Raw genomic sequence first — 57,671 nt, forward strand, 5'->3', positions numbered from 1 at the left:
CCTTGTTCATTTAAACTTGGCTTTGTTTTTTGTCTCAAAATTTATTCTTTTGACAGGTTGGTTTTTTTGAAAGCTGTCCTTGCTTTACATGAGTTATTCTACTTTATTCAGTTTTCAATGGTCTAGCGTGTCGCGCCTCACCGACGCAACTTTTATATTATATCACTCCTCAATCCTTTTGTCAAGAATTAAGTACGCGATGTAATTGCTTTTCGTTTCCTCGTTCGGTATTCCCTTACGAGACAACTATATTAGTATATCAAACATCTGCTTCCTTGTCAAGAATCAGCTACGCTTTTTTAACTTTTTTTCATCTTGTACTTATTTTCCCTTATTTTATTGGCTTCTCTTTCTTCTACAGAGATGTTCTATTTTATTCGATTAAATTATTTAGCCATGTTTTTGTTGTCATTTTCCATATGCAAAGGCCTAGTCTAACGATTTCTTCAAAGGATATAGCGAGAAAGACCCAATATATTGGAAGTTTAAAAACAAAAGCTGTCAGTAAACCCAACGGTATTGCGAAAACCCACGAGCCAAATATGGATTGATAAAGGACAAACTTTGTTTCGCCGCCTGCTGACAAGATTCCTGTCGTTATAATCATATTACTCACTTTAAAGGGGAGCATAAGTACCATAACGAACATTAGGATTTGACTTAACTGATATGAATAGGCAGGCAAATGATAAAGTCCGAGATACCAACTATTTACGGACAGATACAAGATGCCCACAATGAGCGGCAACAAACTTCCTACAACTAATATTTTCTTTGCTGCTTGGTATGCTTCTTGGTTTTCATTTCTCCCTAGATGGTTGCCAATCAGCACAGAAGCAGCCGTGGCAAAACCACCAAAAAAACTGATAATCAAGCCTTGGACTGGTCCCATAATCGTTACTGCAACGGTTTGTTTTGTTCCCATAAAACCGTAAATGGAATTATCAACTGTATCTGCAAGAATAAAACTCAGCTCTTCAATCAACATCGGTAAAGTCAGAACCCAAAACAACTTAATGTCTGCGTCGTATTTGGTAAAACCGATGAGTGATTTGAAATGATAGGAACCAACCAGTTTTTTTCTAAAAATAACCGCTAATAGAAGGATACATTCTACATATTGAGCGATTGTCGTTGCAAGTCCAGAACCAAATATACCTAAAGCTGGCATTCCCAATTTGCCAAAAATCAAAAGATAATTGAGTAATGCATTCAGCAGCACTGCTCCCATGCCTGCATACATTGGAAGTTTGACGATTTTGGCATTTCGTAAAACAGTAGAATAAACCATGGTAATCAATACGGGAAGATAGCCTAAGGCAATCGCCCGATGATATTGAATGCCGAGTTGGATAACGGTTGGATCAGCTGTGAATAAACGCATATTCCAAGCTGGAAATACCAGCGAAATCATCATGAAAATGACAGTTAAAAGCAAACCTGAAAATAGCGTTAGTCCTTGTATTTTAGCAATTTTTTCTTCTTTATGATTTCCAATCAGTTGAGCAGATAATATCGCAAGCCCACCTGTCAATCCCATCAACGAAAAGTTTAGAATGCCGAAATCTTTTGATGCAAGGCCAACTGCAACGACGGCTGCGTTTCCTTTTTGGGCAACCATGATTTGATCAAGTATGTTGAGTAACGTATAAAGCAAACCTTGGATAGCAACTGGAAGTGCAATCGCTGCTACTGTTTTCCAAAAATGTTCTTTCATATAAACCTCTTTTGCTGCTGATTTGCAGAAGTTGATAGCTTATAATTTACGCTTATATTCTATTGATGTCAACAAAAAACACAAGCGATCTTGTGTTCTCTTTTTTAATATTCGATATGTGGGAGGTTAAGTTTTTGTTTTTCTGAGACCAGGCGAATCGTAACGATGCAGATAATACAGATCAGCATGGTCAAATAATGATTGAGATAAGGCAACAAAAGGGCATAAATCACGCCCCCGATAATACAGGACACTGCATAAATATTTTCGCGGAAAATCATAGGCACTTGATTGGCAAACAAGTCACGAATCATACCACCACCAACTCCAGTAACCACGCCCAAGAAGACAATTAGAAACAGGTTGTGCTCGTAGCCTTTAGCAATGCCACTATCAATCCCTACAATCGTGAAAATCCCCAATCCAATCGCATCTGAAAGAATCAAAACAAAATTATAAAATTGAGTAATTTTGAGTCGGCTAAGCGACGCTCTTCTTTTTTTGGTCGCTACTGCGATAATCATTGTCAGTACTGACGCAATGATTGACACAGTGATATAAAAGGGAGATTGCAAGGTACTTGGTGGAATAACGCCAATAAATAAATCACGGATAATCCCCCCACCAACAGCTGTCACAACAGCCATTGATACAATCCCAAAAACATCTAGTCGGTGGTTCATTCCGACAACTGTTCCGGACACTGCAAAAGCAACCGTTCCAATAATTTCTAAAAATTCATAAATCGTACTAATCACTTGTCTCTCCTATTTTTTACAAATTCTCCTCATTCATTATACCTTATTTTTAAAAATAAGCCGCATAAAAAACGCTTCATTTTTTGTATCAAAAAGAACTCTTTCGAGTTCTTTTACTTTCTTATTTTGAACGGCTCATGTTGTCAACATCTGCTGTGATGATTGATACAAATTCGTCAAGTGGGACAACTGATGTTTCAGTTGATCCGTAACGACGGATATTTACTGTGTGATCAGCCATTTCTTTGTCACCAATGACAATTTGGTATGGGATTTTGTTGGTTTGTGATTGACGAATCTTCCAGCCCATTTTTTCATTTGCTTCATCAACAACAACACGGAATCCTTTGTCAGCCAGAAGTTTTTTGATTTCCCAAGCGTAATCGGCATGGATTTCGTTGTTAACTGGGATAATGGTTGCTTGAGTTGGAGCAAGCCATGTTGGGAAGGCACCTTTGTACACTTCGATGAGGTAAGCAATGAAACGTTCCAATGTTGAAATCACACCACGGTGAATCATGACTGGACGGTGTTTTTCGCCATCTGCACCAATGTAGTTAATGTCAAAGTTTTCAGGATTGAGGAAGTCAAGTTGAATGGTTGACAAAGTTTCTTCATTGCCAAGTGCAGTACGTACTTGAATGTCAAGTTTTGGACCGTAGAATGCAGCTTCACCTTCAGCTTCAACATAGTCAAGCTTCATGTCATCCATTGTTGCTTTAAGCATGGCTTGAGATTTTTCCCACATTTCATCATCTGGGAAATATTTAACAGTATCAGCAGGATCGCGGTATGACAAACGGAAGCTATAGTCGTCAATACCGAAATCGCGGTACATGTCCATAATCAATTGAAGGATTTTACCAAATTCTTCTTGGACTTGGTCAAGCGTAACAAATGTATGACCGTCATTCAAAGTCATTTCACGCACTCGTTGAAGTCCTGACAAGGCACCTGATTTTTCGTAACGGTGCATCATACCGAATTCTGCAATACGAATTGGCAATTCACGATATGAATGAACATCATGTTGATAGATAGCAATGTGACTTGGGCAGTTCATTGGACGGAGTTCCATTGATTCATTGTCGCCCATGTCCATTGGTGGGAACATGTCTTCATGGTAATGTTGCCAGTGACCTGAACGTTTGTAAGTGTTCAAGTTCATCATTGTTGGTGTAATAACGTGAAGATAGCCATTTTTAACTTCTTGGTCTTCAACATAACGTTGAATGACACGACGAATTGTTGCACCGTCTGGAAGCCAGTATGCAGTACCTGCGCCAAGTTCAGCATCATTGAAGAACAAGTTCAGTTCGCGACCGAGTTTACGGTGGTCACGTTCTTTTGCTTCTTCACGCATTTTGAGATTTTCTTCCAAATCTTCTTTAGTGAACCAAGCAGTTCCGTAAATACGTTGCATCATGGCATTGTCAGAATTTCCACGCCAGTAAGCACCTGCAACATTGAGCAAATGGAAGAATTTAATGACACCAGTAGATGGGACATGTGGCCCACGGCAAAGGTCAGTATATTCGCCTTGTGTGTAAATTGTAAGGCCACCTTCATCTTCGTTGTGTTCTTCAATGAGTTCCATTTTGTAAGGGTCATTGGCGAAAATTTCTTTAACTTCTGCTTTAGAGACTTCTTTACGTTCTGATTTGAAGTTTTCTTTGACGATTTTCTTCATTTCAGCTTCGATTTTCACCAAATCTTCGTTTGTGATTTGACCTTCGGCATTATCAGTATCATAGTAGAAACCATCGCGGATTGCTGGGCCGACACCAAGATGAATATTTGGGAAATGGCGGCGTGCAGCTTGCGCAAATAAGTGAGCTGCAGAGTGACGAAGAATGCCAAGTGCATCTTCATGGTCTGGTGTGATGATTTCAAAGTCAGCATCTGCTTCGATTTTGCGTGTTGCATCAATCAATTTACCATTGATTTTGCCGGCGAGTGTTTTTTTGGCAAGGCTTGGAGAAATTGATTTGGCGATTTCAAAAGTTGTTACGCCTGACTCAAATTCTTTAACGTTGCCGTCTGGGAATGTAATTTTAATCATTGTTTTTAGCCTTTCTTCTGATTCATTTTTAATGCTGTCAGTACTGACAGACGTTTTTTTGAGAACGAAAGTAACAAAAAAAACGCATCTCGTCCTCGGAAAAGGACGCAAATGCGTGTTACCACCTTCATTTAGCCTTGTCAGAGCTTACAAAAACTGTAAGAACTGACCATTTCCAATAAATTTGAAAATGCTAGCTTCTCATCTTTGACGTAACGTGTCAGCGACGCTTTTTGTTATTTCCAAAAAGAATTTATAAGATGACCTCTGTCATTTTTGCGAGTGGTATTTTTGACTTCCAAATACAGATTTTCACCATCCATCTGCTCTCTACAATTTTTTGTTCAAAAACTTGTCTCTGCTTATATTGTATGCTCTAAAGCCTTATTTGTCAAGTCAGAGTATTCTTTTTTCGTAAGTATGAGAAAAAAATTAAAAAGCTCAAAGAGCTTTCTAATTTTAATGACGTTGATTGATATTTTGCTTGGTTTTATATTCCAAGAAATCTTTTGCAACGGTTTTATCAAAGTCGTTGAGTTGTTTAACCACTTGATTTTGAATGGTTTCAATTTCGATTTTTTCAAAAGGAAGTTCTGAAATCATTTTTTCAACAATCTTTGTCACATTGTTGGCAATCATATTGGCATGAAGGGGCTTGTCTGCATATTTCCCATAAATCGCTGCTTTGAATACAGCGGTTTGAATGCGAAACGAATCCCAGTCCACAACGTGTCCGTTACGTTTGATGACAACTTTATTAAGTAATTTTGCTTGCATATCTTCTCCTTTTATTTTCTAATTTGGATTTTATAAAATGTCTTGGAACACTTGAATAATAAGATAAATATTAAGTCCTGTCAAAACAACCGCTGATATTATACCTAAAATCATGATTGGTTTACTGTTCTTAAAATTTCCCATTATTTTTTTAGAGCTGGTAAAAACAACCAGCGGAATCATTGAGAGTGGCAAAGCCATGCTCAGAAAAACTTGACTATCAATCAGCAGCATATCCAGTGTTTTTTCATCACTTCCAAGAAAAAGAGCTAAGAGAAAGACTGGAATAATCGATAAAAGTCGAGTAATCAAGCGTCTTGCCCAAACTGGAATACGCAAATGAATGAAACCTTCCATAATCACCTGACCGGTCAAAGTTCCTGTAATGGTCGAATTTTGTCCGCTAGCTAGAAGCGCAACAGCAAATAAGACAGACAAAACAGGACTTGCAATGCTTCCTGCAATGTTACTATTTTGAAGGGCATCGTAAAGGGAAGTAAATGTCCCTACCTGCTCTGCCTTTCCAAAAAAGAGGGCCGCCCCAAGAATCAGTAACAGACAGTTGACAAAGAAGGCTGCGGTCAGTTGAATATTAGAATCCCAAGCCGTAAATTTTAATGCTTGTGCCACTTTTTTCTCATCTGTTCGGTCAAATTTGCGGGTTTGTGCGATTGAAGAATGCAGATACAAATTATGTGGCATCACCGTCGCACCAATGATTCCCAAAGCCATTGTTAACTGTCCAGGGTTAAACACTTGGCGTTTTGGAATAAAACCTTCTAGCACAGAGGCCATGTTTGGCTGTGCAAGAAAGACTTGATAACCAAAAATGACAATAATCACTAGAATTAAGGTAACGACGATTGCTTCAATCTTACGAAAGCCGAGTTTCATAAGAAAAAGAAGCAAGAAAACATCAACGATGGTCAAGACAATCCCGTAAAGCAAAGGAATGCCAAAAAGCAGATTTAAGGCAATCGCCGACCCAATAACTTCGGCAACGTCTGTCGCCATAATGGCGAGTTCAGCAAAAATCCAGAGAATAATTCCCGTTTTTTTGCCCGTATGTTGACGGGTAGCTTGCGCTAAATCCATACCAGTCACAATGCCTAACTTGGCCGCCATATACTGAAGCAGCATGGCAATCAAACTTGAGAGCAAGATAACTGACAAGAGGAGATATCCGTATTGGGCACCACCTCCAATTGACGTGACCCAGTTCCCTGGATCCATATAACCAACGGCCACAAGTGCCCCTGGTCCTGAAAAAGTCAATAAATACTTCCAAAAATTTCCTTTGTCAGGAACCTCAATCGTTGAGTTGATTTCCTCCAGACTCACTGAATTTGTTTTTGTTATAAATTTTTTATTTTTCACTATAAATTTATTATAACAGAAAAGAAAAAAAACGCGAAATATGGCATTGTTTTCTACTTTTACAGTACAAAAAACGACGCCGAGGCACCGTTTTTTTAGGGTAATTATTATTATTTATCTATTATTTAGCAGAGATGAAACGTGCGTCATCTTCGATCATTGGTTTTCTGTCGCCAGCACCTTCTTCAACTGAACCGAATACAAGTTGTCCACGGAGTTTCCAGTTTGCTGGAATGTTGAATGTTTTAGCAACTTCAGCATCAATCAATGGGTTGTAGTGTTGAAGGTTAGCGCCAAGACCAAGTTCAGCAAGTGCTACCCAAGCGTTGACAGATACGATACCTGTTGCTTGTTCTGACCAAACTGGGAAGTTATCAGCGTAAAGGGCAAATTGTTCTTGAAGATCTTTAACAACATCTTGGTCTTCGAAGAAAAGGGCAGTTCCGTATGCAGCTTTGAAACCATCAAGTTTAGCTTTTGTTCCTGCAAATGCTTCTTCTGGAACACCTTGAGCTTGCATTGAAGCGTGAACAGCATCTGGAACGATTTCGCCCCAAAGTTTTTCTTGAGCGTCAGCAGTTACAAAAAGAACGCGGCTTGTTTGTGAGTTGAATGCAGATGGTGAAAGACGTACTGCTTCTTTGATTGCTTCGATTGCTTTTTCTCCATCAGCAACATTTTTACCGAGTGCATAAATTGAACGACGGTTTTCAAGTGATTTTAAGAATGACATGTGATTCCCCTTTTTCATTTATTAATTATTTATTTTGTTTACATATGTAATCTTAACACAAAAATTTACACATGTAAACAATTTTGTACTAAAAAATTTTATTTTTTTAATATCATGATTAGAATAACCTGTCAAAGCTGACAGGTTATGGATTTTCATTGCCTTATCTTTGATATAAACAAGGCTTTCATTTTATTGATTCAAGAAATCAGCAATCCGTTGACGATTGTCTTTTTCATTCGTGATTTGCAGATTTTGTAAGCTGGTCTTTGAAGTAACCAGCTTCGTGTCAGCGCTGACGGGTGCAATCAGCGTTTTGACTTTTACATTTGAACTTGCTAAAAGTTCAGTCAAAAGCTGGCTTGAAAAATCGGCGGTTAAATTATTTGAGGTAAAACTGAGCAAGGTCTCCATCGTTTTGGAACTATTTTTTTGGACTGAATTTTGCTTTTGAAGTTGCTCTATCAGTGCTGACAGAACTTCTTGCTGACGGTTGACTTGGGTCAACAGGGAACTACTGGTCGTCACTGCATCAGCTTTCATGTAAGCGGCTAAAGCTTCGCCAGAAAGTTGGTGCGTTCCCGTAGAAAACGAAAAAGTTTGCTTGCCATTACTCACTTTGACTGGACTCGGAAAATCAAGTTGAAGTCCGTCTGGAAAGACATTGTCAATCTCTTGAGAAATCGATGAATTTTGTGTCAGCACATAATAATAGCTGCTGATACCAAAATTGGATTGGATTGTCTCAGCCAGTTTCTTTGCACCTTGATGATTTTTCTCTCCCAATAAAAAGGCTTCACCAAGCGGATCACGGCCTGAAATACCACTAATATCAACTAAACTATTTGGCATAATGGATAAAATATGAGGCTGCTGATTTGTCGAACTGTCAAACTGTAAAATCATAATTGCGCCTGTCGTTAGCGTATCATTTTTGATACCATTTGTGCTGATAAAAAGGATATTATGGGCACCATTGGTTGAGAGTGCTGGGCTGAAAGACTCCGCTGAGAGATGGCCCACATCTGGGATAATCAAAAGCGTTTTTTCTTTCGTTTTGACCACTGGCCCATTAAAGCCGGCTTCCAAATTTGTATAGAGTAAAAAACCGATAACGAGGACAAAAACAAACAATCCCAAACTCGCTAGGGTTGATTTCATTGGCCAACTTTTTGTAATTCTATCTTGTGGCGGTGTCGATTTTTCCGACTTTGAGGCTTTATTTTTCATGACAACTCCCGATTTTACTCCCTATAAGTATTCTATAACTTACGTCAAAAATTGTCAACTCTCGCCAGATAGATGAATAAAAAAAGCTGTCATTTCTGACAGTTTTTCATCTTTATTATTTTGTACCAAACAAACGGTCACCAGCGTCGCCAAGACCTGGAATGATATAGCCTTGTTCATTGAGGTGGTCATCAAGTGCTGCTGCGTACATATCAACATCTGGGTGAGCTTCTTGGAAAGCTTTAACCCCTTCTGGAGCTGCAACGAGGCAGACAAATTTGATGTTCTTAACGCCACGTTTTTTGAGAACGTCAACACCCAAAATTGCAGAACCACCTGTTGCAAGCATTGGATCTACCAGGAAAACTTGACGTTCAGCAATATCAGTTGGCATTTTAACCAAGTATTCAACTGGTTTCAATGTTTCTTCATCACGGTACATCCCGATATGACCCACACGGGCAGCTGGAATTAATTTGTAAATTCCGTCAACCATACCGATACCAGCACGAAGGATTGGCACAATCGCCAATTTTTTACCAGCAAGGCGTTGTGCAGTCATGTGAGCGACTGGTGTGTCGATTTCTACATCTTCAAGCGGAAGGTCACGAGAGACTTCATAAGCCATGAGCATTCCGATTTCATCGACAAGTTCACGAAATTCTTTTGAAGAAGTTTCTTTGCGGCGTAAGATTGAAAGTTTGTGTTGGATTAATGGATGTTCAACAACTTGAAATTTTGACATGTGTTCCTCCGAATTTATAAAAATCTAAATGAGAGCTTATCGCGAGCTTCAATCGATTTTTCTTTTTTATATCTCCTTATTTTACCATTTTTATACCAATTTTTCTCATTTCATTCATTTGTTTTTGAAAAAAATAAAAAAAGCACGTATGAGGTGCTTTTCATTTTATAATTCTCTAATTGTTGGAGACAATAAATATATAATAAGAAACTTTTCTTAATTTAAACTTAAATTACATCATGCCGCCCATCATTGATGGGTCCATTGGTGCAGCTGCTGCAACAGGTTCTGGTTTATTGGCAACAACGGCTTCTGTTGTCAAAATGAGGCTTGCAACAGAGGCTGCATTTTGAAGGGCAGAACGTGTAACTTTAGCAGGGTCAACAATTCCTGTTTCAATCATATTAACCCATTCGCCAGTTGCCGCATTGAAACCAACACCTTTATCAGCTGTTTTAAGTTTGTCAATGATGACAGAACCTTCAAATCCAGCATTGGCAACGATTTGACGGACTGGTTCTTCTAAAGCACGACGGACAATATTGATTCCTGTTTGAACGTCACCTTCTTCTTCAAGTTTATCAAGATCAGCAATAACATTGACCAAAGCAGTTCCACCACCTGAAACGATACCTTCTTCGACTGCTGCACGCGTTGCATTGAGTGCATCTTCGATCAACAATTTCATGGCTTTGAGTTCTGTTTCTGTCGCAGCACCAACTTTCACAACGGCAACGCCACCTGAAAGTTTTGCCAAACGTTCTTGCAATTTTTCACGGTCAAAATCAGAAGTTGTTTTTTCGATTTGTGCCTTGATGATTGCCACACGATTAGCGATAGCGTCAGCAGAGCCAGCACCTTCAACGATCGTTGTATGTTCTTTATCGACAGAAACTTTGCTTGCTTGTCCAAGTGCTGCAATGGTTGCATCTTTCAAATCCAAACCAAGTTCGTCAGTAATGACAGTTCCGCCAGTCAAAATTGCCAAATCTTCAAGTTGCGCTTTTCTACGGTCACCAAATCCAGGAGCTTTGACCGCAACTACATTAAATGTACCGCGGATTTTATTCAAAACAAGTGTAGGCAATGCTTCGCCGTCAACATCATCAGCAACGATTAAAAGTGGACGATTTGATTTCAAAATTTCTTCAAGCAATGGCAAAATTTCTTGGATATTAGAAATTTTCTTGTCAGTGATGAGAATGTATGGATTATCAAGATTTGCGACCATTTTTTCATTGTCAGTTACCATATATTGTGACAAGTAACCACGGTCAAACTGCATTCCTTCAACAACTTCAAGTTCGGTTTGCATGCCTTTTGATTCTTCAATCGTAATCACACCGTCAGAACCAACTTTTTCCATTGCATCAGAAATATATTGGCCTACTTTTTCTGAACGAGAAGATACAGTTGCAACTTGTGCAATTGCTTCTTTCCCAGAAACAGGAATTGACAATTCTGCGAGCGCAGCCACAGCTGTTTGAGATGCCAATTCGATTCCGCGACGAATACCAACAGGGTTAGCACCAGCAGTTACGTTTTTAAGACCTTCACGCACGATTGCTTGTGTCAAAACAGTAGCAGTTGTTGTTCCATCCCCCGCAACATCATTGGTTTTTGAAGCAACTTCAGCAACTAATTTTGCTCCCATATTTTCAAAGTGGTCTTCAAGTTCAATTTCTTTAGCAATCGTTACCCCGTCATTAGTAATCAAAGGTGAACCATAAGCTTTTTCAAGAACGACATTGCGTCCTTTTGGGCCAAGTGTTGTTTTTACAGTATCTGCTAAAATATCAATCCCACGCATCATTGAAGTGCGTGCATCTGATGAAAATTTAATTTCTTTACTCATTTTACATTCCTTTTACATTATTTTTTAATACTTTTCTTTTTATCATAGCCAACTGTCAGTACTGACAGCCTTAAGCTTAAGCAAGACAATTTGCTTATTCTACAATGGCAAGCAAGTCAGATTCTTTAATAATCAAAAGTTCTTCGCCGTCGATTTTAACGCCTGTGCCAGCGAATTTTTCAAAAATAACAATGTCCCCAACTTGAACTGTTGGTTCCACACGATTCCCATGATTGTTTGTCTTCCCTGGACCAACCGCAACAACTTCTGCTGTTTGTGGTTTTTCTTGAGCAGCGGACGCCAAGACAATCCCACCGATTGTTTTTTCTTCTTCTTGTTTGACACGCAAGACAACACGGTCTTCTAATGGTTTTAACATTTGAAATTTCCTCCTCTTTTGTACAGTTTGTAAATTTATTATTTGAGATTTAGCACTCTTTCTTTTAGAGTGCTAATCTATACTTTTTATTTTATCGCGAAGGTCAAAAATAGTCAAGAAAAAAACTCCGCTGAGCGAAGTTATTTTGGCTTATTTTAAAAGGGAAGTTCTTCTCCTTCCAAAATAAAGGCTTCCGTTTGCTGACTGTTCTCTCGTTTGGACAGTGTTGCACGACTTTCAAGCAAATGATAAGCCAAAACTAAAAGCTCCGTCACATAGCGGGTTTGATTTTTCTGATCCACAAATTTTCGAGTGCGAATTTCGGCTTCGATACTCAACAAACTTCCTTTTTTGGCATAGGAAGCAAAATTTTCTGCCGTTTTCCCCCAAATAATCAAACTGATAAAATCTGCCTCACGCTGACCAGCTTCGTTTTTAAACCTGCGATTGACCGCCAAAGTCCCCCGCACATAAGCCTTATCGTTTGCCGTTTTATTAAGTTCAGGCTGGGCCACCAATCTTCCAATTAACAACGCTTTGTTCATTTTTTCTCCTTCACTTTATCTTTGATTGTGGTTCATTTTTCTATACGTAAAGTTTTAGGACTTGTAACAAAAAAACTCGCGACTTGCGAGTTTTCATTTATTTATTCAGCTTTGAGTGCAGCCATCGTCATATAGTTATATGGGCTGTTGAAATGTGGCAAGAAGAACAAATCAAGTAATGATAATTGTTCAACCGTCAGTTTGTCTTGTACCGCAAGGCTAAACATATTGATGTTTCCCGCGATAATTTCGCTACGACTTGAAAGTTGAGCGCCAACAATGCGACGACTTTCTTTTTCATAAACGATACGGATTTTAACTTGTTCATTATCCTCATGCAAGAACCAAGCTTTTTGCAAATCTGCAAAATCTGTAACTGCAACATCAAGTCCTGCTTTTTCAGCTGCTTTTTCTGAAAGACCTGTTGATGCCATATTGAAACCAAAAATAGAAATACCGTTTGAACCTTGAACACCTGGTGAAGCAAGCTTCGTGCCGCCAATGTTATGACCAGCAACAATTCCTGTGCGAACAGCATTTGAAGCCAAGGCAATGTAAGTTCTTTCTTGAAGGACATTTGAGTAAATCGTTGCCACATCTCCAACTGCATACACATCTGGGTCGCTTGATTGTTGATGTTCGTCAACCAAAATTGCACCATTGCGGAAAGTGTCCAAATGGTCAGCCGCCAATGCACTATTGGCAGTAAATCCGATACAGTTAATCAGCATGTCAACATCGTAAGTTGCTTTATCTGTTACTAATTGACTAATGCGTCCATTTTCTCCGTTAAATGCTGTCGCAAGTTCTCCAAAATGAAGGTCAATGCCATGAGCTGCAAGATTTTCGTCCATGTCTTTAGCAAATGTTTCATCATAATATGAAGCAAGTGAAGTATCAGCCGCATCAAACAACAGGACTTCTTTACCACGACGACGTGCAGCTTCGGCAATTTCTGTACCGATGTAACCCGCTCCGATAACGGCAACGCGTTTCACTTCGTCTTTAGCAAGTTCAGCATCTACTGCTTGACCTTCTTGGAATAATTTCAAGAAATGAATGCCATCCAAATCTTTACCAGGAATGTTTGGAATGATTGGACGAGAACCTGTCGCAAGGACAAGTTTATCATAAGATTCTGTGATTTTTTCACCTGCTTTATTTGTAGCAAAAACAAGTTTTTTCTTAAAGTCGATTTCTGAAACTTCTGTTTCAGTCATAATTTTTGCACCCTTAGCTTCAAAGGCAGCTGGATTTGAGTAAAAAAGTTCGTCAGGTTTTTCGATTTGACGTCCTACCCAAATCGCTGTTCCACAGCCAAGATAGCTCATATTGCTATTGCGGTCAATCATGACAATTTCATTGCCTTGATAGTGATCGAGTAATGTATTTGCAGCGGCGATACCAGCATGGTTCGTACCGAGAATAACGATTTTCATTGGGATTTCTCCTTATTTTTGGGAATATCTTCCATTTTTTTATGTAAGCTTATTCTAAAAAACTAGTCGACTTAGTTTGTAAAATCACTTACAAAATCAAGTTTACCACACTCATTCACAAACTTTTATGAAAACGCTTGTGAAGTTTGTGAATTCACAAACTTCACAATAACCGATAAAAAAAGGCTTTAAATTAAGCCTTATTTTCTTATTATTCCCACATACTTGCAGAATCGAAAGCTGCTCCTGCAGTTAATGAACTTGACAGTTCGATAATACCACGAACTTGTGGTGCATTTGGCAAAGCCAATTCACGCGCTGAACATAACATACCAAAACTTGCTACACCACGCAATTCACCTGGGAAAATCAAAGCGCCGTTAGGCATCATTGCTCCAGGAAGTGCAGCAACTGTTTTCAATCCAACAGCTGCATTGGGTGCGCCACAAACGATTTGAACGGGGTCAAGGAAACCAACGTTGACCTTGCAGATATGCAAATGGTCGCTGTCTGGATGGTCTTCCATTTCAAGTATTTCTGCCACAACAAATTTTGGTTGCTTGTCATCTACCAAACTTTCGTCAAATCCAGCTTTTTTCAATTCATTATTCAATGTCACCACTGCTTCTGATGAAAGTTTCACTTGACCATCACCTGTCAGCTCTGACAAGATTGATTTTGCTTCAAAAATATTCCAAGCTACTGTTTCGCCTGTTGCTTCAAGAAAGACACGCGCAACTTTTCCATTGCGTTCGTAATTTACTTTTTGAGCGTGGTCATCAGCGATGATGAGCATGAGGACATCGCCTACATGTGTGTTATAAATTGCTATCATTTTGTATTTTGCTCCAATTTTATTGTCTTACTGACTTTATTAATTAATTTATGATTTGACCGTGTGGCTTTTTACGGTTTAATTTTTCTTGCCAAATCGCAAGTTCTTCAGGGCTCAAGCGCTTAAAATCTGTCACTTCCGCAAGAATGCGTAACGGGTGCCTTGAGCGATATGAACGGGTTGGATTACCAGGGAATTTTTTATCGGTCACATTGGGGTCATTTTCAAATGCTCCCGTCGGCTCAACCTGATAAACGTGAGGCTGACCTTGACCACTCGCAAGCTCTGCTGCTAAACCAGCACCATCTTTCAAAGCCGTAAAATAAATATGCTTCATCAAAAGTTCCGGTTTATAATTCGAACGAAAACCTGCCGTCAGCATGTCGCCAACCGCAAGTTCTGCTTTTGTTCCATGATAAAAGGGACCTTCATCTAATAAAGGCTGCATTTATTTTGCGCTTGTCAAGAAGTTATTGACTTCTTCTTTTGTCTTACGCAGTTTGTTGACTAAACGTGCTGTTTCTTTTCCGTCTTCAATGACAACGAAACTTGGAATTCCCATAATTCCCCATTCGATAGCAACGTCAACGAATTCGTCTCGGTCAACTTCAACAAATTCAAATTCTTGATTTTCTGCTTCAATTTCTGGCATTTTTGGTTTGATGAAATTACAGTCACCACACCAACCGGCTGTAAAGAAATAAACACGTTTGCCGTCAGCTTTGACAAGCGATGCAAGTTGTTCAACATTTTCAGGGATAATCATACGAGTTCCTCACTTATTATTTTTATTTCAAGTGTTTTGGCATCAATCTCAAGCGAAATGGCTCTGTCAGCGCTGACAGAATCCGTTGCTGATTTGACGATAAGACCAGCGTCGAAAAGCGCAGCTTCCTTCGGATCTTCAAATAGCCAAAGGGCTAAAATTTGCTCATCTGAAAAATGTTCCCGAATGGTCACTGTCAAATTTTCCCGCATCACATCTACCAAATCTTGATAGCCATGATAGACGCCATGTGCCGCACCAGCTGCGGCAAACAAACCTAAGCCTAATTTCAAAACTTTGTTCATACTGAAATTTTACCACATTTCTTTCTATGCTGCACGAACTAAAAAATAGTTTGCATTTCGCTAATCACACAAAGAACAGTCAACTAGAGACTTACGAATAAAATCCTAAAGATTTTAAAGTTAGTCTTGTCCACAATTCTTTCTTTTCTGGAGCATTCACTCTATATTGAAATTTTAACACAAATCTTGCTATAATAGAACCCATAATCACTGTCTTAAATCGCAAAACGAAATTTCGATTTTACAGACCATTGACAAAGGAGAAAAAATGTCACTTTTTGACAAAGTTAAAGAAATTACCGAAATCCAAGCAACGTCTGGATTTGAAGGCCCTGTTCGTGAATTCATGAAAAAACGCATGATTGAACTTGGCTACGAACCTGAATTTGACGGACTTGGTGGAATTTTTGTTACCCTTAAAAGCAAGGTTGAAAATGCACCTCGTGTCATGTTCGCTTCACACATGGACGAAGTTGGTTTCATGGTCAGTTCAATTAAAGCGGACGGAACCTTCCGCGTTGTCGCTCTAGGCGGCTGGAACCCACTTGTTGTTTCAGCACAACGCTTCACCTTGTTTACTCAAGAAGGGAAAAAAATTCCTGTTGTAACAGGTGGTCTGCCACCACACCTTCTCCGTGGAACAGGTGCAGCACCAAGTTTACCTGCTATTTCTGACCTTGTGTTTGACGGCGGTTTTACCGATAAAGCTGAGGCTGAAAGTTTCGGAATTCGTCAAGGTGATGTTGTCATTCCTGAGACAGAGGCCATTTTGACAGCCAATGGAAAAAATGTCATGAGCAAAGCTTGGGATAACCGTTACGGTTGCCTTATGGTACTTGAATTACTTGAGTTTTTAAAGGGAAAAGAACTTCCTGCAACTTTGATCATTGGAGCCAATATCCAAGAAGAAGTTGGTCTTCGTGGTGCCAAAGTATCCACAACCAAGTTCAACCCAGACCTTTTCTTTGCCATTGACTGCTCTCCTGCATCAGATACTTTTGGCGATGACAACGGCATTCTCGGAGCTGGTGTAACCATGCGTTACTTTGACCCCGGCCACATCATGCTTCCAGGAATGAAAAAATTCCTAATCGAAACAGCTGAACAAAACAAAATTAAAACCCAAGCCTATATGGCAAAAGGTGGCACCGATGCTGGTGCAGCGCATTTGTCTAATGGCGGTGTTCCATCCACAACGATTGGTGTTTGCGCGCGCTATATCCACAGTCACCAAACCATTTTCAGTCTTGACGATTTCACAAATGCCCAAAACTATGTTCGCAGTATCGCAACTCGCCTCGATAAAGCAACAGTCGCTGAAATTAAAAATTATTAAAGCAAAAAAAGAAATTCTTTCGAATTTCTTTTTTTAATTTGATGATGATGCCGAAGTTGACGAAGAGGATGACGACGAACTCGATGTTGATGATGAACTGCTTGTCGTTGCACTCGCTGTCGCTACACCTGGTAAAATCTTATTCCATGCGTCAACATAATTGGCATCTGAACCACCGATAGCAAATTTGTATGTTGTGGTTGGTGCTCCTGCTTTAGTTGCCCAGAAGCTTGTCACTGTTTTACCTGTCACGTCTTTTCCGTTTACTTTTCCTGGTTTTTCACCTGTGGATTCGAGAACGGTTGACTTGGTTACATTTGGATCTGTATTTGGATCTTTAAATTTCTGACCACTACCGAAAACAGTCGGATCAGCTGCATTGATTGCATTGACCAGATTGGACACATAGGCTGCATTATTGGTATATCCTGAGTTTGAACTCATGGCACTGTTATCGTCGTGTCCCGCCCAGCTACCAAGTGTTACCGTTGGTGTTGAAAGCATAAGCCAGACGTCAGTATAATTATCCGTCGTCCCTGTTTTACCAGCCCACTGAACATTAGTGGCAAGTGTTGGGTTCAATGCTTGTAAGTCGGAATAGAATTTGCTTGTTTTCTGTGCTTTAACAACGCCTTGCAACATACTTTCCATAATGGTTGATGTTGCTTCTGAATAAACTTGAACAGGCGTTGGATTTTGATGTTGGTAAATCACATTTCCTTTATCATCTGTGATGCTTTGAATGATGTAATAAGGAACATATTTACCGCCATTTGCCATGGTTGCATAGCCATTTGTATGTTGAACCACTGTTGGATCTACACCACCACCAAGTGGTAGAGATTCAATTCCATAATCAGAAATGTCATAACCCATCTTGGTCATATAAGGTTTCGCACCTTCACCATCTTTGGCAAGTTCCTTATATGTCCAATAGGCTGGAATATTGTATGAAACATCTAAGGCATCTGTAAAGCTCAACATGGCTGTCCCTTTTGAACCAACGTGTTCAATATCTTGTCCACTTGAATATTTAGCTGGATAGTTCGACAAGACGGTAGCTGAGCCCATCAATCCTTTATCAATGGCAGGCCCATAAGCAATTAGAGGTTTAATCGATGAACCTGGCGAACGATTGGCTTGGAAGGCTCTGTTGAACTCAGAAGTTCCACTAATTCCACCGACAAAACCAAGCACCGCACCAGTGCTGTTATTCATCAATACATTACCTGCTTGGACTAGGCCAGTTCCATCTTGCAGATATGAGCCATAATTTGCCGCTGCATCCTGCATGGCGTTATAGACATTTTGGTTGATGGTTGTAGTAACAGTGTAACCATTATTTTGCAAACTTTGTTGCGCCAAATCCATGTAGCTTTGCTTGGTTGAGTCATTTCCTAAATCCGTTTCAGAGACCTTGTCTCTTTTGACCAGATAATTGTAAATTTCTGTGACAGCTTCATTGTAAACAATGTTATAAAGATAGCCATGGCTTTTGGCTGATGCTGCTGCTGGCTGCAAAAATTCTTTTGAAATGTCGTAAGCCAGATACTTTTTATAATCAGCTTGAGAAATATAGCCATTACGATACATATTGAAAAGCACATCTTTTTGACGTTGAAGACCGTATGACAGATTGGCTTTTGATTTCAACGAACCATCAGAAGCATAAGGCGAATAAACAATTGGACTTTGTGGTAAACCTGCGATAAAGGCAGCTTCTGGAATCGTTAAATCTTTCGCAGATTTTCCAAAAATCCCTTGTGCTGCTGCTTCAACACCTGCAATGTTTTGTCCTTTATTATTTCTCCCAAAAGGCGAAACATTGAGATAATCCGTCAAAATTTCATCTTTAGTCAAGTAAGTTGTTAATGCTTGAGCGTAAACAATTTCACTGGCTTTACGTTGGAAAGTTACACTATCGCCCAAAATTTGTTGCTTGATAAGTTGTTGTGTCAGCGTTGATCCACCTGAACTTGTTCCGCCACCGATTGAACCAATGATCCCACGAATAACCGCTTTAGGTACGACACCACTATTAGTTTCAAAGGTATCATCTTCTGTGGCAATCAAAGCATTTTTTACATTTTTAGAAATGGCTGCACTAGCCACATTGACCCGAATTAAATCACTCGAAATATCAGAAATGCTTTGTCCATTACTATACTTTAATGTAGAAACGCCATGAATATCATTGATTGAGGCGAGAATTTCAGTTTTGTTTGGGGCACTCGTTTTTTCGACCAAGCGAGCGAAATAACCTACTCCTGCAGCGGCACCAAATGTACCGCCCACGACTAGAATAATACCAAAGATGACGATTAAGCCACGTGCAACCGTAAAGGTCGTTGAGAGACCATTTTTTACGCCTTCTTTCTTTTCGCTCCTTCTAACATCTGAAGAATTTTCCCGCTTGTCTTGCACTTTTTTCTGCAATCTCTGACGTCTTTGTTCTTGAGATTGATTATGATCTTTTTTCATGCCCCTATTATACTATTGAATTACAAGCAATGTCAATCAATCGGCCAAAAAGAATAAGTATTGACACTTATACTTCTTCTATTTTATTGCCTAAAAGTCCTGTCATTTCGCATACTTTTTCATTTTTTTGATATAATAAACAATAGCTTGCTTTCTGTCAGCTCTGACAAGATTTATTGAGGCAAGAAAACGAAAAGAAACTGAGTTTAATTGCTCACATCTTATAGAAAGGATTTTCACATGAACATTTTTGACGAACTTAAAGCACGTGGTTTGGTTTTCCAAACGACTGACGAAGATGCGCTACGCAAGGCGCTGACGGAGGAGATGGTTTCCTATTACGTGGGCTACGATCCAACAGCGGATAGTCTTCACCTCGGAAATTTAGTTTTGATTTTAACCATGAAACGTCTGCAAATGGCTGGTCATAAACCTTATGCGCTCGTTGGTGGTGCAACTGGTTTGATTGGTGACCCTTCTTTTAAAGATGCTGAACGTTCATTACAAACAAAAGATACAGTCAACGAATGGTCTGGAAAAATCCGTGCGCAACTGGAACGTTTTCTTGATTTTGAAAATGGCGACAACAAAGCCGAAATGACCAACAATTATAATTGGTTTGAAAACATGACCTTCATCGACTTTTTACGTGATGTCGGTAAATACTTCACCATCAATTACATGATGAGCAAAGAATCTGTTAAACGCCGGATTGAAACAGGGATTTCATATACTGAATTTGCATATCAAATCATGCAAGGTTATGACTTCTACGAACTCAACAAACTTCACAATGTGACCTTGCAACTGGGTGGTTCTGACCAATGGGGCAACATGACTGCTGGTACAGAATTGCTCCGTCGCAAATCTGATAAAACAGGCCATGTCATCACTTTACCTTTGATTACTGATTCGACAGGTAAGAAATTCGGAAAATCTGAAGGAAATGCCATTTGGCTCGATGCAGACAAGACTTCCCCATTTGAAATGTACCAATTTTGGCTCAATGTCAATGATGACGATGCCATCAAGATGCTGAAAATTTTCACATTCTTGACATTAGACCAAATCGAAGAAATTCGTGTCAAATTTGAAGCTGCACCACACGAACGTTTGGCTCAAAAAGAATTGGCTCGTGAAGTTGTAACATTGGTTCATGGCAAGGAAGCATACGAACACGCCGTTCATATCACGGACATCTTGTTTGGCGGTGGAAATCTGAAAGAATTGTCTGCCAAAGACATCTTGTCAGGGATGAAATCAATGCCTCACTATGCTGTCTCGGCTTCCGAAAACTTAAATCTGGTTGAGTTGCTTATCTCATCAGGAATTGAAAAATCAAAACGCCAAGCACGCGAAGACATCACCAATGGTGCGATTTACATCAACGGCGAACGCGTTCAAGATTTAGAATTTGTCCTTTCTGACCAAGATAAAATTGATAAGGCCCTTACGGTTATTCGTAAAGGTAAAAAGAAAAATTTCGTTTTAACTTTTTAAAGTAGCAAGACTCACTAAGAAGTCACAGGTTTAAAAATTCATTTTGAACATATAAGGAGAAACAATGAAAAAATCAACAGTTGTTTTGGCAGGTTTGGTTTTTACAGCTGCCGCTATCCCTTTTAACTTTCATGCACATTTGAAAATAAAATCCATTAAAGCTGGAATAAAAATTCAAAAAGGTGGAATTTTACCTCTTGAAGGTGGAATTAAAATAATTAAAGAAAAACGTCATCACTAAGATTACAGAGCAAGTTTGAACTTGCTCTTTTTACTTTTGAAATATTTAATTACCAATATGTAATAGTTTAACTTTTTTTTACATAAATATTTTTGATATAATAGAATTATAAAAAAATTAAGTTGGTGCCAAATGAATAAATTTGATTTTGATGAAAAATTAACGGAGTTGCGTGCGCTCTACTTTGAAAAACACCCGATTGACCCAAATGAGAGTGAAGTGTTCACGCCACTTTCTCTCGAAGAAAAAGAGCAAAAAACCTTAAATTCACTTCAGGATTGCGTTGCTGACATTGCTCATTTAAGTGCCGATATTGATAGCTTAAAAAGTCAAGACGCGCCTGAAGAAAGCATTGCTGCGCTTGAAACAAGACTTCGAGAACTCGAAGACCGCAAACTCATTCTTGAGCAAAAACTGGAGTTTATTCTGAGCGGCGAAACCGATGACCAAAAGAAAGAAAAGTTGAAGAGACAAATTCTCGAACTGGAAGTCAAACGTTCAAAACTCAAGATGGCACAGAAAGATTGCAGTAAAATCGATTTAAAGATTAAGCAAAGATTAGATATTTATAAGAAATTATAAACCGTTTATTGTAAGCGTTTAATTATCCTTATATTTCTAATGCCTAATCAAATCAAAGCACGCGCTTTGATTTTCTCTCTTCCATAAGAATAAAAAAGAAAGGAAGTTCATGCTTCATAGTATCTTCTACGTCATTATATTTCTCCTCGCTCTCGTCCTTTCAAATGTCCTCCATCAGATTTTCCCGAAGCTGGCTTTGCCTCTAATTCAGGTTATCCTTGGTGTTCTGCTTGGCTTCATGGGCGCTTCTCAACTGGTCAATGTCGAGCCTGAATTATTTCTTGGCTTTATCATTGCGCCACTCTTGTTTCGCGAAAGCGAAGAAGCCGATATCACGCACATTTTTAAACATTTCTCGACGATTTTATTTCTCATTTTACCGCTCGTGTTCATTACTACTTTTGGGCTTGGCTATTTGACAAATTTCATGATTTTTGGAATTCCGATTGCAGCTTGTTTTGCTATGGGAGCCAGCTTGGCACCAACAGATGCCATTGCCGTTGCGGCCCTGTCGAAAAATTTTAAATTTCCCAAGCGCGTAACCAGTATTTTGCAGGGTGAAGGCTTACTCAATGATGCTTCTGGTATCATCGCCTTTCAAATCGCTGTCCTTGCATTGACAACTGGTTCTTTCTCCCTGCCTCATGCCACAATCGACTTGGTAGAGTCGGCAATCGGTGGAGCAATCATCGGGGCAGTTCTGGTTTGGCTGAAAAATTTGATTTTGCGGCTGCTGAATTCTGTTGCGGCACGCGATTCAATCAGTTATCTTCTGCTTGAATATACCATTCCATTTTCCGCCTTTTTAGTAGCAGAAATCCTTGATGTTTCTGGAATCATCGCCGTTGTTGTCGCTGGTGTTTTGCAGGCCAACGGCATTAAGAAAACGACCTTATTTGATGCCAAAGTGACCAAAACAAAAAATACACTTTGGGACATGATTGTCTTTATTTTGAATTCTGTGGTCTTTCTATTCTTGGGAATTGAATTGCATCAGCTTGCCATGCCTTTGCTCAAAAGTCCACTCTATTCAAATACCCGTTTGATTACAATGGTTATTTTGTTAACCATTGCACTCTTTGCCTTGCGTTTTGTTTCATTAACGATTTATTATTTTTTCAGAACAAGAAAAAATCAACAACGCTTCGGCATTTATTGGAACGATATTTTGTTATTGACCTTTGCTGGTTCAAAAGGAACTGTCTCAATCGCGACTATCTTACTTTTCCCTCGTATTGACAGCGTTCCATATAGCTTGCTCATCTTTTTAGTGGCTTCAGTCACTGCCTTATCTTTCCTTGTCGGCATGTTCATTCTTCCATTTTTTGCCACCAAGAAAGTTATCAAAGTGAACAATCTTGCCAAAGTTTCACTCTTAAATGATGTGGTCAATGAACTGCGTAAAGACATGGACAAGGTCAAAAATAAAGAAGGCTATTCGATTGCCATTGACAATTATCAAGACCGTATCCAAAAGCTCATTATCGAGCAAGAAAGTGCCAGTACTTCTGTTGACTTCAATGAATTGCAACTTTTAATCATGCGTTTGGAATCTGAAGGGCTTGAATATGCTTATAAACATGGTGAAATCTCTATTCCGACCTATCGCATTTATCATCGCTACATTCGCTCACTCGGAAAGTCAATCTCACATACTTTTGCATCAAGTTTACAATTTTTCTCCATGGTACTTTTCAAAACCTTGCATTTATTCTTCAGCCAAATTTTGCATATCACTTGGTTTGATAAACCGCGTGCTGAACAACGTGCAATTACCCGCGAAGAAATTACCACCCTTTATTTTAAAAATACAGAAATCATTTTAGAAGCTCTCGAAAATTTGGAAAGTGTTTACGACACGCAACTGATTGATTTCTTGCAAACAGAGCGCTTGCGTTCTGCTGAGCTAGTTGCGCATGGTGGCTATATCACTCACGTGCTTCATCGTTCTGAACCAAATAATTATCGTGAAATGATGCGCGCTTATTACTTGGAAAGAAAATCAATTTTTGAATATGAAGCCGCTGGTCAATTATCGCCCAAAGAAGCCAAATTGCTTCGTCAAAATGTCAATACCTTGGAAGATTATTCGATGGAAAGCAATCACCGCACGCTTTTCTTTAACTTACTTGAAAAGAAGAAAAAATAAAACTCCCACAAGGGAGTTTTATTTTTGGATATGAATTATTAATTACCCGAATTGCTAGTTGATTTTAATGCAAAATAAAACCAGCCATGCTATTCTATTCTTAACCAATTAAGTTTAGAAAGCGCATGACTGATATGAATGATTATAACACACTTCCCAAAGTTTTTGTTTATCTATTAAATACCATTGAGTCCCTCTATGAAGCTACTGCTCCAGTTCAAGTCAAGAATAGAAAGAATGTTCACCTTGGTACATCGGATGCGCTCATCATAGCAGCTTATTTATGGGGCGTTCTTCATTGTAGTGAAACTGTAAGAGCAAAACATTACTTGGCACTTAGTATGCTTCCCCATTTCATTGAATACTCTCGGTTTGTGCGGCGATGCAATGCCCTCATGCCAACAATTCAAAAGATGCGCCAAAAACTTATATTCAAAGAAATTGAAGGAATAAGTGTGTCTATTATTGACAGCTTTCCTATTCAGCTCTGTCAGCCTATTCGAATTTTGAGAAGTAAAGTACTGGGTGACTACTCAAATATAGGATACAACGCAACGAAGGACCAGTACTACTACGGCTGTAAGTGTCATGCGTTAGTGAGTGAATCTGGATATCTTATTGACTACGTGATTACACCAGCCTCCCACTCCGACAGCGCTACAGCAGAAGAACTTTTGAGCAAACATGCAACATCAACAGTTCTTGGTGATCTGGGATACTTAGGTCGGGGACTTCATGACAGACTGAAGCTTAAAGGGATTGAACTTATTACTCCCGTAAGAAAGAATATGAAGCAGAAAGCACTCCCTTTTCCACACTTTTCAAAGCGCAGAAAAGTTATTGAACGCGTGTTTTCTTTTTTTACTCATTTTGGATCAGAAAAATCATTAAGCAGATCTGCGCAAGGCTTTCAGCTCAAATTAGAAATGATTTTTTTAGTATATTCTATCCTTCTCAAGCTAGCTAAAACATTGAAACCAGAGACTTTGAAGTACTCAATTGGTTATCAAGTGATGGCAAAATAATTAACTAGCAATTCGGGTTATTAATTAGTTGAATAAAAATATTGAAAGTGTTATAATTTCCGACAAATTACACATATGATTGGAGTCAAAATGCTTGAAACTGAGCGAGTAATTATTAGAGCGTTTAATACTGCTGACTTACAAGATTTGTACGAGATTTTCTCTGACGAAGAATTGATGTTTTATACTTCTGAACCTTTTACATACTTACAAACACAAAATTTTTTAAATACTTTCTGCATCAATAAGCACCCAACAGTTGCTTATGCTGTCATGCTAAAAAGTACTCATAAAGTCATTGGTTACATTCTTTTCAAAGAGACTAAAACGGAAAAATCGTTTGAAATTGGGTGGTGGATTAACCGAAATTACTGGAACCAAGGATTAGCTTTGGAAAGCTGTCAAGCCTTAATAAATAACGCATTCTCTTTAAATATAGCGAATGAAATTATCGCTGAAACGTGTGATCAAGAAAAAAGTATTCCGCTTATGAAAAAATTAGGGATGTCACAATTCAATTTTTGTCCATCAGCGATGACAAATAATAACGGTGAGTTTTTGGATTTATACTGGTACTGTCTTAAGAAAAAATAAAACTCCCATATGGGAGTTTTATTTTTGGATATGAATGTCAGCGCTGACCGCAACATTACCACTCAGTGCTTTTGAAATCATGCAGCTACTTTCTGCTTTTTTCGCCAGTTTTTCAGCTAATTCCATTTGATGCGCTGTGGCGTCTGCTTTTAGTTTTAAATAAAGATGATGCTGGATGCCTTCGTAGTTAAAGATGCCATTTGTCACGTCCACAACACCATCAGAAGTAACTTTAAAATCAAGCGGTTCGATTTGATTTCGCTCAAGCAGGGCAGCCAAGGTAATCGTATAGCAGGTACTTGCTGCGCCCAAAAGCATTTCGTCGGGATTGGTTCCTTCACCTGGCCCAGCCATCGTCGCTGGAACAGAAATAGCCGTTTGAATGACGCCTGTATTGATTTGACCGGTCGCATTTCGTCCGCCAGGCCACTGGATTGATGATGAAAAATGATGTTTTTCTGTTGACATATTCCCCTCTTTTCATCAAAATTATACCATAAAAAAACGAGTTCATTCATTGCCCCGTTTTCCTTTTTATTGGTGCATTCTTTTTCGTGCCAAAAGCCGAGAAAGTGCTAAAATCCATGTCATCAGCGTGAAAGCTAATGCAAAGAAGAAGGCAATATGCATTCCTTGCAAGAAGACGTCTGGCTGTTTAGGTAGGTAACTATTGACTTTTGTGGCTGTAATTTTTGACATTGAAAAGAACAAGATAATCGTAGCAAGCGAGGTTCCCAAGACGAAAGCAAAATTTCGAGCCAACGAATTGACTGATCCTGCAATGCCGAGGTATCTTCTTTCCACCGTTTCCATAATCAAGGCATTATTTGGACTTTGGAAAATTCCAACGGATCCACCTTGGAGCAATAGGACAAATGCGACCCACCACGATGGTGTCTGGGAAGTGATCAGTAAGTAACCCACTTGAGACAGGGCAATTCCTGAAATTCCAACAAATGTAACAATTTCTTTATCCACCTTGTCAGCAATAATTCCTGCAATCGGACTCATAATCAGCATGGCTAGCGGATAACACATCATGAACAAGCCCGCAAGTCCGGGCTGAAAAGCACGATAATCTTGCAAATAAAAGGGCATCAAAATGCTAGAAAACATAGCAACCGTAAAATTTAAAAGGGCCATGATTAAGCTAAGTGAAAATAATTTGGATTTGAAAATCCCCAAGTCAAGTAAGGGAGCAGGACTCTTTTGTTCCGTCCGAATAAAGAGGGCGAATAAAATGAGCCCCAAAACGACTGCTGATAAAATCAAAGGATTTGTAAAGCCGAGCGTCATGCCAAAATTCAAAGCTAGGAAAAGAAGGACAATGACTGCTGTCATCAATGACCCACCTTTCAAATCCATATCCGACAGCTTTCCATGTCCATTTGTGGTTGGAAGGGCGCGATTGCCAAAAATCCAAGCTGCAATTCCGATAGGCACATTAATCCAAAAAATATAATTCCACGAGGCTACTTGCAAAATCACACCGCCAATGGCAGGCCCTGCAATCGACCCGGCTGATACAAACATTGACACAACTGACAAGGCTTTGGCGCGACTTTCAGCCGGAAATATCTGAGAGACAATCCCAAAACTTGTCGCCATCATCATAGAAGCCCCAATCGCTTGAATAATTCGAGCGAAAAGGAGGAAAGGCAGCCCAAAGCCAAAATTAAAACCTGCTAGAAAGGAACCCAGAATAAAAATAGCCCAGCCAATCTTGGTCACTTTTGCTTTGCCTATCAGATCTGACAAGCGTCCAAAAATGAGAATGATTGCCGAAATCACAATCAGATAAATCGTTACCACCCATGTAATTTCAGCCGTTGATGTGTGAAGTTCACGAGACATGGTCGGCAGCGCGATGTTGACAATCGACCCGTCCAAAGTGGACATAAATGTAAAAATACCAATAGCAATCAACGCTTTTGTGCGTTCCGTCATTTTTTCTCTTTTCATACTTATAATTATTTAAAGCAACTAATAATTTTAAAGGAATTCTTGACTTTTGTCAAAAAGAAAAATTCTGTCAGCACTGACAAAAAAAGAAAGCTCTCACCTTCTTTTCATTTCATTTTTATAAGAAATCAACAAATTCGTCAACTTCTTCAGTATCCCAATTTTCACCTGAAATTGTAGTGACCATAATGCCTTCAACTGCACGATTGACCAAACCTTCTACATCAAAACGTGTTTCGTATTGGAGACAGTTATCAAGTTTTGGATTTGTTTTTGGTGCAGGGGGTGCAAAAACTGTACAGCAGTCTTCAAATGGCAAAATTGAAAGGTTGAACGTGTCAATTTTTTCAGCAATTTCAATGATTTCAATCTTATCCATCGTCACAACAGGACGAATAACGGGTGTATTGGTTACCTCATTGATGACAGACATTGACCCAAGTGTTTGTGACGCCACTTGTCCAAGACTTTCCCCATTGATGATGACTTTCCCAACACGATTTTCACGGATTTTGTCAACTACGCGCATCATGAAACGGCGTGTCAAAGTCATCAGATAAGCTTGAGGTGCCTTTGCTTTGATTTCTTCTTGAATTTCGGTAAATGGTACTTCAATAAATTGTATTGAACCACCGAAAACAGTCAATTTGGCTGCCAAATCCTTGGCTTTTTTAAGGGCTCCTGGGCTAGTATAAGGAGGACTTGCAAAATGCACGGCCTCAATCTCAACGCCACGTTTCAAAGCCAAATAACCTGCAACAGGGCTATCAATTCCACCAGACAACATCAAATGTCCACGACCAGCAGTCCCAACAGGCATTCCACCTGCTCCTTTAATTGTCTCGTAGCTCAAATAAGCTGCATCTTGGCGAATTTCAACCCGAAGCGTAATATCAGGTTTTTTCATCTGCACTTTAGCATAATCAAAATTGTCAAAAACAACATCGCCAAGTGTCAAATTTATTTCTGTAGAATCTAGTTCAAAATCATGGTCTGCACGACGCGCAGCGATTTTGAACGTCATTCCGTCAGTATAAATTTCTTTAAATAAATCAGCAACAGCTGCTTCAATCGCAGGCATTGTTTTTTCTACTTTAATTGATGGAGAAAAATTTTGAATTCCAAAAACTTTCGTCAATCGTCTAGAAACTTCGGCATAGTCAGTGCCATTCAAAACAATATGTGCGCGGTCGCGAACGGCTGAAATTTTTAATTCTGTCAGGTCTGACAAGACTTCACGAATGTTTTTTGCCAAACGGTTAATGAAAAATCCGCGATTTTTCCCTTTCGTTGAAAGCTCACCATACCGAACCATGATTTCGTCATAATAAACGGTCATTTACTTCCTCTTTCATTAGTTATCTTATTTTCAAATGTTCATCGTGCTTTTTCCAAAACACGCAACGTTCCAATTATAGCATAAACTTGAAGCAAAAGGACTTATGATTTCCGCAAGAATGACAAAAAGCAGAATTCTCATTCTGCTTTGTCTTATCCCTCAATTTTTGTGAGGGTACCGTCTTCAATCCGATAGACACTATCGCTGTGTTCAATCATCCGAATATCATGTGTCACCATGATAGTAGCTTTATTTTTATCATGTGCTTCTTTTTTCAAAAGCTCAACCACTTGATAAGCCCGATCCGTATCCAAACTTGCTGTTGGCTCATCTGCCAAAATCAAGCTAGGATCATTGTACAACGCGCGCGCAATCGCCACACGTTGTCTTTCACCACCTGACAATTCGCCAGGATATTTTTTACGCAAATCTTCAATATCTAAAGCCTGCAAGAGTCCTTTTACTTCTTGGCCTGACACTTTTTTTCTGTTGATTTTATCAATCAATCTGAATTGATCTTCAACATTGAGATAAGGGATCAAGTTGGAAGCCTGTAAAATAAAACCGACTTCTTTGAAACGCAATTTGGAACGCTCTTTTTCATTTAAGTTGGTAAAGTTCTTTCCGTTTATTGAAATCGTTCCAGATGTTGGCGTTTGAAGACCACCAGAAATCGTCAGGAACGTACTTTTTCCTGAGCCAGATGGCCCGATGATAGAGACAAATTCGCCCTCTTTAACTGTAATATCAATACCTTTGAGGGCTTGAACTTCAGTATGCCCTTGACCAAAACTTTTTACGACTTGCTTCATTTCTAAAATATTTTTCATGTTAGGCTCCAATCGCTTTTGTAGGGTCAACTTTTCGAACGGTAAAGACTGAAAAGGCTGATCCGATAATTGAGACAAAGACTAAGATAATGCTGTAAATTGTCCAGTCATTGAAGTTAATGCCAAATGGCATCGCTGACGGCAAGATGAAACTTGTCCCGTAGCTTACCAAATAAGCAAGACCGACACCAAAAATTCCTACCCAGAATCCTTGCCAAAGCAACGATTTAGCAATGACAGCATTTGAAATTCCTTGAGCCTTCATGATACCGAAAACTGGAACTTTTTGTAGGGTAATCACATACATGAAGACCGCCACAATCATCATTACTATCAAGAACATGAAATAAATCATGGCATCTAAAGTTGTTTGTTGAGCGGTATAACCCGGAATATTATTGATCAATTCGTCCGTCGAAATGGTCTTTAAAGTCCCTGAGGCAACCTTGTCAGTACTGACAGTTCCTGATTTGACAACCAGTGCGTTGACAAAAGGAGGTGTGTCAGTTCTGACATTATTTTGAACTTGAGTCAATGTGCCAAATGTAGTGTAAATCACCGGCGTTGCAGAATATTGAGCGGATTTAGAAATCCCAACAATTTTTACCTTGGTCTTGTGATTTCCAATTTTAATCTCGTCTCCGACTTTGAAACCTTCATCAACAAGTCCTTGTGAAACAACGGCTTCAGCGGCATCCCCGTCTGAATACATATTTCCTTCCACTATTTCTGGCTTAATCACAGAATCCACAGGCATGGCAAAAATGGTAACATTGACCCGGTCAGCATCTGACTTATCCACAGAGGTTGTGAATAAAGACAGGGTTGACGTTTCTCCACCTTCAATTTTATCCAAATCTTCTTGTGAAATTTGAGAACCATTTAGCAAATTATTTGAGCTGTCAGAAAGGACAACTTTCTTGGCATCCCAGTTAACGACAGCTTCCTTAAATTCATTCCCCAAGCCTGTTGCCAGTCCTGACAAAATGAGAACCACATAAGCAATCAAAAAAATGATACTGCCAATTAAAAAATAGCGCGATTTATAATGTAAAATTTCTCTTGTTGATAAGAACATTTTTTCTACTCCTGTTTTTCTACTTTTGTTAGAGTGTTAATCCCGTTGATGAGTACTGAAATTTCACTATCGTAATGCGCAATAAAAGTTGTAGCGTCCCAATTTTTACTATACAGTTGATAAATTAAATCATGTACCACTGCTTTAAAGACCTGAATTGTAGCATTATTTTTTCGTTCTTTTTCAAAACTGGTCACCATTCGTTCAGACCAGGCCTGATCCAATTCATAATTCCAATCTAAAAAACGAAAACGATAGAGCGACGCTCGCTCCCCATGCAAAAGTTCATCAACAAGTAAATACTTGTAGCGTTCTAATGCTTCATCTAGCGAATAGTGCTTGATCAACTCCATGAAAATTTCATGAAGCTCTGTCGTTTCTTTTGATAAAACGTAAAAATAACAATCCGTCAAATCCTCAAAATATTGATAAAAACTTCCACGCGGAATATCTAATGCTTTCACGATATGCATAATTTTGGCATCATGGAATGAATATTTTTCAAACTCCTGTTTGCAGGCTTGATAAACACGCATTCTTTTTTCATCAGGAAGACTAAAATAAGTTTCTTTAGGCATCTTAACTCTCTTTTCCTTGAAATGACACAGTGTCATTTCTTGTTTTTATTTTATCAAAGCAAAAAATACTTGTCAATTTATTTAATTAAAAAAACCAGAAAAAATTCTGGTTTTATTTTAGCAAAAGTGAAATAAGTAAGAGCGCAAGCAAGACTTGAAAGGCGATGGTGGCAAAGCCATAAATCATCAGCTTCTTTCCCGCTTTGATAAATTCAATGATATTCAACCGTAAACCAATCGCAGCAAGTGCAATCGTCTCGCACCAAGAACTCAGAAAATGTGCTGCATCGGAAACAAAAGGAAGAAAGTGAATTCCGGTATTTAGGACACACAAAATCAAAAAGCCAAGCACATACCAAGGCAGAAAACTATTCCGTTTCACTGTGATTTGGTTTGATTTACTGCTTTGACCTTGTTCACGACGATGTTGCATTCCGAAAAACAAAACTACGAAAACAAGCAACATGATACGCATGATTTTGAATAGGGTCGCAGTGGTCGTTGTGGCTTGATTGACCATGGTTCCTGATGCTACAACTTGTCCAACTGACTGAACCGTACCACCAATCAATGCCCCACGTAAAAAATTGGAACTGCCAAAAACCCAAGTCCCAATAGCAGGCAATGTCAGCATGAGTACCGTTCCCATTAGATTGACCATGGTAATCGATGTTCGGCGTTCTTTGATTGTCGCACCTACGACGGGATCCACTGCCGCAATAGCAGACGATCCACAGACCGCGTTTCCTGCCGCCATCAATCTGGCATCATTTTTGGAAAAGCCAAGTTTGCCACCAATAAACAGGACGAAGGCAATGGTCAGTGTCATTTGAAGCACAATAAAGGCAACGCCAGACCAACCCAATTTTTGAATGGTTTGGAAAGTTATGGTCGCACCTAAGAGCATCACCGAATACTCAAGTAACTTTTTTTCAGACCAAGCCGTTCCGCTCTCAAGTTGGGGCTGATGAAAATAAAGATTTCCTAAAATTATCCCCAACAAAATCGAAATGGTCGGTGCACCAAGACCTGTCAGCACGGACAGGTTTAAAAAGTAAGCAATAATCGCAATCAGCACAGACAAAGTAATGCCTATGACATCTTTTTTCTTAAACATTTTTCCATTATATCAGTTTCAACTGACTTTGGCGGAAATAAAATAAAGGCATTTAAAAAAATTTTTCAAGTAGCGTACGCCCGTTTTTTCTAGCCATTAAAATGACTGAAAAAAAGGCGATAGAGACTTGTCCGTTTTTTCTAGCCATTAAAATGGCTGAAAAAAAGGCACCCGCACTCACCTCGGATACCATTTTTATTAGGAGTATTATGAAAAATTTATTTTGGAATAAATATAGTATAACAGTGACTACTTAACTGTGTCTAAATTCAAACTTATTTGAAACTGAACTTTAATAAAACAAAAAAAATCACCAACGGTGACTTTTTTATTTTTTCAAATGATAATTGTAGCTTGCCAAGATAATATCTTCATGAGAATTCAAAGCGACACGCAAACGTAAACCGGTTTGATTGTGGAACATATTTTCCCATGGTTTAGACGGGATAAAGTTCGGAATGATAACCGTCGTTGTAAAGTTGTGCTTCTTCGCATTTTTACTTGCCAAACTGATATAACGAATGGACGGTGCAACAATGTCACGATAATTGGTTCGAATGACTGTCAAATGTAAATCTGGGAAGGTTTGCTCAAATTCATTTTCTATTTCTTGTTCTTTTTGCGTATTTTCTTTGGTCGAAACATGAAGGGCAATCACGTAATCACCGATAGAACGGGCATAGTTGATCGCACCTAAATCTACATTGGTCACATTTCCGACGAGAACAATAACAGTATTTCCATCAAATTTATGCTCTGCCACACCTTCGCGTAGGCGTAATTGTTCAGCCACATTGATGTAGTGGTGATGAACCCGCATAAAGGCGAAAATCAAGATTGGTAAAACGATAAAGAATGGCCAAATCTCTGCAGTACGGAAAATCAACAAAATCAAAACAACTGAGAATGAAATGACCGCACCAATGATATTTGGAATGGAATGTAAAATAAATTTATTTCCCAAACGACGTTTCCAATGAACGACCATCCCGATTTGTGCCAAAGTAAATGGCGTAAAGACTCCAATCGCATACAAGGGAATCAAACGTTCTGTTTCCCCCTTGAAAATCAAGAGTAAGACAATCGCTCCAGCCGCCAGGCTGATGATTCCGTTTGAATAGCTCAACCGGTCGCCTCTGGCTGTAAACATGTGTGGCATGTATTTATTTTTAGCCATGTTGAACGCCAAAACAGGAAAGGCTGAATAACCTGTATTTGCCGCTACCGCTAAAATCAAGGCTGTTGAAAGTTGGAAAATAAAGAACATGACCCGTCCAAGCGTACTCTCACCAAGTAGCCCATTGGCCATTTGTGCAATGACCGTCACATTTCCCCCTGGAACAAGTCCCATCCAATATGATAAGAAGACAACCCCTGCAAAGAAGACGGCAAGGATGGTTCCCATCATGACCAATGTCAATGAGGCATTGTGTTCTTTTGGACGCTTGAAAAATGGCACAGCATTTGAGATAGCTTCAACACCTGTCAGCGATGACGAACCTGTCGAGAATGCTTTCAAAAGCAAGATTAAACTCACACCTCCGATAGATGCACCGATGTGCGCGTGAGCTTGAAATGGCAGGCTTCCAGTTGAAATTCTAAAAACCCCAACGCCAAGCAAAATGAAAGTACTGACAATAAAGGTATAAACGGGAATCATCAGAAATGATGCTGATTCACGCAGACCACGTAAATTCATGAACATCAGAACCAATGCCAGTACGATGGCAATTTCTAGATTGTAAGCATACAATTCAGGAAAGGCTGAGGTAATCGCATCGGCTCCTGATGAAGTCGAAACTGCAACAGTCAGCATATAATCGACCAAGAGCGAACCACCTGAAATCAAACCAGGAATGGTTCCCAAATTTTCGGTCGAAACCAGATATGCACCACCGCCAGAAGGATAAGCATGAATGACCTGAGTATAACTCCAAATCAAGGCAAACAAAAGCACCAAAATAACAGCTGCAATCGGAACTGAATACCAAGTTGCTGCTGCCCCTACTGCCATCAAGACCAAAAGAATTTGTTCTGGGCCGTAGGCAACTGACGAAAGTGCATCTGATGAAAGCATCGCTAAAGCCTGAGTTTTGTTCAACAAATTAGAATCATCTGCTGAAGATTTCAGAGGTTTACCGATTAAAATTTCTTTTAATTTCTTAAACACTTTTTCTACTCCTAAAGTAATAACAAATTATTATAGCATTTTTTTAAAAATATGACAGCTTTTATTTTTAAAATTTTTAAAAATTTAATAATCCGCTTGATAATTGATATTTCTATGCTATATCAACAAAGTAAAGTGTAAATTTCCTAAAAATATGTTAAAATAGGCTTGAATAAACTTTACAAGGAGCTATTTAAATTGGCTGAAATTGAAGAATTAAATGACCAAATGAAAGTTCGTCGTGAAAAAATGGAAAATCTGCGCGCTGCAGGGATTGATCCATTTGGCACAAAATTTGTACGAACTCATAATTCTGCTGAATTACACACAGAATTTGACGCGGACTCAAAGGAAGAACTTGAAGCTAAAGGGCTTAAAGCGACCGTTGCTGGACGTATGATGACAAAACGTGGAAAAGGTAAAGTCGGCTTCGCCCATCTCCAAGACCGCGAAGGACAAATCCAAATCTACGTTCGTAAAGACGCTGTTGGCGAAGAAAATTACGAAATTTTCAAAAAAGCAGACCTCGGTGATTTCCTCGGAATTGATGGCGACATCATGAAAACAGATACCGGCGAAGTAACGATTAAAGCAACTCATATTACTTTCTTGAGCAAAGCTTTGCGTCCATTGCCTGAAAAATTCCACGGCTTGACTGACACTGAAACACGTTACCGTAAACGTTACCTTGATTTGATTTCAAATCGTGAAAGCTTTGACCGCTTTATCACACGTTCACGTATCATTTCTGAAATTCGTCGTTACATGAACAGCCTTGGCTTTATCGAAGTTGAAACACCAATCTTGCAAAACGAAGCTGGTGGAGCTGCTGCACGTCCATTCTTTACACATCACAACACACTTGATATTGATATGGCTCTCCGTATCGCAACAGAACTTCATTTGAAACGTTTGATTGTTGGGGGCATGGAAAAAGTTTATGAAATGGGCCGTATTTTCCGTAATGAAGGAATGGACCAAACACATAACCCTGAATTTACAACAATGGAAAGTTATGAAGCTTACGCTGACTTCAACGATGTCATGGACTTAGTCGAAGGAATTTTCCAAACTGTTGCTCAAAATGTTGTTGGCAAAGAAGTTTTGGACTACGATGGTCACGAAATCAACATGGCTGGTAAATACCGTCGTGTTCACATGGTTGACGCTATCAAGGAAGTTTCTGGTGTTGATTTCTGGACACCAATGACTTTTGAAGAAGCTGCTAAAATTGCTGCTGAACACAACATTCATCTTGACCCTCACATGAATACTGTTGGTCACATCATCAATGAATTCTTTGAAACTTATGTTGAAGAAACATTGATTCAACCAACTTTCGTTTTCGGACATCCAAAAGAAATTTCACCACTTGCTAAAGCAAATGCTGAAGATGGACGTTTCACTGACCGTTTCGAATTCTTTATTGATGGTCACGAATTTGCCAATGCCTTCTCTGAATTGAACGATCCAATCGATCAATTGGAACGTTTCGAAAAACAAGCCGAAGCCAAAGAACTTGGCGACGACGAAGCCACAGGAATTGACTACGACTTTGTCGAAGCACTCGAACACGGTATGCCACCAACAGGTGGACTCGGAATTGGGATTGACCGTTTGGTTATGTTGTTCACAGAAACAACAAGCATTCGCGATGTCTTGCTCTTCCCTACAATGAAATAAAAAAAGCTGTCAGTTCTGACAGCTTTTTTTATTTCATTGGAACATCATTGACCTTGTTTATCTTCGAAACTTTAGACATCTTTGGCGTCAACTGAGCAAAGCAATAACTTCTTCCTTGACGGATTTGAAGCAAGTATTCATTTTTCTTCCCTTTGAGCAAATAATTTCCTTCATTGAGTGAGCTTACCGTTCCCTTATCAGAATTTCCTTCCTCAGAGAAAACAAATGTTGATTGGTCACTATTGACAGAAAGTGATTTGATTTGTTCAGGTTGTCCCCACTGATAAGCGCCGTTTGGTGACATAGGTGTTGCAATCACAAAATAATGATAGGCAGTAATCGAGACAATAGCCACAAGGATTAAAGCAACAACTTGCACTAAAAATTTAATGAATTTGTTTTGCATAAACATTCTCCTTTGTCAAATCATTTTCAAATCCATAACGAATAAAGACCTCTCTTGAACCCCCACCTAAATATCTTCCATAAAGCGCATATTTCTTAATTGTATAATATTTTTCTACATACACTCTAAAATAATGAGTTTTATCTGGGACAGACACGAATAATCCACCTCCTGAACTTGACGAATATCCTAAAGAAAACTGAATAAATCGGATGCGATTCCAATATTTAGACTTGGGCTAAAACTTCCGCCGTCCGACCAATAAAATCCACCTCCTGTTCTAAATCGAACAGGTCCACTGTCTCCTGCGAAACCCTGTGCTATAACCTGCGTAGTTGAATTGAGGACTTCCTTATTTATCATTGGCGTATCAACATCAGCTTTTGTTTTTTCCATTTTCATCGTCAAACACGCCGTGATAAGAACTGAAGCTACTAATAATTTACATTTCTTATAATACATAAAATCACCCAAAATATCTAGTCAAATATGACAAAATTCTGATTTAATATCAGATTGCTTAAATTAACATCGGCTAAATTATGTGGCTAGCTTCACATATCTTTTCCGTAATCATATTATGGCATAAATCAAAAAAACTCATTATAAAAATCCCTATATAGGGATTTTTATAATGAGTTTTTTTTAAATCGTACTTGAAAGATATTTAAAGAAGTTGCTCATATCTTGACAATCCAAAGTATCAAAAATGTTTATGCATTCATTTATTTTTTTTCTACCAAGTTCTATATTGAAAAATTTATATTCATAATATCCTTCCATGAATAAAATACAATTTTTCAGGAATAAGTCATCATTTTCAGTCATTTTCTGAATATCTTTTAGAAAATTTTCACTATCATTTTTATCCCCTAGTAAAATTAATATAAAAATTCCCTTCAAAAAAATTTGGACAATATAACGCCTATATTGCCTAATACTAGTAAATTGTGAAGTCTCTTCTTTCATCAGTTTTAGTATTTTGACGATTCTTTTTTCATCTATTTGTCCAATAGAAAACTGCAAAATTGAAAACTCAAATATTCCCCATGTTTCGATACTAAAAATGAAGTCAACTAGCTTCTCCCTTTCTAAATAAGTAAGTTTTCCACCTCTCTCAAAATCATAAATTAAACTTTTGAGAGCAATTTTTAGAAGAGGAGATTTTATTTTATACATTATTTTCTTGATCTTTAAAACATCCCTTGAATAGTAAGCATCATAAATTTCATCATACATTTCTTTGAACTCACTATTACGATATGATAAATAAGTTTGGTTAAATTCATAAAAGGTAATATCCATAAACTCTAATGCTTGATAAAACTGATGTACAGGAAGCGAAGTTTCTCCTCTTTCAAAGCGTGAAATCGACGATTTCGAAATGCCCAGTTCAACAAAACTTGATTGCTTAAATCCCAATTTTTTTCGGATTTCCTTAAATGCATTATTGATTTGATTTTCCATTGTTATCTCTTTTTGAATTATTTTTAGTAACACGCATAAAAACTAAACACAATCTTTCCGCTTTTATCAATTCTCCAAATAAAGTTGCCAAATTTGGTCAAATAGGGTCAAATTGAAATAAAATGGGGCATGAGTTTCCAGATAAGTGGAAATTTCTTCAAAATCTTTACTTTGTTTTGGAAATAGTGAATCATGAAATGCCAAATTGGCAAGTCGAGTCACATCATCAACTTCGATGGGTGCACGATATTTCATTAAAAATCTGTAAAATGACATGTCTTTTTCACCTTTCTAGTTATTCAGACCAATGCTTCAAAATGAAGTCGCGGCGGTCTTGAATTTCTTCTTTATATTCTTCTGGGTGCTTGCGATAAAAGCCTTGATGATAACTCTCAGCTGGCCAAAAAACTTGGGCTGGTTCAATGCTTGTCACGATTGCTTCGTCAAAACGTCCCGAGTTTTGTAAGGCTTGTTTAGACTTGTCAGCAATGACAGCCTGCTCTGGCGTCGTATAAAAGATGACGGGACGATAGTTGTCGCCACGATCTTCAAATTGGCCAAAGGCATCCGTTGGATCCGTCGTCTGCCAATACAATTCGACCAAATCTTCATAGTTGACAAGCTCATTGTCAAAAATAATTTCGATTGCTTCCGTATGTCCAGTTAAATGTTGCTTGACCTGTTCATAGGTTGGATTGGCAAAATCTCCGCCTGTATAGCCACTCGTGACGGTCAAAATCCCTTCACGTTCTTCAAAAGGTTGTACCATGCACCAAAAACAGCCGCCAGCAAATATTGCTTTTTCTTTTGCCATAAGTCTTTCTCACTTTCTTTGTTTTATTATAACACAGCTTTTTATTTTTTCTGGCTTAAAAAGTCCATTAAGCTAGATATACAGCTCTTTCTAGCCTATCATAAATATTAGTGATTTGGTCTTTTAAAAAATATATGATAATTTTCAAAATATTTATCACTTTTATCTTTACATTTTATATTAAAGCGAGTATAATCAATTTTATCGTATTCCAAAGAATTCAGAATACTTAGTACAATATCGAAAATAATAATATAAAGAGGAAAATATCATGAAAAATTGGAAAAAAGTCAGCTTAGGAACCGCAACTTTAGCATCAGCAGCCTTACTTGCAGCATGTAGCTCAACATCTGCAACATCAAAAGTCCCATCACTCGCAATTCCCACAGACATCTCAACACTCGACTCAACGCTCAACACAGATACTTATTCAAATCTTTTCATCGGTAACACTGAAGAAGGCGCAACCCGTGTTGCTGCAAACGGTGACGCTGCAAATGCTTTGGCAACTTCTGTTACTGAATCAGCTGATGGCTTAACGTGGACAATCAAACTTCGCTCAGGCTTGAAATGGTCAAACGGCGACGCATTGACAGCCAAAGACTTTGTTTATGCATGGCAACGAGCGGTCAATCCTACTACTGGGTCACAATACGCTTACTTACTTGGCAACATCAAAAATGCAAACAAAATCATGGCTCTGAAGACTGCCACGCAAGCTGACCTTGACACACTTGGTGTCAAAGCTGACAGCGACACTCAGTTGACCGTTACGTTGACTCAACCAACACCTTACTTCAAATTCTTACTGGCTGAATCTGTTTATTATCCATTGGATCAAAAATTTGTCACTCAACAAGGAAAAAATTATGGTACTTCATCTACCAAAACCGTTTATGACGGGCCATTCGTCTTTAAAGGTTCTGGTTGGACAGGAACAAACGAAAGTTTCGTCCTTGTAAAAAATCCTAACTACTATGACAAAGCCAATGTAAAATCAAACGAAATTGACTTGCAAGTCGTTAAAAATCCAAATACTGCCGTTCAACTTTTCAAACAAGGCAAGCTCAGCCAAGTAGCACTGGGAACTGCTGAACTTTACAATGCCAACAAGACTTACACCAAAAATGCACAACTTGTTGAACTTAAAGAATCTACAACAGACTATCTCGAATACAACCAATCTGGCAAAGGCACTACAAGTACTACTGCTGCCAAAGCTTTGCAAAACAAAGACATTCGTGAAGCTTTGAACCTTGCTACTGACCGCGCTTCTATCGCGAGTCAAACTACTGCAGACTCTAAACCTGCGACTGGTTTCACCCCAGCAGGCATGGCAAAAACACAAACTGGCGAAGACTTTTCCAAATATGTCGCACAACCTTATGCCTATGACCTAGCAAAAGCCAAAGCACTTTGGGAAAAGGGCTTGAAAGAAATCGGCGTTACAGCAGTCAATCTCTCTTATGAAACAGATGCAGATGCTCCTACTGCAAAAGCACAAGCAGACTTCCTCCAAACAGCCTATGCCAAAGCCCTACCTGGTTTAACCATCACTGAAAAAATCGTCCCATTCCAACAACGTTTGAAAGACGCCGCCAATCATCAATTTGACATCGTTAACTCCCTTTGGGGTGGCGACTACGCTGAACCATCAACCTTCCTCCAACTCTTTGCTGCCGGTTCTGGTTACAATGACGGTGGCTTCACAAATGCTGCCTATCAAGCCGCTTGGACAAAAGCTTCAACCCTACCTGATGTCAGCAATGACGCTGCTCGTAATGCCGACTATAAAGCGGCTGAACAAGCGCTTTATGACCAAGCAAACATCAATCCAATCTTCTTCCGTACGACACCTGCCCTCCGTAGCACTTCGCTTGAAGGATTGAACTTCCACGGAACAGGGCTTGAATACGACTTGAAGACTGTTTACGTCAAGTAAACGACATTTAAAACTCATCTAAGTTCCAATAAATTTTTACCCAAACTACGTTAAAGGACAACTTGTATCCCCTCATACAAGTTGTTTTTTTGATAATTTCTAAAAAAGGATAATATTATTCTTTACATTCTAAACTGAATGAACTATAATAACACTAATCGTATTTTATAAATTACGGTAAATAATTAAGATAGTTTTGCTATCGAAAGAGGAAATTTTCATGAAAACTTGGAAAAAAATTGGTTTAGGAACAGTCGTTTTAACTTCTGCAACCCTTTTGGCTGCTTGTGGTTCTTCAACTGCAACATCAAAAGTACCACAACTTAGTATTCCAACAGACATCGCAACGCTCGATTCAACACTTGAAACAGATACTTATTCAAACATCTTTGTCGGAAATACCGAAGAAGGTGCCACTCGTGTTGGTACAGACGGCCTTGCTGCAAATGCTTTGGCAACATCTATCACTGAATCTGCTGATGGTTTGACTTGGACAATCAAACTTCGCTCAGGTTTGAAATGGTCAAACGGAGACGCATTGACTGCCAAAGACTTTGTTTACGCTTGGCAACGTGCGGTCAATCCTGCCACAGGATCACAATACGCTTATTTGATGGGTAGCCTCAAAAATGCCAACAAAATCATGGCTCTGAAATCTGCTACTCAAGCTGACCTTGACACACTTGGTGTCAAAGCTGACAGCGATACGCAGTTGACTGTTACATTGGCTCAACCAACACCTTACTTCAAGTTCTTGCTGGCGGAATCTGTTTACTTCCCATTAAATCAAAAATTTGTCACTCAACAAGGCAAAAACTACGGAACATCATCTGCTAAAACACTTTACGATGGCCCATACATTTACAAAGGTAACGGTTGGACAGGAACAAACGAAAGTTTTGCACTTATCAAAAACCCTAACTACTATGACAAAGCCAATGTTAAATCAAACGAAATCGACATTCAAGTCATCAAAACACAGACAACAGCCGTTCAACTTTACAAACAAGGTAAACTTGATTTAGTAACGCTCGGCACACCTGACTTGTACAATGCCAATAAGGCTTACACTAAAAATACAAAATTGGTCAGCTTAAAAGAAGCCACAACCAACTTCATCGAATTTAACCAAACAGGTAAAGGCACTACAAGCACAACTGCTGCCAAAGCTTTGCAAAACAAAGACATTCGTGAAGCCATCAATCTGGCAACTGACCGCTCATCAATCACCTCTCAAACAACCTCTGATTCTACTGTAGCAACTGGTTTCGTCCCTGCTGGTATGGCAAAAACACAAACTGGTGAAGATTTTGCAAAATACGCTGCACAACCTTATACTTACGATACTTCTAAAGCAAAAACACTTTGGGAAAAAGGCTTGAAAGAAATCGGAGCAAGTTCTGTTAACCTTTCTTATGAAACAGACTCAGACTCAGTTGGAGCTAAAGAACAAGCTGATTTCTTACAGACTTCTCTTGCTAAAACACTTCCTGGCTTGACCATCACCGAAAAAATCGTTCCTTTCCAACAACGTTTGAAAGACTCTGCAAATCATCAATTTGACTTGGTTGATACCCTTTGGGGTGGCGACTACGCTGAACCTTCAACCTTCCTCAACCTCTTCCTTCCTGGTTCAGGACAAAATGACGGTGGTTTTAGCAATGCAGAATATAACACTGCTTATACAAAAGCATCAACGCTTCCTGATGTCAGCAATGACGCTGCTCGTAATGCCGACTATAAAGCGGCTGAACAAGCCCTTTATGACCAATCAAGCATCGACCCTATCTTCTTCCGTACAACACCAGCCCTCCAAAGTACCTCTCTCGAAGGCCTTGCCTTCCACGGTACTGGACTTGAGTATGACTTCAAGACATTGTATATCAAATAACAAACAAAAAAGATTGACCAGCAGTTCAATCTTTTTTGTTTTATACTAATTCTGTTCCAGCAGGGCTTTGTTTGATTTTTCCTTGTTTCATCAAACCACCAAGCGCTTTTTTAAACTGTCCTTTTGAAATACCGAAAGTCGCTTTGATTTCATCAGGATTTGATTTGTCATTGAAAGCCATCTTGCCTCCCATTGATTCAAGATAGGCGAGAATCATTTGGCTATCTGCGTCCAACATTTCGTATGCACGTGGCTTAGCTGACAAATTGAGTGAACGGTCTTCCTTACGGAAGCCAATCACGCGCACTTGCATTTCTTGACCAATACGAGGAAGGGTAAAGCGTTCATTTGGATGAATGAAACCAAGCATGTTGTTATCTGGAAGATAAACGAATGTGCCAGACTCTTTATTTCGATAAACGATAGCGCGCAGATTTTGGTTGTTCATATTGTCATAAGCGACATTAGCCAACTGCCAAAAATCTTCATGCCATGCAAGATGTCCCCAAATGCGCCCTTTTCTATCGACAACCAATTTAACATAAAGTTGGTCACCTTTTTTAGGCCAGGTTTCTTTTTCAAGTGGCAAATCATCGAGTGAAACGACGATGTCTTTACCAGGAAGTCCTGTGTCCAAAAAGACACCTAAGTCTTTTCTGACATCAGTGACAACGCCCCAGCCAAATGTTTCTTGTGTTGCTGTTTGCGGGATAGTCGTGAAACGAACATGTTCAGCTTTATCCACATAAGTAAAGCCTGTTACAAGGTCGCCCGTTGCGTGTTCTCCCTCTTCTTTTGCCAAACGAAAGATCGTATCTCCCTTTTGTAAAAAGTAAAATTGTTCTCCTTCCTCCACAATCAAAGCAGAGATAGTTTGTGCAATATAATTTTCCATTGATTCCTCTTTGTCATCGTTTAAGATGACGAATTATTCTTAAAAACGGCCCAAAGAGCCGTTTTTTAGTCGAGTCCATTCTGATATGAAACAGAACAGACATTGAATTAGATGTCCAAAAGTTCTTTTTCTTTTACTGATGCGAGACGGTCAGCCTCTTTGATTGCGTCATCAGTCACTTTTTGTACATCTTTTTCAAGTGATTTACGGTCATCTTCAGTAATTTCTTTTGCTTTTTCTTGTTTCTTAACGGCGTCCATTGCATCGCGGCGAACGTTGCGGATTGCAATTTTCCCTGCTTCAATGTATTTGCCCATTTCTTTAACCAATTCTTTACGGCGTTCTTCAGTCAACATTGGAATAACCAAACGAATAACAGAGCCGTCATTCGCAGGTGTAATTCCCAAATCGCTTTCGTACAAAGCTTTTTCGATGTCTTTCAAGATTGTCTTGTCAAATGGTGTAACCATCAAGACACGTGCTTCAGGAACAGTAACTGATGCTAATTGATTAAGTGGTGTTGGTGCGCCGTAGTAAACGACTTGAATACGGTCAAGCAAGCTTGCATTGGCACGTCCTGCACGAATGTGTGCCAATTCGCGTTGCAAACTAGCGAGGGATTGATTCATTTTTTCTTTTGCGTTATCGATAATTTCGTTAGCCATTTTTTCTTTCTGTCAGTGCTGACAATCAGCCAAGTGGGTGCTGACAGACTCCTTTATTCTATTTTTTTCGTTTATTAGATATTATTCAACTGTTGTTCCGATGTTTTCACCGAGAACAACGCGTTTGATATTTCCCATTTCGTTCATGTTGAAGACAACAAGTGGGATATGGTTATCCATTGACATGGTTGATGCCGTTGTATCCATGACATGAAGGCCTTTTGTGATGACGTCCATGTGGGTCAAGTTTTCAAACTTAACAGCATTCGTGTCAAGTTTTGGATCGGCATTGTAAACACCGTCAACGCCATTTTTAGCCATCAAGATGACATCAGCATTGATTTCTGCGGCACGTAAAGCAGAAGTTGTATCTGTTGAGAAATAAGGTGAACCCGTTCCACCAGCAAAGATAACAATTCTTCCTTTTTCAAGGTGACGTTCAGCACGACGACGGATATAAGGTTCAGCAACTGCAGGCATTGAGATTGCGGTCATTACACGTGTATCTACACCGAGATTTTCAAGTGCTGATTGGACAAACAAACCATTTTGAATGGTTGCAAGCATTCCCATGTAATCGGCTTGGGCGCGTTCCATTCCAGCTTTTTCACCAGTAATGCCACGCCAGATGTTTCCACCACCACAAACGATTGCAATTTCAGCTCCTAAAGCGTGGACTTCCTTGATTTCTTTAGCTACTTCTTTTGCTGTTTCAGGATCAAAGCCGAAGCCTTTTTCACCAGAAAGTGCTTCACCAGATAGTTTCAAAAGTACACGTTTATATTTAATTTCAGCCATGATTCCTCCAGAAGATTGAAATCGTTCGTTTCTTGAACTCATTCGTTTTTATTCAATTAAACATGGAAAAACGAGTGTGTCAGCTGTGACGACACTCTATTTTCCCCATTTTCTCTATTTTACCATAATTTAGCCATGAAAAAAAGGCAGAATATCGCCTTTTTCATTTTTACTTTTGAATGATTGTTAGGACAAGACCTACAAGCAGCAGGCCACCAAACAAAATAAGCACTACTCCCAAAAGGATAATCAAGAGTCGAATAAAACTCACGGGCATTTTGGAATCTGCAAAATTTGTTTCCAAGAGTTTTTTCTTTACGATAAGTATTATCCCACCTGCAATAAATCCCAAAGCACACAAGGCCACAATCATTATCGAGCCTGCCGACATTTTAATCCTCCTCATCAATAAGCAACTATCCATATGCGCCTAACACAAAACGAGCTTGTTTTGAGTTAGTGCAATAAAAAACAAATCTTATTTAAACTTTTCAACATCACGGGCGATAACCAATTCTTCATCTGTTGGAATCACCAATACTTTAACTTTTGAATCTGCTGTCGAAATTTCGCCAACAACGCCACGATAATTGCGTTCCGGATTGATTTCCATGCCAAACCAAGACAAGCCATTAACAACGTCCTCGCGTACTTTGCGATCATTTTCCCCAATTCCTGCCGTAAAGACCAGAGCATCCGCTCCATTCAAAACTCCGAAATATTGAGAAATGTATTTTTTCAATCGATCAACGAACATTTCATAAGCCAAAATTGAATTCGCATCTCCAGCATCACGGGATTTTTCCAAATCACGCATGTCACTTGATAACTCTGAAACACCACGAATACCCGATTGATTGTTAAACATATCAATCACTTCTTGTGCTGAGTTCAAATCTGGGTCATTTTCCAACAAAAATGGAATCACTGACGGATCCATTTCGCCTGAACGTGTTCCCATCATCACGCCCCCAAGCGGTGTGAAGCCCATCGATGTATCAACAGATTTGCCTCCGTCAACAGCTGTGATTGAGGCACCATTTCCGATATGAGCTGTAATGATTTTCAAGTCTTCTAGTGGTTTATCAAAATATTTCGCTGCTTCTCTTGAAACATACATGTGTGATGTCCCATGAGCGCCGTATTTACGCACAGAGTAGTTGCGATAGTATTTGTTTGGAATTGGATAGCGATAAGCCTTCTCTGGCATGCTTGTATGAAAGGCTGTATCAAATACTGCAACAGCAATCGCATCTGGCAAAAGTTTCATAAAGGCTTCAATCCCTGCTGCATTAGCAGGATTGTGCAAAGGCGCCAAGTTAGAAATGGATTTGATTTGCTCCAAAACATTCTTGTCAATCAAAACAGAGTCTTTAAATAATTCGCCACCAGCAACAACACGGTGTCCAATCCCCGTAATCTCACGAAATTCTGAAATAAGATGGAAATGAATTAACTCGTCCATCAACAAAAGTACAGCTTGACGATGATCTACAATCTCAATTTCTCTCTTATGATCTTCACCATTGAATTTGACAGTGGACATTGATTGAGCAAGGCCAATCCGTTCAAAAATCCCTTTTGCGATGACCTTTTCTTCGGGCATTGCATAAAGTTGCCATTTTAATGACGATGAGCCTGCATTGACAGCAAGTGTTTTTTCCATGTCTTTCTCCTTCTTGTATCCGCTTTATTTTTCAAGTATAACATATTATAGCGAATTTCTGCAGGATAAATATTTTGCATCAAAAAAACAGCCGAAGCTGTTTTATTTAATTCTTATTTTTTCAAAGCTTCAACATCACGAGCGATGACAAGTTCTTCGTCAGTTGGGATAACAAATACTTTGACGCGTGAATTTTCTTTAGAAATTTCCACAGTGCCGTAAGTACTATTCTTTTCTTTATCAAGATCAATACCAAACCAAGACAAACCTTCAAGTACACCTTCACGCATGTATTCAGCATTTTCACCGATACCAGCAGTAAAGACGATTGCGTCAGCACCGTTCAATACAGCAAGGTATTGACCGATGTATTTTTGAATGCGATCGCAGTACATGTCAAAGGCCAACATGGCTTTTGGATTTCCTTCTTTACGTGCATCACGAATGTCACGCATGTCTGAAGAAAGTTCAGAAATTCCTGTAAGTCCTGATTGTTTGTTCATCATGTCCACAACATCTTGCGCTGTTTTAAGTGCAGGGTCGTGTGCCATCAAATAAGGGAAAACAGATGGGTCAAGATCACCAGAACGTGTTCCCATCATAATACCGCCAAGTGGCGTGAAGCCCATTGAAGTATCAACAGATTTTCCACCTTTTACAGCAGTGATTGATGCACCATTACCGATGTGGCAAGTGATAATTTTAGTTTCTTCGATTGGTTTACCAAGTAATTTAGCAGCTTCTTGTGCCACATACATGTGTGATGTTCCATGAGCACCATATTTACGAACTTGGAATTCATCATAATATTTATTTGGCAATGGATAACGGAAAGCTTTTTCAGGCATTGTTGTGTGGAATGCTGTATCAAAAACGACAACTGATGTAGCATCTGGCAACAATTTCATAAAGGCTTCAATCCCTTGTGCATTTGCAGGATTATGCAAAGGAGCAAGGCTTGATAAATCTTTAACCTGTTGCAAAACTTCTGGTGTAACCAAAGTAGATTTTTTGAATAATTCACCACCAGCAACCACACGGTGACCAACACCAGTGATTTCTGTCAGGTCTGACAAAATGTTCAAACGTTTGAAGTCAGCAAGTAAGTGTTCAACCGCTTCAACGTGATTATGAACGTCATAAATCTTTTCTTCTTTTTCACCGTTAAATTTTACAGTAACGATTGAGTCTTTCAAACCAATCCGTTCAAACATACCTTTAGCGATGACTTTTTCTTCTGGCATTTCGTAAAGTTGCCATTTCAATGATGATGAACCAGCATTGACTGAGAGTGTTTTAGACATTTTCATTTCCTTCTATATTACAATTATATCTTCTAATTATACCATAAATTCACAATGAGAGCGGTTTTAAACCGCTAAAATTCACAAAATTCTAAGTTCTTCACCCCTTAAAATGTGCCTTGAATGCCACCATAAAATCTTGAATGTGTTGGCGGTCATTTAGCTGTTCAAGCGGATAAACAAAAGTTGGTTTTCCTGCCGTCTTTTTCAAAATGTAAATGGCCTTTGCATCGTGTTTGAACAGACTTTCTGGAAGCGTAATGACAGCCGCAAGATGCGCCGTTTTACCCAACCAGTTTTTCAAGTTGCCCGATTGGCTGCTAGTCAACAAGTCAGCAGGTGCCAAAAAGATACTGAAACCTGATTCTTTCAGGTATTTCATTGATTCTTCAATCATCAGATGATGTGCAAAACTATGGCCTTCTTTTTGAGCAAGTTCAAAGTTTTGAGCCAACTGATCATCTGGATAAAAACCAATTGGCAGGTCAGAGATGACAATGTCAACAGGTTCCATCAACTGACTTTGAACCGCATCTACTTGCATAAATGTCGCTTGTGTTCCTATCACTTCTGACATTGAGGCTGACAAATCAAGCAATAAATCATCTACTTCAAAACCAACATAGTCCATATTTTTGGTGCTATTGACCAGTAAGTTTTCAGCCATGTTGCCTGTTCCTGAACCCATTTCTAAAATTCTGACCGAATTTTCAGGGTGCAAACATTCAATGATAAAGTGAAACAGAGATGTGATTGAATCTGGCGTAAAGGCATGATTGTGCTGTAATGGTGCTACTTGAGAGCCTTTAAGTAAGACAAACTGGAATAGTTTTTGCCATTCTTGTTTGGTCAAATTCAAGGCACGCAACTGATCATTGTTTTCTGTCAGTGCTGACAAAAGAGAGGCTTCCTGTCCATCCAGATTAACGGCCGCCAATTCTGCCGATCCCAGAAAAGTTGCATTTTGTTCAACAAAAGCATCATAAAAATCCGTCTGCAAACTTGTTTCAATCAGCTCAATATTTGAGTTAATTAAAGTAAATCCTTTTTCAATTTTTTCCATGTTCATTTGTAGTTCTCCTTTTTTAATACTGTCAATCTGTTATCAGTAAAGGAAAAAAGCTGTCAGTTCTGACATTCTCGCATGGCAAGAATAACCGACCGCTGACAGCCTCTTATTTCCTATTTTTATCTCTTCGACGTCGCTTGTGTCCTAATTGACCGACTTCGACCCAAGCTTTTGCAGTAACAGCAATTCCAGCCAAAATCAGTAAAATTTCCAGAATCAAGGTTTGATTCATTACGGCTTGTGAAATTGCAACCGCAAAAATCAGAACGCCAAAGATAACGAAAACAAATACATCAATGCTTCGGCGAATGTCCTTAGGCATCACAAAGAAATAGACCAATGCCGTCAAAATCAAAAGAATAATATATAACACAATGTCCTCCGATTTTTCGTTGAGTTCGTTATTTTCTGTCAGGACTGACAAAAATTTTGCTCCGATGAGAGAAAACTATTGACCGACAATCTGACAAAATGAAAATTAACCTTCAAGTTCCATTTCAGCTGCTTTACGTTTCTTGGCAGCTTTTTCACGCATTGATTTGTTCAATTCTTGTTTACGTACACGAATTGATTCAGGTGTAACTTCCATGTATTCATCATCATTCAAGAATTCAAGTGATTCTTCAAGTGTCATGATTTTTGGTGCTTTGATGACAACTGTAGAGTCTTTGTTTGATGAACGGACGTTTGTTTGTTGTTTCATACGTGTGATATTAACAGTGATGTCATTTTCACGTGAGTTTTGTCCAACAATCATTCCTTCATAAACTTCAGTACCTGGGTTGACGAAGATGATACCACGTTCTTCAACGTACATGATAGCATAGTGAGTTGCTGTACCTGTGTCAGCACTGACAAGTGCTCCACGGTTACGTCCACCGATATTTACACCGCGGATATAAGGTTTGTATTGGTCAAATGTGTGGTTCATGATACCATATCCACGAGTCATTGACATGAATTCAGTTGTAAATCCAAGCAATCCACGCGCTGGTACAAGGAAGACCAAACGTACTTGTCCGTTTCCTTCGTTAATCATATCAAGCATTTCACCTTTACGTTCTGACAAAGCTTGAATGATTGAACCTTGATATTCTTCAGGTGTGTCAATTTGAACACGTTCGAATGGTTCACAATTAACGCCATCAATTTCTTTGATGATAACTTCAGGACGTGAAACTTGAAGTTCATAGCCTTCACGACGCATTGTTTCAATCAAGATAGAAAGGTGGAGTTCACCACGACCAGAAACAGTCCATTTATCTGGAGAATCTGTATTTTCAACACGGAGAGAAACGTCAGTTTGCAATTCTTGGTTCAAACGTTCTTCGATTTTACGTGATGTAACAAATTTACCTTCGCGACCTGCGAATGGTGAATTATTTACAAGGAAAGTCATTTTAAGTGTTGGTTCGTCAATGTGCAAGAGTGGCAATGGTTCAACGTGGTCAGCTGGAGTTACAGTTTCACCAACGAAGATATCTTCCATACCAGACATGGCAATCAAATCACCAGCTTTAGCTTCTTGGATTTCTTGACGTTCAAGACCAAAGAAACCAAACATTTTAGTGACACGGAAGTTCTTAGTTGTTCCGTCAAGTTTAGACAATGCAACGCTGTCACCAACTTTGATTGTTCCACGGAAAACACGACCGATACCAATACGACCAACGAATTCATTGTAGTCCAAAAGTGAAACTTGGAATTGCAAAGGTTCATCAGAGTTATCAATAGGAGCTGGAATGTGTTCCAAGATTGTGTCAAAAACATTGTTCATTGTGTGTTCTTGATCAGCAGGATCATCAGACATTGATGATGTACCGTTCAAGGCTGAAGCATAAACAACTGGGAATTCAAGTTGATCTTCGTTGGCACCAAGTTCGATGAACAAGTCCAAAACTTCGTCAACAACTTCAGCTGCACGAGCAGATGGTTTGTCGATTTTGTTTACAACGACGATTGGAGTCAAGTGTTGTGCCAAAGCTTTTTTCAATACAAAACGTGTTTGTGGCATTGTACCTTCGTAAGCATCGACAACAAGAACAACACCGTCAACCATTTTCATGATACGTTCAACTTCTCCACCGAAGTCCGCGTGACCTGGTGTGTCCAAGATGTTAATACGGTGTCCGTCATATTCAACGGCAGTGTTTTTAGCAAGGATAGTAATCCCACGTTCTTGTTCAAGGGCGTTAGAGTCCATCGCACGTTCGTTCAATTGTGTACGAGCGTCAAGTGTGTGTGATTGTTTCAAGAGTTCGTCAACCAACGTCGTTTTACCATGGTCGACGTGGGCAATAATAGCGACGTTTCTTATATCTTCGCGTAATTTAGTCAATTTTATCATACCTATTCTTTCAATATATCAGACTTATTATAACACACTTTTTCCAAACGTGTTAATGTATGTGTTTGCAAGTGTCAAGAAAGTTTTCTGATTTGTAAAAGCAAGTCATTTGCTAACCCCGTTAGCAATAAAAAATAGTGAATTATTTATTTTATTTTTACCTACATTAAAGATTTATATTTTGATATAATAACCAGTAAAGAGGCCATTTTATAATGGCTCACTCTCATTTTACAAGTCACTCTATCAGAAAAGGTTCCTATGTCAGCAAAAAAAATATCCCGTTTTCTTATTTTTATCGTTTTTATCATTTATATTAGCCTAGGTCTTCCTGACTCTATCATGGGAAGTGCTTGGCCTGCCATTCGCCAAAGCTATCATTTTCCTGTGGATATGATTGGGATTTTAGGGGCTATCCAACTTGGCTTTTCATTCTGTTCGACATTGGTTTATCCAAAACTCGCAAAATACTGGACTTTAGATATTTTCATTCTCTTTAGCACCACCCTTACGGTTTTGGGATTACTGGCTTTAGGACTTGGGGAAACATTTTTCCCGATGTTGCTTTCCTGCGTCCTTTTAGGTTTTGGCCAAGGGTCAGTAGATATTGCCATCAATGACTATTCCGCTAAACATTTTAGCAATAGTTTGATGAACTTCTTACACGCTTTTTATGGCATTGGTGTAATGGCAAGTTCGTTTATCATGACCTATGCCATTCAAAGTGGAAGCTGGCAACTTGGCGTGTGGATTATCACGCTTTCCCAATTTGCAATTCTACTTTTGGCATTTGTCACGAGAAATAAATTCAAAGAAAAAGCAGAAATCACAGAAACAGCAACTGAAAGCACTGAAAAACTTCAGTTGAAGCATTTCTTGCTCCCATCTTTCTATTTTTTCTACGCCTTAGAGCTCATTATTGGTCGCTTTTATTCGAGTTTTGCCGTTGAAACACTTCATTTTTCCATGGCGACAGGTGCTGCTATCACTTCATTTTATTGGGCGGGATTGACTGTCGGACGTTTTCTTACTGGTTTTACTGCCCGCCGTTTTTCTCAAAGAAGCATTATTTATAGTCATTTATTCTTGCTTATTTTAGGTAGTTTCCTTTGTTTCATCCCAAGTGAAATTGCCCAATATTTTTCAGGAAGCCTTTTAGGTCTCGGCTTAGCCCCACTTTATCCGACAGGAATGAAAAAAGCCTATGAACTTTATTCTGGGCCAATCGCACAACGCATCATTTCTTACAATATCGCTTTTGCAACGATTGGTATGTTTCTCCTGCCAATTCCACTCGGCTGGATTTTTGAGCAGTTTAGCTTTACATTTTATCCTCTTGTCATTGCCATCTTTACAATTTTACTCGGTCTTATTCTGGTCTTGATTTATCAAAAAAAGAAAGTTTCTTCTATCAAATCAATTTAAATCATATGCCTTCACTTGATTACCGCTTTCAAATGCGGTAAAATATAATAATGAAAACTCTTTATGATGTCCAAGAATGGTTCAAAAAATTTGGTTATATCAATCTTGCACCTAACCGGCTCGATGCAATTTATTTTATGAAACAAGAATTAGCATATATGGTTTCGGCTGGATTGATTGATAAAAGTAACCATGAATATCTTACTGTACGCCTCATCTTGCAACGTGAAGAGCGTTTTGAAAACGAAAAACTAGGAGAAAAACTCTAATGGCTAACAAAATTATCGGTATCGACCTCGGTGGTACTTCAATCAAATTCGGGATTTTAACACTCGAAGGCGAAGTTCAAGATAAATGGTCAATTCCAACAAACATTCTTGAAGATGGTAAACACATTGTCCCAGATATCATTGCTTCTATCAACCACCGTATCGACCTCTATAAACTCGATAAATCAGATTTTGTTGGTATCGGAATGGGAACTCCCGGCACTGTAAACATTGAAAAAGGAACAGTCAAAGCTGCTTTCAACTTGAACTGGGAAAATACGCAAGAAGTTGGGCCTGTCATTGCTAAAGCAGTTGGCTTGCCATTCGTACTTGACAACGACGCCAATGTTGCTGCCCTTGGTGAAGCTTGGGTTGGTGCAGGAGAAAACAATCCAGATGTTGTCTTCATTACCTTGGGAACTGGTGTTGGTGGCGGAATTATTTCTGCTGGTAACCTCATCCACGGTGTTGCTGGTGCTGCTGGCGAAATCGGACACATTTGCGTTGAACCCCATGATGGTTTTGCCTGCACATGTGGCAACTTCGGTTGCTTGGAAACTTTGACTTCTGCAACAGGAATTGTACGTTTGGCAAACAAATTTGCTGAAGAATATGAAGGTGTTTCTGATATCAAAGCCGCTATTGATAATGGCGATATGGTTACTTCAAAAGACATCTTTGTAGCTGCTGAAGCTGGCGACAGTTTTGCTTTAACAGTCGTTGACAAATTTGCTTACTATCTTGGATTTGCTTGTGCTAACCTTGGTTCAACACTTAATCCTGACTCAATCGTAATCGGTGGTGGTGTTTCTGCCGCTGGTGAATTCTTGCGTGAAAAAGTTGAAGCTTACTTCAAAAAATATGCTTTTTCAACTGTACGCAATACAACAAAAATTAAACTTGCCGTTCTCGGAAACGATGCCGGAATTATCGGTGCTGCAAGCCTTGCCCTGAAATTTAAAGGAGAATAATTAAGAATGCCAAATTATATTTACTGGATCATTGACGTCATCATCATTTTAGCGATTATCGCCATGCTGTTTTATCCACGTTGGAACTTGCGACGTAATGCGAAAGTCATTGATAATGAAGAATTCAATCGGTTGATGTCAAGTTCACAGGTCATTGACATTCGTGAAGCAAATCAATACCGTATCAAACACATTTTGGGTGCGCGTAACATTGCAGCTGCTCAAATCGAGGCAAGCCTAAATGCCATCAGTACGCATAAACCAGTTTTGATTTATGAAAATGCGAAACCTATCGCAGCTTCAAAAGTTTCAAAACAACTCAAAAAAGCTGGCGTTCCAGAAATTTACGTACTTAAAAACGGCCTCAATGGTTGGGACGGAAAAGTTAAAGAAAGACTTTAAGACAAAATAAAAAAAGTGGCTGAGCCACTTTTTTTTATTCTCCTAATTCTGCTTCAATCATCCAGATGGTTTTTTCGATGTCGCCAAGCGCGCCTGTGTAGAGGTCCGCTGTCACTTCATCATCATTTTCATCCGCAACTGCAATGCCTTCTTTGAAATGTTCAGCAAGGTACTTATATGCTTCTTTCAATTCTTCAAGACGTTGGCTGATGGTTTTATTCCATGTTGCTGGCTCTAAGTTAATTTTTGAGGTCTCATCAAACTCTTTCAAAGTTGAAACTGGTGAACCACCGATTGTGATTAAACGTTCAGCGAATTCATCTTGAAGGTTGTACAAATCGTCCAAAAATTTATCCATTGTAGGATGTAAATTTAAAAAACCAGGGCCACGCAAATACCAGTGGATTTGGTGAACTAAAGCTGCTGCTTTTGCTAAATCAGCAACAGACTGGTTTAAAATACTGCTTGTGTTTACGTTTGACATATGTTTTCTCCTTTTAATATTAATTTCTACTCTATCTCTATTATAATGCTTTCAAACAAAAAATCCAAATAATTTCCTGCACTCTTGCAACAAATCTTCGTTTTTTTCGTATTAAATAATATGATAACTTTTTTTACTTTTTGTCTCTTTGGAATGATTGGCCTACACGTTTATTTGTCTATTGAGCATGGCATTTTTCGAGCTTCAGAACTGCTTCCAATGAACAGTCACAATCCTTTTGATTTTCGAGAATTGTTCAAATCGTTCCATTCTGATGCGATTTATCTCTGTGCTAGTTTATTCAGCGGTCTAATTTATTATGGCTTCATTTGTGAGGCTTTAACCTTACCAATCAGTTTGACTTTGGGAGCCAGTCTTATTCTATCCGTTTATGATTTTAAAAGTCATCAATTTCCAGTTTTCTTGTGGCTCTTTTTTGCAGTTATTTTAGCCATTTTTTATCCTGTCCCAGTTACTTTTTGGGCTTGGTTCATCTTGGCCATTTTGGCTGAAATTTTTCCATTAAAGATAGGAGCGGGAGATTTTTTATATCTGGCACTTGTCTCTTTTTCCATGTCCTTTATCCAATCCGTTTGGCTCATCCAATTTGCTTCGCTATTTGGAATTATAGGCTTTATTTTTGGAAAGGAGAAAGAAATTGCCTTTGTCCCTTATCTGACTATTGGATATCTAATGACGCTTCTATTGGTCCAAAATCACTTACTGTAAGTCCAAGCAAGCGAACGCCACGTTTTTCATCAAAATCAATGTCTTCAAAAATTTGACGGGCCGTTTCGCTCAGCGCTTCTTTTTCCCAGATGTTTTCTGATTTTGTTGTTCGTTTGGTAAATGTTGAAAAATCAGAGTAGCGCAATTTTATGGTAATCACGTGACCTTTCAAATCGTATTTTTTTAGGACATCCGATACTTTTTCTGATAATTTATCCAGTTCACCTTTGACATCATCTTGAAAATAGAGCAGTTTTCCGTAGGTTCTTTCCTTACTGACTGATTTTCTTTCACGCGTTGATTTCACTTGTGATTGATGAATGCCATTGGCTTTCAGATATAATTCCCAGCCGTAAACGCCAAAACGTTCAGCAATAACGAGTGGATCTGCCTCTTGCAAATCCTTTCCCGTCATAATTCCCATGTCGTTGAGTTTAGGAAGTGTCGCTTTACCCACACCGTGAAATTTCCCTACAGGAAGTTCTGCCAAAAATGTTTTCGCGTCTTCTGGCATAATGACTGTCAAACCATGTGGTTTTTGATAGTCGGAGGCAATCTTTGCGAGGAATTTATTATATGAAACACCTGCTGAACAAGTCAAGTTAAGCTCGACAAAAATATCATGTTGAATAAGTTTGGCAATTTTTATGGCGGAACTTGAATGAATTTTATTCTCTGTCACATCCAGATAGGCCTCATCAATAGACGCTCGTTCAACTTGATCCGTATAACGCAAAAATATTTCCTGAACTTGTTTTGAGACCGCAGTATATTTTTCATAATTTCCTGGGATAAAAACAGCTTGCGGACATTTTTCATAAGCTTCTTGAGCGCTCATTGCTGAATGAATACCAAAACTTCTTGCTTCGTATGAGCAAGTTGAAACAACCCCTCGCCCACCCGTTTGAAGGGGGCTTTTGGCAATGACAACTGGTTTACCTTTAAGTGCTGGATTGTCCCTCACTTCGACTGAAGCAAAAAAGGCATCCATATCAATGTGCAAAATTTTTCGGGAGGTATCATTGATTAAGGGAAAAGATAACATGGTTTGTCCTTTCCGTTTGTCATGCTGAGCTTTTCTCAGTTTGTACGGATTTGTCAGTACTGACAAGAGACAATGGGATTATTTTGATGACTGACAGTTCTTCTTTGGTCAACTTTTTTTCTAAGAAAATAAATAGTTCATAGGCTGTCGCAAACAACAGACCAATGCCAAATATTGAAAAGACTTGCTCGTAATTTTGAAACATTTCCATTCTCATCTCCGTTTATTCTTGTTAATCCTCTATCTGTTCATCTTCAATTTCGGTAAAATTATCTACCACAGGCCCAATAATTCTAAAGTTATCTTCTTCCCCCAAATAAAAATCTTGATATTTGGGATTAAGAGAGTGAATTCTAAATTTTTGACCTTCTTGGAAAACTTGCTTGATGTACAGTTGTTCTTCGCCAAGATCTCCTTCAGAAATAGCATAAATTTGACCATCGCGATCAAAACCTGTCTTAAGGAATGTTGCGATAGAAAAATTAGGAAAATCAGGCTCCATCGACTCCCCTTTGATGCGTGCTGCACCATCATAACGAGAAAGTCGTTCAGCTGTGTAGGCTTTATATTTTTCACCTGTATTGGTTACCGAATTTCCGTAACCGGCAGAAAGCTGCTCATCTTCAACAACTGCATAATTAAGTTGCTTGCGTTTGTAGGTTTTGAGTTGGATGATTTTGCTTGCTTGCGTAATTGGTACTTTTGCTGTCGCTTTTTGACTTAAGAACTGTGCAAAATCTAGTAATTCTGACTTTTCTTGACTCGCTAATGTTCGAAAAATATCAATCAAACCTGTTTCCGCATTCGTTATATCATCTTTTTCGATAATTTTTCGCACGGGAATTTGATAAATATCCGACAGTTTTTCCAATAATTCAAGCGTTGGATTGCTCT

59 protein-coding genes (1 of these 59 running past the window's edge) are annotated in these 57,671 nt (G+C 38.9%); 15 read left to right on the forward strand and 44 right to left on the reverse strand.

Going from position 1 to position 57,671, the window contains the following annotated elements; all coding sequences use genetic code 11:
• Nucleotides 1–373: 373 nt before the first annotated feature.
• The 16 genes from GHI45_RS04520 to GHI45_RS04595 form a co-directional block, all read right to left on the reverse strand.
• Entirely contained in the window at nucleotides 374–1,717 is a 1,344-nt protein-coding gene (locus GHI45_RS04520; protein ID WP_147779769.1) for an MATE family efflux transporter, read from the reverse strand.
• Between the two features lie 104 nt (nucleotides 1,718–1,821).
• Nucleotides 1,822–2,475 (reverse strand): trimeric intracellular cation channel family protein, encoded by a 654-nt coding sequence (locus GHI45_RS11560; protein ID WP_255514325.1) that lies wholly within the window; start codon nucleotides 2,473–2,475, stop codon nucleotides 1,822–1,824.
• Nucleotides 2,476–2,596: 121 nt separating this feature from the next.
• Nucleotides 2,597–4,537, reverse strand: a complete 1,941-nt coding sequence (thrS, locus tag GHI45_RS04530; protein WP_147779768.1) for a threonine--tRNA ligase — start codon at nucleotides 4,535–4,537, stop codon at nucleotides 2,597–2,599.
• A gap of 459 nt (nucleotides 4,538–4,996) precedes the next feature.
• Complete coding sequence (locus GHI45_RS04535; protein ID WP_147779767.1) at nucleotides 4,997–5,314, reverse strand: ATP cone domain-containing protein; 318 nt, start codon at nucleotides 5,312–5,314, stop codon at nucleotides 4,997–4,999.
• 30 nt (nucleotides 5,315–5,344) lie between these two features.
• Complete coding sequence (locus GHI45_RS04540; RefSeq protein ID WP_370450746.1) at nucleotides 5,345–6,694, reverse strand: Nramp family divalent metal transporter; 1,350 nt, start codon at nucleotides 6,692–6,694, stop codon at nucleotides 5,345–5,347.
• 118 nt (nucleotides 6,695–6,812) lie between these two features.
• Complete coding sequence (locus tag GHI45_RS04545; protein WP_147779765.1) at nucleotides 6,813–7,424, reverse strand: nitroreductase family protein; 612 nt, start codon at nucleotides 7,422–7,424, stop codon at nucleotides 6,813–6,815.
• A gap of 192 nt (nucleotides 7,425–7,616) precedes the next feature.
• On the reverse strand, nucleotides 7,617–8,654 hold the full coding sequence (locus GHI45_RS04550) for an LCP family protein (protein WP_147779764.1): 1,038 nt from the start codon (nucleotides 8,652–8,654) through the stop codon (nucleotides 7,617–7,619).
• Between the two features lie 115 nt (nucleotides 8,655–8,769).
• On the reverse strand, nucleotides 8,770–9,399 hold the full coding sequence (gene upp, locus GHI45_RS04555) for a uracil phosphoribosyltransferase (RefSeq protein WP_147779763.1): 630 nt from the start codon (nucleotides 9,397–9,399) through the stop codon (nucleotides 8,770–8,772).
• A gap of 232 nt (nucleotides 9,400–9,631) precedes the next feature.
• Nucleotides 9,632–11,254 (reverse strand): chaperonin GroEL, encoded by a 1,623-nt coding sequence (groL, locus tag GHI45_RS04560; protein ID WP_147779762.1) that lies wholly within the window; start codon nucleotides 11,252–11,254, stop codon nucleotides 9,632–9,634.
• Nucleotides 11,255–11,348: 94 nt separating this feature from the next.
• Entirely contained in the window at nucleotides 11,349–11,633 is a 285-nt protein-coding gene (groES, locus tag GHI45_RS04565; RefSeq protein WP_147779761.1) for a co-chaperone GroES, read from the reverse strand.
• Between the two features lie 155 nt (nucleotides 11,634–11,788).
• A complete protein-coding gene (locus GHI45_RS04570; RefSeq protein WP_147779760.1) occupies nucleotides 11,789–12,178 on the reverse strand; it encodes a single-stranded DNA-binding protein in 390 nt (129 codons plus the stop codon).
• Between the two features lie 101 nt (nucleotides 12,179–12,279).
• Complete coding sequence (nox, locus tag GHI45_RS04575) at nucleotides 12,280–13,617, reverse strand: H2O-forming NADH oxidase (RefSeq protein ID WP_147779759.1); 1,338 nt, start codon at nucleotides 13,615–13,617, stop codon at nucleotides 12,280–12,282.
• A gap of 211 nt (nucleotides 13,618–13,828) precedes the next feature.
• Nucleotides 13,829–14,452 (reverse strand): YtpR family tRNA-binding protein, encoded by a 624-nt coding sequence (gene ytpR / locus GHI45_RS04580; protein WP_147779758.1) that lies wholly within the window; start codon nucleotides 14,450–14,452, stop codon nucleotides 13,829–13,831.
• A 43-nt stretch (nucleotides 14,453–14,495) separates the two neighbouring features.
• Entirely contained in the window at nucleotides 14,496–14,900 is a 405-nt protein-coding gene (gene arr, locus GHI45_RS04585; RefSeq protein ID WP_147779757.1) for an NAD(+)--rifampin ADP-ribosyltransferase, read from the reverse strand.
• Nucleotides 14,901–15,218: a thioredoxin family protein gene (locus GHI45_RS04590; protein ID WP_147779756.1), complete on the reverse strand. Its 318-nt coding sequence runs from the start codon at nucleotides 15,216–15,218 to the stop codon at nucleotides 14,901–14,903.
• Nucleotides 15,215–15,523, reverse strand: a complete 309-nt coding sequence (locus GHI45_RS04595; RefSeq protein ID WP_147779755.1) for a hypothetical protein — start codon at nucleotides 15,521–15,523, stop codon at nucleotides 15,215–15,217. The genes GHI45_RS04590 and GHI45_RS04595 overlap by 4 nt, the downstream gene beginning before the upstream one ends.
• 268 nt (nucleotides 15,524–15,791) lie before the next feature.
• Here GHI45_RS04595 and pepA point away from each other — a divergent pair, with 268 nt between their 5' ends.
• Nucleotides 15,792–16,859 carry a glutamyl aminopeptidase gene (gene pepA, locus GHI45_RS04600; RefSeq protein WP_147779754.1) on the forward strand — a complete coding sequence of 356 codons (1,068 nt, stop codon included), beginning with the start codon at nucleotides 15,792–15,794 and terminating at the stop codon, nucleotides 16,857–16,859.
• A gap of 33 nt (nucleotides 16,860–16,892) precedes the next feature.
• Here pepA and GHI45_RS04605 read toward each other — a convergent pair whose 3' ends face one another.
• Complete coding sequence (locus GHI45_RS04605; RefSeq protein WP_147779753.1) at nucleotides 16,893–19,340, reverse strand: transglycosylase domain-containing protein; 2,448 nt, start codon at nucleotides 19,338–19,340, stop codon at nucleotides 16,893–16,895.
• Nucleotides 19,341–19,580: 240 nt separating this feature from the next.
• Between GHI45_RS04605 and tyrS the strand changes: the two genes are divergently transcribed.
• The 6 genes from tyrS (at nucleotide 19,581) to GHI45_RS04635 (ending at nucleotide 25,431) form a co-directional block, all read left to right on the forward strand.
• Nucleotides 19,581–20,840 (forward strand): tyrosine--tRNA ligase, encoded by a 1,260-nt coding sequence (gene tyrS, locus GHI45_RS04610; RefSeq protein WP_147779752.1) that lies wholly within the window; start codon nucleotides 19,581–19,583, stop codon nucleotides 20,838–20,840.
• Nucleotides 20,841–20,904: 64 nt separating this feature from the next.
• Nucleotides 20,905–21,081 carry a hypothetical protein gene (locus GHI45_RS04615; protein ID WP_153497405.1) on the forward strand — a complete coding sequence of 59 codons (177 nt, stop codon included), beginning with the start codon at nucleotides 20,905–20,907 and terminating at the stop codon, nucleotides 21,079–21,081.
• A 132-nt stretch (nucleotides 21,082–21,213) separates the two neighbouring features.
• Entirely contained in the window at nucleotides 21,214–21,663 is a 450-nt protein-coding gene (locus GHI45_RS04620) for a hypothetical protein (RefSeq protein ID WP_147779751.1), read from the forward strand.
• A 109-nt stretch (nucleotides 21,664–21,772) separates the two neighbouring features.
• Nucleotides 21,773–23,812, forward strand: a complete 2,040-nt coding sequence (locus GHI45_RS04625) for a sodium:proton antiporter (RefSeq protein ID WP_147779750.1) — start codon at nucleotides 21,773–21,775, stop codon at nucleotides 23,810–23,812.
• Between the two features lie 134 nt (nucleotides 23,813–23,946).
• Nucleotides 23,947–24,837, forward strand: coding sequence for an IS982 family transposase (locus GHI45_RS04630; RefSeq protein ID WP_147779773.1), 891 nt, complete (start codon nucleotides 23,947–23,949; stop codon nucleotides 24,835–24,837).
• 90 nt (nucleotides 24,838–24,927) lie between these two features.
• Nucleotides 24,928–25,431 carry a GNAT family N-acetyltransferase gene (locus GHI45_RS04635; RefSeq protein WP_228386014.1) on the forward strand — a complete coding sequence of 168 codons (504 nt, stop codon included), beginning with the start codon at nucleotides 24,928–24,930 and terminating at the stop codon, nucleotides 25,429–25,431.
• 18 nt (nucleotides 25,432–25,449) lie between these two features.
• Here the strand turns inward: GHI45_RS04635 and GHI45_RS04640 are convergent, their stop codons facing one another.
• The 8 genes from GHI45_RS04640 to GHI45_RS04675 all read right to left on the reverse strand — a co-directional run bounded on the left by GHI45_RS04640 (nucleotide 25,450) and on the right by GHI45_RS04675 (nucleotide 34,505).
• Complete coding sequence (locus tag GHI45_RS04640; RefSeq protein ID WP_147779748.1) at nucleotides 25,450–25,899, reverse strand: SACOL1771 family peroxiredoxin; 450 nt, start codon at nucleotides 25,897–25,899, stop codon at nucleotides 25,450–25,452.
• A 66-nt stretch (nucleotides 25,900–25,965) separates the two neighbouring features.
• Nucleotides 25,966–27,378, reverse strand: a complete 1,413-nt coding sequence (locus tag GHI45_RS04645) for an MFS transporter (protein ID WP_147779747.1) — start codon at nucleotides 27,376–27,378, stop codon at nucleotides 25,966–25,968.
• A 133-nt stretch (nucleotides 27,379–27,511) separates the two neighbouring features.
• Nucleotides 27,512–28,732, reverse strand: coding sequence for a tRNA uracil 4-sulfurtransferase ThiI (gene thiI, locus GHI45_RS04650; RefSeq protein ID WP_147779746.1), 1,221 nt, complete (start codon nucleotides 28,730–28,732; stop codon nucleotides 27,512–27,514).
• A 152-nt stretch (nucleotides 28,733–28,884) separates the two neighbouring features.
• Nucleotides 28,885–29,562, reverse strand: coding sequence for an ABC transporter ATP-binding protein (locus GHI45_RS04655; protein WP_147779745.1), 678 nt, complete (start codon nucleotides 29,560–29,562; stop codon nucleotides 28,885–28,887).
• A 1-nt stretch (nucleotide 29,563) separates the two neighbouring features.
• Complete coding sequence (locus GHI45_RS04660) at nucleotides 29,564–30,640, reverse strand: ABC transporter permease (RefSeq protein WP_147779744.1); 1,077 nt, start codon at nucleotides 30,638–30,640, stop codon at nucleotides 29,564–29,566.
• Nucleotides 30,641–30,645: 5 nt separating this feature from the next.
• Nucleotides 30,646–31,218 (reverse strand): TetR/AcrR family transcriptional regulator, encoded by a 573-nt coding sequence (locus GHI45_RS04665; protein ID WP_147779743.1) that lies wholly within the window; start codon nucleotides 31,216–31,218, stop codon nucleotides 30,646–30,648.
• A gap of 112 nt (nucleotides 31,219–31,330) precedes the next feature.
• Entirely contained in the window at nucleotides 31,331–32,335 is a 1,005-nt protein-coding gene (locus GHI45_RS04670; protein WP_147779742.1) for a YeiH family protein, read from the reverse strand.
• A gap of 328 nt (nucleotides 32,336–32,663) precedes the next feature.
• On the reverse strand, nucleotides 32,664–34,505 hold the full coding sequence (locus GHI45_RS04675; RefSeq protein ID WP_187230078.1) for an APC family permease: 1,842 nt from the start codon (nucleotides 34,503–34,505) through the stop codon (nucleotides 32,664–32,666).
• A 228-nt stretch (nucleotides 34,506–34,733) separates the two neighbouring features.
• Between GHI45_RS04675 and lysS the strand changes: the two genes are divergently transcribed.
• Complete coding sequence (gene lysS, locus GHI45_RS04680) at nucleotides 34,734–36,188, forward strand: lysine--tRNA ligase (protein WP_187230081.1); 1,455 nt, start codon at nucleotides 34,734–34,736, stop codon at nucleotides 36,186–36,188.
• Between the two features lie 28 nt (nucleotides 36,189–36,216).
• Here lysS and GHI45_RS04685 read toward each other — a convergent pair whose 3' ends face one another.
• The 6 genes from GHI45_RS04685 to msrA form a co-directional block, all read right to left on the reverse strand.
• Entirely contained in the window at nucleotides 36,217–36,594 is a 378-nt protein-coding gene (locus GHI45_RS04685) for a hypothetical protein (protein WP_147779740.1), read from the reverse strand.
• Nucleotides 36,575–36,751, reverse strand: coding sequence for a hypothetical protein (locus GHI45_RS04690; protein ID WP_153497406.1), 177 nt, complete (start codon nucleotides 36,749–36,751; stop codon nucleotides 36,575–36,577). The genes GHI45_RS04685 and GHI45_RS04690 overlap by 20 nt, the downstream gene beginning before the upstream one ends.
• 32 nt (nucleotides 36,752–36,783) lie before the next feature.
• Nucleotides 36,784–36,990 carry a hypothetical protein gene (locus GHI45_RS04695; protein WP_147779739.1) on the reverse strand — a complete coding sequence of 69 codons (207 nt, stop codon included), beginning with the start codon at nucleotides 36,988–36,990 and terminating at the stop codon, nucleotides 36,784–36,786.
• Nucleotides 36,991–37,239: 249 nt separating this feature from the next.
• On the reverse strand, nucleotides 37,240–38,061 hold the full coding sequence (locus tag GHI45_RS04700) for an Rgg/GadR/MutR family transcriptional regulator (RefSeq protein WP_147779738.1): 822 nt from the start codon (nucleotides 38,059–38,061) through the stop codon (nucleotides 37,240–37,242).
• A gap of 66 nt (nucleotides 38,062–38,127) precedes the next feature.
• Nucleotides 38,128–38,337: a YozE family protein gene (locus GHI45_RS04705; RefSeq protein WP_147779737.1), complete on the reverse strand. Its 210-nt coding sequence runs from the start codon at nucleotides 38,335–38,337 to the stop codon at nucleotides 38,128–38,130.
• A 19-nt stretch (nucleotides 38,338–38,356) separates the two neighbouring features.
• On the reverse strand, nucleotides 38,357–38,875 hold the full coding sequence (gene msrA, locus GHI45_RS04710) for a peptide-methionine (S)-S-oxide reductase MsrA (RefSeq protein ID WP_147779736.1): 519 nt from the start codon (nucleotides 38,873–38,875) through the stop codon (nucleotides 38,357–38,359).
• A gap of 271 nt (nucleotides 38,876–39,146) precedes the next feature.
• Here msrA and GHI45_RS04715 point away from each other — a divergent pair, with 271 nt between their 5' ends.
• A complete protein-coding gene (locus GHI45_RS04715; protein ID WP_147779735.1) occupies nucleotides 39,147–40,817 on the forward strand; it encodes a peptide ABC transporter substrate-binding protein in 1,671 nt (556 codons plus the stop codon).
• Nucleotides 40,818–41,037: 220 nt separating this feature from the next.
• Nucleotides 41,038–42,708: a peptide ABC transporter substrate-binding protein gene (locus GHI45_RS04720; RefSeq protein ID WP_147779734.1), complete on the forward strand. Its 1,671-nt coding sequence runs from the start codon at nucleotides 41,038–41,040 to the stop codon at nucleotides 42,706–42,708.
• Nucleotides 42,709–42,748: 40 nt separating this feature from the next.
• Here GHI45_RS04720 and GHI45_RS04725 read toward each other — a convergent pair whose 3' ends face one another.
• From GHI45_RS04725 to typA, 9 genes are all read right to left on the reverse strand, one after another.
• Nucleotides 42,749–43,603 carry a S1 RNA-binding domain-containing protein gene (locus GHI45_RS04725; RefSeq protein WP_147779733.1) on the reverse strand — a complete coding sequence of 285 codons (855 nt, stop codon included), beginning with the start codon at nucleotides 43,601–43,603 and terminating at the stop codon, nucleotides 42,749–42,751.
• Nucleotides 43,604–43,710: 107 nt separating this feature from the next.
• A complete protein-coding gene (gene frr, locus GHI45_RS04730; protein WP_147779732.1) occupies nucleotides 43,711–44,268 on the reverse strand; it encodes a ribosome recycling factor in 558 nt (185 codons plus the stop codon).
• Between the two features lie 81 nt (nucleotides 44,269–44,349).
• The gene (gene pyrH, locus GHI45_RS04735; protein WP_147779731.1) at nucleotides 44,350–45,066 is read right to left on the reverse strand and encodes a UMP kinase; all 717 of its coding nucleotides are present in this window, start codon (nucleotides 45,064–45,066) and stop codon (nucleotides 44,350–44,352) included.
• A gap of 169 nt (nucleotides 45,067–45,235) precedes the next feature.
• The gene (locus tag GHI45_RS04740; protein ID WP_147779730.1) at nucleotides 45,236–45,457 is read right to left on the reverse strand and encodes a hypothetical protein; all 222 of its coding nucleotides are present in this window, start codon (nucleotides 45,455–45,457) and stop codon (nucleotides 45,236–45,238) included.
• 87 nt (nucleotides 45,458–45,544) lie between these two features.
• A complete protein-coding gene (locus tag GHI45_RS04745; RefSeq protein ID WP_147779729.1) occupies nucleotides 45,545–46,732 on the reverse strand; it encodes an acetate kinase in 1,188 nt (395 codons plus the stop codon).
• Between the two features lie 113 nt (nucleotides 46,733–46,845).
• Entirely contained in the window at nucleotides 46,846–48,036 is a 1,191-nt protein-coding gene (locus tag GHI45_RS04750; protein WP_147779728.1) for an acetate kinase, read from the reverse strand.
• Between the two features lie 100 nt (nucleotides 48,037–48,136).
• Complete coding sequence (locus GHI45_RS04755) at nucleotides 48,137–49,105, reverse strand: class I SAM-dependent methyltransferase (protein ID WP_147779727.1); 969 nt, start codon at nucleotides 49,103–49,105, stop codon at nucleotides 48,137–48,139.
• 106 nt (nucleotides 49,106–49,211) lie between these two features.
• On the reverse strand, nucleotides 49,212–49,478 hold the full coding sequence (locus tag GHI45_RS04760) for a DUF3165 domain-containing protein (protein WP_147779726.1): 267 nt from the start codon (nucleotides 49,476–49,478) through the stop codon (nucleotides 49,212–49,214).
• A gap of 105 nt (nucleotides 49,479–49,583) precedes the next feature.
• Nucleotides 49,584–51,443 carry a translational GTPase TypA gene (gene typA, locus GHI45_RS04765; RefSeq protein WP_187230080.1) on the reverse strand — a complete coding sequence of 620 codons (1,860 nt, stop codon included), beginning with the start codon at nucleotides 51,441–51,443 and terminating at the stop codon, nucleotides 49,584–49,586.
• Nucleotides 51,444–51,713: 270 nt separating this feature from the next.
• Here typA and GHI45_RS04770 point away from each other — a divergent pair, with 270 nt between their 5' ends.
• From GHI45_RS04770 to GHI45_RS04785, 4 genes are read left to right on the forward strand one after another with little or no spacing between them, the layout of a single operon-like run.
• A complete protein-coding gene (locus GHI45_RS04770) occupies nucleotides 51,714–52,877 on the forward strand; it encodes a sugar MFS transporter (protein WP_147779724.1) in 1,164 nt (387 codons plus the stop codon).
• A gap of 50 nt (nucleotides 52,878–52,927) precedes the next feature.
• Nucleotides 52,928–53,146 carry a YqgQ family protein gene (locus GHI45_RS04775; protein WP_147779723.1) on the forward strand — a complete coding sequence of 73 codons (219 nt, stop codon included), beginning with the start codon at nucleotides 52,928–52,930 and terminating at the stop codon, nucleotides 53,144–53,146.
• On the forward strand, nucleotides 53,146–54,117 hold the full coding sequence (locus tag GHI45_RS04780) for an ROK family glucokinase (protein ID WP_147779722.1): 972 nt from the start codon (nucleotides 53,146–53,148) through the stop codon (nucleotides 54,115–54,117). The genes GHI45_RS04775 and GHI45_RS04780 overlap by 1 nt, the downstream gene beginning before the upstream one ends.
• Nucleotides 54,118–54,123: 6 nt before the next feature.
• Nucleotides 54,124–54,519, forward strand: coding sequence for a rhodanese-like domain-containing protein (locus tag GHI45_RS04785; protein WP_147779721.1), 396 nt, complete (start codon nucleotides 54,124–54,126; stop codon nucleotides 54,517–54,519).
• A gap of 34 nt (nucleotides 54,520–54,553) precedes the next feature.
• Here GHI45_RS04785 and GHI45_RS04790 read toward each other — a convergent pair whose 3' ends face one another.
• Nucleotides 54,554–55,003: a DNA starvation/stationary phase protection protein gene (locus GHI45_RS04790; RefSeq protein WP_147779720.1), complete on the reverse strand. Its 450-nt coding sequence runs from the start codon at nucleotides 55,001–55,003 to the stop codon at nucleotides 54,554–54,556.
• 120 nt (nucleotides 55,004–55,123) lie between these two features.
• Here GHI45_RS04790 and GHI45_RS04795 point away from each other — a divergent pair, with 120 nt between their 5' ends.
• Nucleotides 55,124–55,732 (forward strand): hypothetical protein, encoded by a 609-nt coding sequence (locus GHI45_RS04795; RefSeq protein ID WP_147779719.1) that lies wholly within the window; start codon nucleotides 55,124–55,126, stop codon nucleotides 55,730–55,732.
• Here GHI45_RS04795 and dinB read toward each other — a convergent pair.
• The 3 genes in view from dinB to GHI45_RS04810 are tightly spaced (at most 21 nt apart) and all read right to left on the reverse strand, a layout consistent with a single transcriptional unit that may run on beyond the window.
• Nucleotides 55,683–56,777 carry a DNA polymerase IV gene (gene dinB / locus GHI45_RS04800; RefSeq protein WP_147779718.1) on the reverse strand — a complete coding sequence of 365 codons (1,095 nt, stop codon included), beginning with the start codon at nucleotides 56,775–56,777 and terminating at the stop codon, nucleotides 55,683–55,685. The two genes, GHI45_RS04795 and dinB, sit on opposite strands and share 50 nt — an antisense overlap.
• Nucleotides 56,778–56,796: 19 nt before the next feature.
• Nucleotides 56,797–56,988 carry a hypothetical protein gene (locus tag GHI45_RS04805; protein ID WP_147779717.1) on the reverse strand — a complete coding sequence of 64 codons (192 nt, stop codon included), beginning with the start codon at nucleotides 56,986–56,988 and terminating at the stop codon, nucleotides 56,797–56,799.
• A gap of 21 nt (nucleotides 56,989–57,009) precedes the next feature.
• Nucleotides 57,010–57,671, reverse strand: partial view of a S24 family peptidase gene (locus GHI45_RS04810; protein WP_147779716.1) — the 3' portion only. It continues 115 nt past the right edge of the window; only the last 662 of its 777 coding nucleotides appear in the window; its start codon lies beyond the right edge, outside the window; the stop codon is at nucleotides 57,010–57,012.

Origin of the sequence: Lactococcus sp. dk101 (assembly GCF_009601055.1) — a bacterium.
GTDB lineage: Bacteria > Bacillota > Bacilli > Lactobacillales > Streptococcaceae > Lactococcus.

Bases quoted from the DNA above. Each gene is read 5' to 3' on its own strand.
- GHI45_RS04520 (WP_147779769.1), bottom strand. From the start codon at position 1,717: ATGAAAGAACATTTTTGGAAAACAGTAGCAGCGATTGCACTTCCAGTT.
- thrS (WP_147779768.1), bottom strand. From the start codon at position 4,537: ATGATTAAAATTACATTCCCAGACGGCAACGTTAAAGAATTTGAGTCA.
- GHI45_RS04535 (WP_147779767.1), bottom strand. From the start codon at position 5,314: ATGCAAGCAAAATTACTTAATAAAGTTGTCATCAAACGTAACGGACAC.
- GHI45_RS04545 (WP_147779765.1), bottom strand. From the start codon at position 7,424: ATGTCATTCTTAAAATCACTTGAAAACCGTCGTTCAATTTATGCACTC.
- GHI45_RS04550 (WP_147779764.1), bottom strand. From the start codon at position 8,654: ATGAAAAATAAAGCCTCAAAGTCGGAAAAATCGACACCGCCACAAGAT.
- upp (WP_147779763.1), bottom strand. From the start codon at position 9,399: ATGTCAAAATTTCAAGTTGTTGAACATCCATTAATCCAACACAAACTT.
- groL (WP_147779762.1), bottom strand. From the start codon at position 11,254: ATGAGTAAAGAAATTAAATTTTCATCAGATGCACGCACTTCAATGATG.
- groES (WP_147779761.1), bottom strand. From the start codon at position 11,633: ATGTTAAAACCATTAGAAGACCGTGTTGTCTTGCGTGTCAAACAAGAA.
- GHI45_RS04570 (WP_147779760.1), bottom strand. From the start codon at position 12,178: ATGAACAAAGCGTTGTTAATTGGAAGATTGGTGGCCCAGCCTGAACTT.
- nox (WP_147779759.1), bottom strand. From the start codon at position 13,617: ATGAAAATCGTTATTCTCGGTACGAACCATGCTGGTATCGCCGCTGCA.
- ytpR (WP_147779758.1), bottom strand. From the start codon at position 14,452: ATGATAGCAATTTATAACACACATGTAGGCGATGTCCTCATGCTCATC.
- arr (WP_147779757.1), bottom strand. From the start codon at position 14,900: ATGCAGCCTTTATTAGATGAAGGTCCCTTTTATCATGGAACAAAAGCA.
- GHI45_RS04590 (WP_147779756.1), bottom strand. From the start codon at position 15,218: ATGATTATCCCTGAAAATGTTGAACAACTTGCATCGCTTGTCAAAGCT.
- GHI45_RS04595 (WP_147779755.1), bottom strand. From the start codon at position 15,523: ATGAACAAAGTTTTGAAATTAGGCTTAGGTTTGTTTGCCGCAGCTGGT.
- pepA (WP_147779754.1), top strand. From the start codon at position 15,792: ATGTCACTTTTTGACAAAGTTAAAGAAATTACCGAAATCCAAGCAACG.
- GHI45_RS04605 (WP_147779753.1), bottom strand. From the start codon at position 19,340: ATGAAAAAAGATCATAATCAATCTCAAGAACAAAGACGTCAGAGATTG.
- tyrS (WP_147779752.1), top strand. From the start codon at position 19,581: ATGAACATTTTTGACGAACTTAAAGCACGTGGTTTGGTTTTCCAAACG.
- GHI45_RS04615 (WP_153497405.1), top strand. From the start codon at position 20,905: ATGAAAAAATCAACAGTTGTTTTGGCAGGTTTGGTTTTTACAGCTGCC.
- GHI45_RS04620 (WP_147779751.1), top strand. From the start codon at position 21,214: ATGAATAAATTTGATTTTGATGAAAAATTAACGGAGTTGCGTGCGCTC.
- GHI45_RS04625 (WP_147779750.1), top strand. From the start codon at position 21,773: ATGCTTCATAGTATCTTCTACGTCATTATATTTCTCCTCGCTCTCGTC.
- GHI45_RS04630 (WP_147779773.1), top strand. From the start codon at position 23,947: ATGAATGATTATAACACACTTCCCAAAGTTTTTGTTTATCTATTAAAT.
- GHI45_RS04635 (WP_228386014.1), top strand. From the start codon at position 24,928: ATGCTTGAAACTGAGCGAGTAATTATTAGAGCGTTTAATACTGCTGAC.
- GHI45_RS04640 (WP_147779748.1), bottom strand. From the start codon at position 25,899: ATGTCAACAGAAAAACATCATTTTTCATCATCAATCCAGTGGCCTGGC.
- GHI45_RS04645 (WP_147779747.1), bottom strand. From the start codon at position 27,378: ATGACGGAACGCACAAAAGCGTTGATTGCTATTGGTATTTTTACATTT.
- thiI (WP_147779746.1), bottom strand. From the start codon at position 28,732: ATGACCGTTTATTATGACGAAATCATGGTTCGGTATGGTGAGCTTTCA.
- GHI45_RS04655 (WP_147779745.1), bottom strand. From the start codon at position 29,562: ATGAAAAATATTTTAGAAATGAAGCAAGTCGTAAAAAGTTTTGGTCAA.
- GHI45_RS04660 (WP_147779744.1), bottom strand. From the start codon at position 30,640: ATGTTCTTATCAACAAGAGAAATTTTACATTATAAATCGCGCTATTTT.
- GHI45_RS04665 (WP_147779743.1), bottom strand. From the start codon at position 31,218: ATGCCTAAAGAAACTTATTTTAGTCTTCCTGATGAAAAAAGAATGCGT.
- GHI45_RS04670 (WP_147779742.1), bottom strand. From the start codon at position 32,335: ATGTTTAAGAAAAAAGATGTCATAGGCATTACTTTGTCTGTGCTGATT.
- lysS (WP_187230081.1), top strand. From the start codon at position 34,734: ATGAAAGTTCGTCGTGAAAAAATGGAAAATCTGCGCGCTGCAGGGATT.
- GHI45_RS04685 (WP_147779740.1), bottom strand. From the start codon at position 36,594: ATGCAAAACAAATTCATTAAATTTTTAGTGCAAGTTGTTGCTTTAATC.
- GHI45_RS04695 (WP_147779739.1), bottom strand. From the start codon at position 36,990: ATGGAAAAAACAAAAGCTGATGTTGATACGCCAATGATAAATAAGGAA.
- GHI45_RS04700 (WP_147779738.1), bottom strand. From the start codon at position 38,061: ATGGAAAATCAAATCAATAATGCATTTAAGGAAATCCGAAAAAAATTG.
- GHI45_RS04705 (WP_147779737.1), bottom strand. From the start codon at position 38,337: ATGTCATTTTACAGATTTTTAATGAAATATCGTGCACCCATCGAAGTT.
- msrA (WP_147779736.1), bottom strand. From the start codon at position 38,875: ATGGCAAAAGAAAAAGCAATATTTGCTGGCGGCTGTTTTTGGTGCATG.
- GHI45_RS04715 (WP_147779735.1), top strand. From the start codon at position 39,147: ATGAAAAATTGGAAAAAAGTCAGCTTAGGAACCGCAACTTTAGCATCA.
- GHI45_RS04720 (WP_147779734.1), top strand. From the start codon at position 41,038: ATGAAAACTTGGAAAAAAATTGGTTTAGGAACAGTCGTTTTAACTTCT.
- GHI45_RS04725 (WP_147779733.1), bottom strand. From the start codon at position 43,603: ATGGAAAATTATATTGCACAAACTATCTCTGCTTTGATTGTGGAGGAA.
- frr (WP_147779732.1), bottom strand. From the start codon at position 44,268: ATGGCTAACGAAATTATCGATAACGCAAAAGAAAAAATGAATCAATCC.
- pyrH (WP_147779731.1), bottom strand. From the start codon at position 45,066: ATGGCTGAAATTAAATATAAACGTGTACTTTTGAAACTATCTGGTGAA.
- GHI45_RS04740 (WP_147779730.1), bottom strand. From the start codon at position 45,457: ATGTCGGCAGGCTCGATAATGATTGTGGCCTTGTGTGCTTTGGGATTT.
- GHI45_RS04745 (WP_147779729.1), bottom strand. From the start codon at position 46,732: ATGGAAAAAACACTTGCTGTCAATGCAGGCTCATCGTCATTAAAATGG.
- GHI45_RS04750 (WP_147779728.1), bottom strand. From the start codon at position 48,036: ATGTCTAAAACACTCTCAGTCAATGCTGGTTCATCATCATTGAAATGG.
- GHI45_RS04755 (WP_147779727.1), bottom strand. From the start codon at position 49,105: ATGAACATGGAAAAAATTGAAAAAGGATTTACTTTAATTAACTCAAAT.
- GHI45_RS04770 (WP_147779724.1), top strand. From the start codon at position 51,714: ATGTCAGCAAAAAAAATATCCCGTTTTCTTATTTTTATCGTTTTTATC.
- GHI45_RS04775 (WP_147779723.1), top strand. From the start codon at position 52,928: ATGAAAACTCTTTATGATGTCCAAGAATGGTTCAAAAAATTTGGTTAT.
- GHI45_RS04780 (WP_147779722.1), top strand. From the start codon at position 53,146: ATGGCTAACAAAATTATCGGTATCGACCTCGGTGGTACTTCAATCAAA.
- GHI45_RS04785 (WP_147779721.1), top strand. From the start codon at position 54,124: ATGCCAAATTATATTTACTGGATCATTGACGTCATCATCATTTTAGCG.
- GHI45_RS04790 (WP_147779720.1), bottom strand. From the start codon at position 55,003: ATGTCAAACGTAAACACAAGCAGTATTTTAAACCAGTCTGTTGCTGAT.
- GHI45_RS04795 (WP_147779719.1), top strand. From the start codon at position 55,124: ATGATAACTTTTTTTACTTTTTGTCTCTTTGGAATGATTGGCCTACAC.
- dinB (WP_147779718.1), bottom strand. From the start codon at position 56,777: ATGTTATCTTTTCCCTTAATCAATGATACCTCCCGAAAAATTTTGCAC.
- GHI45_RS04805 (WP_147779717.1), bottom strand. From the start codon at position 56,988: ATGGAAATGTTTCAAAATTACGAGCAAGTCTTTTCAATATTTGGCATT.